Consider the following 57,671-nt stretch of genomic DNA (forward strand, 5'->3'; position numbering starts at 1 on the left):
GCGCCGTGCGGCATAACGGCACTGCAGCCATTGCCGGCGACGGCCAGGTAACCTTCGGGCAGAACGTCATCATGAAGCAGACCGCCAAAAAGGTACGCCGTCTTTACCGGGGACAAGTTGTCGCCGGTTTTGCCGGTTCTGTGGCGGATGCAATCACGCTGTTTGAGAAGTTTGAAGCCAAGCTGGAGGAGCATCATGGCAATCTGCAGCGCGCGGCTGTGGAGCTGGCCAAAGACTGGAGACAGGACCGGATTTTGCGGAAGCTTGAAGCGCTCATGATCGTGATGGACAAAACGGGGATGCTGCTCATTTCCGGGAACGGGGAGATTATCGAGCCGGATGATGATGTGCTGGCGATCGGCTCTGGCGGCAATTTTGCGCTCTCCGCCGGCCGTGCATTGAAGCGCCATGCCCAGCATTTGGAGGCGAAGGACATCGCCCGCGAGGCGCTCCAGATTGCCTCTGAAGTGTGTGTGTACACCAATGGTAATATCATTGTGGAAGAGCTGTGATCGAAGTTTATACAGGGCGGAGGTAGAGCGATGAAGAATGAAGCGATGACCCCTAGGCAAATTGTTGCCGAACTGGATAAGTATATCGTTGGACAGAAGGAAGCCAAGAAATCGGTGGCGGTTGCGCTCCGCAACCGATATCGGCGCAGCCTGCTGAGCGACAGCGAGCGGGATGAAATCGTGCCCAAAAATATTCTGATGATCGGTCCGACCGGTGTCGGCAAGACAGAGATTGCCCGCAGGCTTGCCAAGCTGGTGAACGCTCCATTCGTCAAAGTAGAAGCCACCAAATTTACCGAGGTCGGATATGTCGGACGTGATGTGGAATCGATGGTTCGGGACCTGGTGGAAACGGCGATTCGGATGGTGAAGCTGGAGCGTACCGAGAAGGTTCGCGACAAGGCGGAAGAGATGGCTAATGAGCGTATCGTGCAAATCTTGGTTCCATCGAGATCGAGTCAGAAAAATCAGCGCAACCCGTTTGAGATGCTGTTCGGCGGGGGAAATGCCGGTCAGACGGAGCAGGAGGAGCCTGAAGACAAGGATGTGAGCCTGAAGGAGCAGCGGAGACAGGTCAGGTTTAATTTGTTGTCAGGGAAGCTGGAGGATGACATCATCGAGATTGACGTGGAGGACACCTCTCCGAACATGTTTGACATGTTTGCCGGTCAGGGCAATGATCAGATGGGGATGAACATGCAGGAGATGCTCGGCAGTCTGATGCCCAAGCGCACCAAGAAACGCAAGCTCAGCATTAAAGAAGCGAGAAAGGTGCTGACCCAGGAGGAAGCGGCCAAGCTGATCGACATGGACGATGTCATCCAGGAGTCGATTCGCCGTGCGGAGCAGTCCGGCATCATCTTCATAGATGAGATAGACAAAGTGGCGAGCCAAGGCCGGCAGTCGGGACCTGATGTATCCCGGGAAGGGGTCCAGCGCGATATTTTGCCTATCGTAGAGGGCTCCACGGTGATGACAAAGTATGGGCCGGTGAAAACAGACTTTATTTTGTTTATCGCAGCGGGTGCTTTCCACATTGCAAAACCGTCGGACCTGATTCCTGAGCTGCAGGGACGTTTTCCGATTCGCGTAGAGCTGGACAGTTTGTCCCTGGATGATTTTGTATCCATTCTGACCGAGCCGAAAAATGCTTTGACCAAACAGTACATTCATTTGCTTCGAACCGAGAATTTGGAGGTTGAGTTCTCACCTGATGCGATCAGGGAAATTGCGCAAATTGCTGCTTCGGTCAACCAGAATACCGAGAACATCGGGGCGCGGAGGCTCCATACGATATTGGAAAAGCTGCTGGAGGATCTGTCGTTTGAAGCGCCTGAGCTGACCCTGGATCGGCTTGTGATCACGCCGCAGTATGTGCGCGAGAAACTGGCGGGCATTGCCCAGGATCGGGATCTGAGCCAGTATATCTTATAACCCCGTCAATTCTACAGCGGGATGCGACAAGGCTGTCGATCCCAAACTCGGGATATTGTCGAATGACTTTCGCAAGTTGGAAGCTGGCAGGACGGTTTTCGTGGTTTTTCTGGAAATGATAGGGAGAAAAACAGGACCCAGTGGTGTGAAAATACGAGAAAAATTTACAGAATCAGGTGTCGTTTTTCAATTTTTTAGGAAAAAAACAATAAAAAATGATTAAAAAGCCCTTCTTTTCGTCGAAAGATAGGGCTTTTTTCTTATTGTAAAAAGTCCCAATCTTTAAGAAACTTAGTTTATATGACATCATGTTGTCTTTTTCTACTTAAGACCTAGGTTAGTGCGTACGGATTAGATTAATTGTCGAAAAAAGGATTAAGTTAGGAAGTGCGCAGTGCCTTTCAGCAATCCAAATAGGAGGAATGAGCTAGTGAATCTATTGAATAACAGTAGCTTTCAACGGCTTCAAAGCGGATTGGACGCAGCGAACCTCAGAAACACGGTTCTGTCGAACAATATCGCGAATGTGGACACTCCCCATTTCAAGAGATCTGCGGTTACATTCGAAAGTCTTTTGAAGAAAGAAATGGGAGGGACCCAATTATCCCTCTCCGGCAGAAGGACAGATCCCAGACATTTTGAAATCGGACGTTCCAATCGGATTCCTGATGCTGTAGTTCTAACGGACGAAACAAGCTCCATGAACAACAATCAGAACAATGTCGATGTGGATCGAGAAATGTCACTGCTCGCGGAAAACCAGCTCCGCTACAATTCCTACGTACAGGTTGTTAACGAGCAAATTCGAATCATGCGGACAGCGATCGAAGGGAGATAACATGACATGAACATCAGCAACAGCTTCGCAATCAGCGCATCGGCGCTTACGGCACAGCGTCTACGGATGGACGTCATCTCTTCCAATATTGCGAATGCGGAGACAACAAGAGCCCGCATCGTCAATGGAGAAGCGGTTCCGTATAGGCGGAAAACGGTTGTTCTTGAGCCTGGGCAGGCTTCGTTTGAGCAGATGCTAAGGGCGGAGATGTCGGGCGGACAGGCGTTTCAAGGGGTAAAGGTAGGCAAGGTTCAAGAGGACCAATCTCCTCTGAAGCTGGTCTATAATCCGAACCATCCGGATGCTAACGCCGAAGGTTATGTTTATATGCCTAATGTGGACATCACCAAAGAGATGGTGGACATGATTTCAGCCTCTCGCTCCTATGAAGCGAACGTTACAGCGATCAATGCCTCCAAAGCTATGATTATGAAGGCTCTGGAAATCGGTAGATAAATAATTGCTCTAAATACATAACCATTGCTGGAGGGAAGAATTTCATGATTCAAAATACAATGTTCAGTACCGCGCAGGTACAGCCTCTTCAATTGCAGAACAGCGTTGCGGCGAAAGCGGCGCCGACTGAGACCATCCGAGAGTTCAGCTCATACTTGGGCGAAGCGCTGAATGCGGTAGCTTCCCAGGAAAAAACGGCCCACGTCATGAGTGACAAATTGATGCTCGGCGAAGTTAACGTGGATCAGGTGATGATAGCAGGCCAGCAAGCATTGTTAAGCATACAGCTTACCACACAGGTCCGAAACAAGGTGGTAGAAGCCTATCAGGAGATCATGCGTACGCAAATCTAAAAGTTTCTAGCAAAGTTTCGGATGGGGTGACGATGTGAACGAGAGAATTTCCCAATATCGGGATAAAGCGACCCAATATTGGAGCCAGTTTAGCCAAAAACAAAAAATAATGCTGATTGCAACGATTGCGATTCTGCTCATCGCGCTGATAGTTCTAACGGTCCAATTTTCCAAGACCAAGTATGAGGTAGCGTTCCGAGACCTGAATTCAAGCGATGCCGCTGGCATTATCAGCTATCTCGAATCCCAGGGGATTGGCTACCAATTGAGCCCCGATGGGCAAAGCATTTCAGTGCCGAGCACCCAGGCTGCCCGGGTAATGGTTGATGTTGGGTCTCAAGGCCTAGTCCAGAACGGGACGATCGGCTTTGAAACGTTTGAACAGAATTCCTCGGCAATCGGCATGACTGAAAATGAATTTGAAGTGAAATATGTAAACGCGCTGAACGGCGAAGTGGAGCGACTGCTTGAAAAAATGCAGGGCATCCAAGACGCTACCGTGCTTCTCAATCTGCCAAAGGAAAGCGTGTTTGCATCCACCGGCAATGAAGATAAGGCCAGTGCTTCGGTAGTGCTTCAGTTCAAACCGGGCTTCCGTCCGCATCAGGAAGCGATTGACGGGTATTACAACCTTGTCAAAACAGCGATTCCGAATCTGCCGATTGAGAATATCACCATCACCAACGATGAGGTGGAGCTGCTTGCCACTGCCAAAGGCGGTCAAGGCGGTCTCATGGGCAAAGTTGAAGAGAACTTCGCTCTTCAGAAGAAATTCGAGAACGATGTTAGGCAGAACGTACAGCAATTTCTGTCCAAGTATATGGGCTCCAACAAAGTCAATGTTCTGGTTGCATCCAAACTGAATTTCGATCAGGTGCAGAGCAAAGAAAACCTGGTGACCCCTGTGGATGAAGAAGAGATGAGGGGCATCGAGCTCAGCGTCCAGGAAATTCAGAAGAACTATTCCGGAACAGGTAGTCCAACGGGTGGTGTAGCTGGAGTCGGTGAAGAAGAAATCGCAGGCTATCCAGGCGATGCGTCCAGTGGACAAACAACCTCAGAAGAAGAATCAAGAATTGTGAACTACGAGGTTAACCGGATTACGAGAGATATCATTGCCAGTCCATATGTTGTTAAAGATTTAACCATAAATGTCTCGGTTGAACCACCTTCGGGACAAGAAATTTTGGATGACACGACAAGAATGGCGATTGAGAACATTCTGGTCAACATTGTTAGAGCTTCACTTTCAGATTCCGGCTCTAACTATACAGACGCACAATTGGCACAAAAAGTTTCGGTTGTTTCGCAGGTAATTAATACTAATCCGGATACGCCGCAAACTCTTCTGTCCCAGCCGCTGCTGTGGGGGATTGGTATCGCTGCACTGGCTCTCATTGCCGGAGGCGCATACTTCTTCATTCGCAGACGCAGACAGCAGGAAGAAATGCTGGAAGACGATGTTCCGCTTCCTCCTGCTACGGAGTTTCCATCGGTCAATCTGGAAAGTGTCACGAACGAGAGTCAGGTTCGCAAGCAGCTTGAGACACTGGCCAAGAAGAAGCCGGATGAGTTTGTCAATTTACTTCGCACATGGCTTGCTGAGGAATAGAGGTGGTAGCGTTGGCCAAGGGAAACAGCACGGAATTGAGCGGTCGTCAGAAAGCCGCAATATTGTTAATTACGCTCGGACCTGAAGTGTCCGCCCAAATATTTAAACATTTAAGAGAAGAAGAGATTGAACAGCTGACACTTGAAATCGCGAATGTGAGAAAAGTGGAAAGCGATGAGAAAGACACCATCCTGCAGGAGTTTCACCAGATATGCCTGGCTCAGGAATACATATCACAGGGCGGCATTAATTACGCGAAGGAAATTTTGGAGAAGGCGCTCGGTCAAGAAAAGGCTCGTGAAGTTATTAACAGACTGACCGCTACGCTTCAAGTTCGGCCGTTTGACTTTGCACGCAAGGCGGATCCGGCACAAATTCTGAACTTTATTCAGAATGAAAATGCACAGACCATTGCGCTCGTATTGTCTTATCTTCAGTTCGAGCAGGCATCTGTCATTCTTTCCTCTCTGCCGCAGGAGAAACAGGCTGAGGTTGCACGCCGGGTCGCTGTGATGGACAGCACTTCGCCGGAAGTCATCGCCCAAGTGGAGCGAGTGCTTGAGCAGAAGCTGTCCGCGACAGTCACCCAGGATTACACAAGCGCGGGAGGAATCGAATCCATCGTTCAGATTCTGAACGGTGTAGACCGCGGAACCGAGCGCACGATACTCGACTCGCTTGAGATCCAAGATCCGGAACTTGCCGAAGAGATCAAGAAACGGATGTTTGTATTTGAAGATATCGTCAATGTGGACAACCGTTCCATACAGCGAATTATCCGCGATGTCGAGAATGCCGACTTGCAGCTTGCGCTCAAGGTGGCAAGCGAAGAGGTGCGGGATGTTATATTCCGCAATATGTCTAAACGAATGGCCGAGTCCTTCCGGGAAGAGATGGAATACATGGGACCGGTTCGGCTGCGTGATGTTGAGGAAGCACAGAGCCGGATTGTAAGCACGATCCGCAGACTCGAAGAAGCGGGCGAAGTCATTATTGCTCGTGGTGGAGGGGATGACATCATTGTCTAATTTGATCAAATCGTCCCATTATAAGCCCATGAACGAACCGGCTGCACTGGATCTTGCCCGGCATTATCATGTGCCGGTTGAGGAGCAGTCTGAAGAAGAGGTTCCGAAAGGTGTTGATCCCGCGGTAGCGGTAACGCTGGCCGAGGCTGAACGAATGAAGGATGAGATGCTCAAGGATTCCCAGGAATTCGCGGAAAGACAGCTGAGGGAAGCTTCGGAGGAAGCGGAGCGGATGCTGGCTGAAGCGAAAGAGCAGATTGACGCTTGGTGGGAGGAACGAAGACTCCAGGACAACGATTTATCCGAAGCCTTGAAGTCGGAAGGTTACCGGCAAGGCTATGAAGAAGGCGCGGCAAAAGCCGAGCAGGAAATGAGGGAGCTGCTGGATAAGGCTACTCATGAAGCGCAGGAGCTGCTCCAGCAGGCTTACCGGGCCAAGGAAGAACTGATACAGGAAGCGGAGCCCTTTCTTGTGGAACTGAGCTGTGCGATTGCCGAGAAGGTCATCGAACGGCAATTGACCGTCGAGCCTGAATTGATGGTGGAGCTAATACGCAAGAACTTGTCCCGCAAACGAGAAAAAGGCGTGATCTCGCTTTGCGTCGCACCCGAGCATTTTGAATTTATATACGCGGCCCGCGAAGAATTGGGGCTGGTGATCGATTCACAGGCAGAGCTGCAAATACTGCCTGACGCGACGGTTCAGGATCGAGGATGCGTCATCCGTTCCTCCTTCGGAAGTGTGGATGCGCGAATTGATACTCAGCTGGAAGAGATCAAGAAAGAGCTGGTTCGAATAGCTCTTGAGGATGAGGAGCGAAGAAATCAGGATGAGGACGCTTGACAGCATGCGTTATATTGACCAGCTTCGGCATTTGGATCCGGTTCGAATTAACGGAAAAGTGACGCAGGTGATCGGGTTGATGGTAGAGTCCGAAGGGCCTGACGCGAGCATCGGGGATGTGTGTTATATCTATCCGACCAAGCAGTCCAAGCCCTTGAAGGCCGAGGTTGTCGGGTTCAGGGACAACAAGGTGCTGCTGATGCCGCTTGGCGAGCTTCATTCCATCGGACCGGGATGCGATGTGGTCGGTACGGGGAAACCGCTTAGCGTACAGGTTGGGTCTGAACTGCTGGGCAAGGTGCTTGACGGTTTGGGGCAGCCGCTTGACGGCTCGATCATTCCGGCGCGGATGCCGCACTATAACACCAACAACACGCCGCAGAATCCGCTTAATCGGCCTCGCGTCCAAGAGCCGATCAGCATTGGCGTTCGGGCGATTGATGGATTGTTGACGATCGGCAAGGGGCAGCGTGTCGGCATCTTCGCCGGTTCCGGTGTCGGGAAAAGCACGCTGATGGGCATGATTGCAAGAAACACGTCAGCGGATGTCAATGTTATTGCCCTGATTGGTGAGCGCGGTCGTGAGGTGCTGGATTTCATTGAGCGCGACTTGGGCCCGGAAGGCCTGAAGCGCTCGGTCGTCATTGTGGCGACCTCGGACCAGCCGGCGCTGATTCGGATTAAGGGGGCGCTCATCGCGACGACGATAGCAGAGTACTTCCGCGATCGAGGACTCAACGTCATGCTGATGATGGATTCGGTCACCCGTTACGCCATGGCTCAGCGTGAGGTTGGATTGGCAGTTGGCGAACCACCGGCGATGCGGGGTTACACCCCTTCCGTTTTCGCCAGTCTGCCCAAGCTGCTGGAGAGAGCGGGCACCGGGCCGACAGGCTCGATCACCGCATTTTATACGGTTCTGGTGGATGGCGATGATATGAACGAACCGATTGCGGATACGGTCCGGGGAATTCTTGATGGACACATTGTGCTAAACCGGGGAATTGCCAATAAAGGACATTTTCCGGCCATTGACGTACTGTCCAGCATCAGCCGTGTCATGAAAGACATCGCGCCGGAAGAGCAGATCGATGCAGCGGACAATGTGAAAAGACTGCTCGCCGTTTATCGGGACTCCGAGGATCTGATCAATATCGGAGCCTATCAGCAAGGTTCAAACGCAGACATCGACGAATCCATCGAGCATATTCAACGGATATGGGATTTCACGAGACAGAAGGTAAATGAAAAGACGACATTGAGTGAGGTTCAGGAACGACTGATTTCCGAGTTCTCAAGGAGATGACTGTGACGAATGAAATTTCATTACGCATTCCAGAAAATCGTGGATCTGAAAACGAATGAAAAACACCAGGCAGAATGGATGCTCTCCAGTGCCATCGGGAAACTTCAGGCGGAAGAGAAAAGCCTGCATGAGCTGTATGAGCTTAGAGACGAGATGTACCGTGCCCAGGAAGAAGCCGTAGCGAAAAGAGCGCCAGTGGCTGAAGTGAGGAATATCCAGCAGTACGCTGAGTATTTGGAACAGTGCATTCATCGCAAGCGTGACGACATTCGCCGGGCTCATGTCAATGTTGAGAAGAATCAGAAGTTTCTAACCGAGAAGATGATGGATGAAAAGGTATGGCTCAAAGCCAGGGAAAAATCCAAGGAAAGGTTCCGGCATGCAAGTCTCCTTCGGGAACAAAACGAGCTGGATGAAATGGCAACGGTGCGTTTTGCGATTAAGGCTCGTTAACGGTCATCGCCATACCGCCGGGTTAAGGCGAAGGAGGGATAAGAGTGGCTAGAAACGACGATATGCCAATAGACAAAGAAGAGTCAAGCGGAGGATTCGAGCGAATTCTGTTAATCCTCATTCCGGCTATCTTCACCATCGTTCTGTTAGGCGCGCTGGCTGTTTTTTTCAGGTCTGATGTCCGGGACGGTGTACTTGATTTTGCAAACAAAATTCCGATTGTGAAAGACTGGGTTCCCGATCCGGTGCTGTCGCCGGAGGAGCAGAAGCTTAAGGAGGCCAAGGAGCAAGAGGAAAGCGCCGAGGCGACCATCGCGGAGCTCAAGAAGCAGCTTGCAGAACGGGAAGAGGAAATCGCTCAGTTGGCTGAGGAAAAGGAAGCAGAAGCCAGCAAAGTTCAGCAGCTAGAGTCTCGGATCGAAACAATGGAGAATCAGGCAGCTGCAGTCGAGCCGGTTGAAGAAGACGATGAATATACGAAGCAGATTCGCGAGTTGGCCAAGCTGTATGCGGGGATGAGCCCGAGCAAGGCAGCGCCGATTATGCAAAATCTGACACTGGAAGAAATGGTGCTCATGCTCAGTGAAATGAAGAGCGCCGACCGCTCGGCGATACTGCAGCGTATGGATCCGAAGGTGGCCGCTGATGCCACGATGATGCTGAAGGACGCGAAGCCGTCCGAAGACTTGGCAATAGCAGCGCTTCAGTCGCGGCTGGACCGGAATGAGTCGCAGTCGACGCAGAGTACATCAGCCAACCTCGATCAGAGCCAGCTGAATCAGACATTTGCAGGAATGACGCCGGCGAATGCAGCAGATCTTCTGATGCAGATTTACAAGATTAGTCCTGGCAAGGCCATCACGATTTTGAATTCTGTCAATGACGCTACGCGTTCCCGAATTCTTGACGCGATGTCCCAGAAGGATGCCGAAGTTGCGGCAAGGGTGTTGAATCGACTCATGGGCTCCAACTAAAAGCGTAATCGCTTGGAAAGGAGGTGAGAAAGATGACATTAATTCAAGGCGCAGTTCCTTCGATCTCTTCTGCATCGACGGTCGGGAGCACAAGCAAGGCGGGCACAGCAGGAGGCACTGCATTTGAAGCCGTGCTGGTATCCCAATTGTCAGGCCAGGGGGCATCGGAAAGCGAAACTGCAGCGGCAGTGGCGCTGCCGGTTCTGCCTGCCGAATCGGATGAGGCGGTGGACGGGCTAGTAGAATTGCTCACGCAACTGCTGGATGATCTGGATCTGCTGGATGAAGCATTGGCAGAAGATCCGTCGCTGTTACAGCAGCTGCAGGCTTGGCTGGCTCAAGCGAATCTTTTGATTCAAGGAGACAAGCAGACGGCAGCGGGGAAGACGGCAGAGGCTGGCGATGGAGAGGCTTTGTTGCCTCCTTTGGCGATGCATAGCGACACCGTCCGATTTGCGGTACAGGATACGGTGGCCCAGCTGATCGAGAAGGTGAAATTGCTCGGCTCACAGGCACAGCATCTTGAGGCACCGATGAAACAGCTCGTTCAGGCATTCCAAGGTTTGATGGGTGAAATACGGCACACAGATCAGACGTCCACCGCGTTTGGCCGCATGCTGAACGATCAGGCCGGACAAGCTGCACCAACGAACACGGCTCATGCAAAGGTTAGTGAGCAGGCTGGAATGTCCAATGGGAATTCTGGCACAGCAACCGGATCGAATCCGAACCCAGCGCCGACCATTCGTGTGGAAGGCGAGGCTCTGAAGTTTGAGTCGCTCTTCCCGGAAGGCGAATCTTTGCTGGAACAGGGAACGGTTACGGCCGGACAGCTGGCGCTTCGCTCTGGAACGCAGGTAGCGATTAAGCCAGCAGCACCACCAGTGCCGGTGGAGAATTTCGCCAATGAGATGACCAACTTCATTATCAACAAGCTGGAGATCGTCAAGATGCACGGGGCAACGGAAGCGAGAATTTCCTTGAACCCGGAGCATTTGGGGCAGGTTGACATCAAGCTGACGATGCAAAATGGTCAGTTGATCGCTCAATTCATGACGCGAACGGCCGAAGCGCGGGAGCTGATTGATCAGCAGATGGCTCAGTTAAGAGCGGCGCTCGCGGCACAGGGCCTGCAGGTGGAGAAGATCGAGGTGACGCAAAGCAGCTCCTCTTCGACCGCATATCTGTACCAGGATGGCCGTCAGTCCGGCTCCGGACAGCAGCAGTCGCAGCAGCACCGATCCCAAGAGAAGGACAGACCGAATGATGATGCCGTTATTGCTGCGGATCTGACAGAGGAATGGAACGACTGGCTCGCATCCGTTCAAGCTGAAGAGGAAGAGCATGGAGGCACATTTACAGCAGAAGCCTAATCGCGGGGAGGTGAGTAATCATGGCGGAAAATGTCAGTAATGTTGGCTTTAGCAATGTAGAGCCTGGCCATACCCGTTCGAATTCGAAGGACAAGACGGTGCCTGGCGGCGAGCTCGGCAAGGACGAGTTTTTGAAAATTCTCGTGGCTCAGCTTCGTTATCAGGATCCGCTCCAGCCGATGCAGGACCGGGAATTTATATCGCAGATGGCTCAATTTACTTCACTGGAGCAATTGATGAATATCAACTCCCAGCTGAACCAGTTGAGCCAGTCGCTTGGCGCGGCATCAAGCTTGATCGGCAAACAGATCAGCTGGATGGTTCTCCCGGAGGGCGGTACGCAATATCAGATGGAGAGCGGTCTGGTGGAGTCCATTATCGTCCGGGACGGCCTCACATATGCCAAAGTCGGGGTGAACGAAGTACCGCTTAACGAGATTGTGAAGATTGAAAATGCGGCTGTGCCAGAGACGCCTGAGATGCCGCAGACGCCACCTGCACCAGATAGCGGAGCTAGCGAGCCGGATACAGGCGCAGATGGGGCCGGGGAGAGCAGCGGCGATGAACCGGCCGGAGGAACAGGACCATGAGTGAACGAATGACGATTGGTCAGCTGTATTCCGGCACGCTTCACCCGGCAGCGATTCATCGGGATCGCTCACAGGCACATTCACCATCCCATAGTACACCAGGGTCCGGTGAGTTCCGTAAGCTCCTGAATGAAAATTTGCTGAAGATCAGCAATCATGCCGCCAAGCGGCTTGAGCAGCGCGGCATCGAGCTGGAAGCGGATCAGCTGGTCCAAATTCACAGCGCGATTGAGAAGGCGGCTGCAAAAGGAAGTAAAGAATCCCTGATACTGATGAAGGATATGGCGCTCATTGTGAACGTGCCGAATCGCACGGTTGTAACCGCCATGAATGGCAAAGCAATGGTTGACAATGTATTCACCCAGATCGATAGTGCAATTATCATTTCATAAACTGGCTGGCCCGACTAGGAAGCCAGGCGGCCGCTGATCGACAGATGCGGTCCATTAAGAAAGGGGATAAACGATGCTAAGATCCATGTACTCCGGTGTATCCGGCATGAGAGGATTTCAGACGAAGCTTGACGTGATCGGCAACAATATTGCCAATGTGAACACGGTAGGATTCAAGGCCAGCAGGGTCATGTTCAAGGATATTATGAGCCAGACCTTGTCCGGGGTTACCCCAGGAACGGAGGACCCAACCGGCGGGATTAATGCCAAGCAGGTTGGACTTGGCGTGTCGCTGGGTTCGATTGATACGCTGCACACGCCGGGAAGTGCGATGCTGACCAACTATCCAACGGATATGCGTATTGACGGGGACGGCTTCTTCATGGTTTCCCTGGGCGAAGAACAAGAGGTGCCGTTCTTGACCCGTGCGGGTGATTTCCATATTGATGTGGCTCGCAACCTTGTAACCTCCGATGGATTTTTGGTGCTTGATGCAGAGGGTGAGCCTATCGCTCTTGAAGAAGGAGTCACAGCTTTCACCATTTCTCAGAATGGAACCATCATTCAGAGAATGGAGGATGGAACGACTGAGGAAGGCGCGACCATCGGCATTGCCGTAGTTCCCAATCCTGAAGGCTTGGAAAAAATCGGCGGCAATTTGTATCGCGTGACGCTGAATGCTGTGCCTGATGGTGAACTTGAGGATTACATCTCAACCGGCAATGACCCAGAGCTCGGCACCGGAGCCATCATCACCGGTCAGCTTGAAATGTCCAACGTGGACCTGACAGGCGAATTTACCGAAATGATTGTGGCCCAGCGCGGCTTCCAGTCCAACTCCCGGATTATTACAACCTCCGATGAGGTTCTGCAGGAAGTTGTTAATCTGAAGCGTTAAGGTGAATGAGGGGAGGGGGGAATTCCCTCCCTCATAATAAAGGAGGTCTGTCCATGATATCGGTAACGAGGATTAACGGTTCGCCCATGTGGCTTAATGCTCTCTTGATTGAAATGGTTGAAGAGACTCCTGACACTTACATCACTTTAATCAACGGCAAGCGCATGATTGTGCTCGAGAGCGCAGATGAAGTCATCGAGGCGGTCAAGGCGTATCATCGCGAAGTCGGTGTGCATCAAGCAACTATTAAAGTGCAGCAAATGGAGGAACCTTCATGAAAAAGATGTTTCCGTGGATCATCACAATTATGCTATCGATCACGCTAATTGTGCTTGCCGTGTTCGTGTTGTCCAACTCAAACGGCAAGAACGATGCCCAAACGGCGGCGACTGTAAAAGTCAAACCGCACTTGTCAGCTGACGAAATTGTTGAAGTAACATCGGAAATCACCGGTATCAAAACGAATCTGGCTGATCCTGATTACATCATTTCCGTCGCATTTTCCATCCAGCTTAGCGATAAAAAAGCGAAGGAAGAGTTCGATAAAATCAAGGACATTAAGATTAAACCGATCATCATCAAAACGCTGGCTGATACGAACCCGGATACACTCAACGGTTCCAAAGGCCGTGAGCAGTTTACAAGCAAGCTGATGGACCTGGTGAACGAATCCATTACAACAGGGAAAGTCGTCCAAATTGATATTGCTGACGTTCTCGTAGCTGGAATATAGGCCTGTTCGTCGGGTGACCTGTAAGGGGGTGAGTAGATGGTTGATGTTTTATCGCAGAATGAGATCGATGCCCTGCTGGCCGCGCTCTCTTCCGGAGAAATGGACGCTGAGGAATTGAAGAAAGAAGAAACGCAAAAGAAGATCCGTTCCTATGACTTTAAAAGAGCGGTTCGTTTCTCGAAGGATCATATTCGAAGCTTAACCCGGATTCACGAGAACTTTGCAAGATACCTGACCACTTATTTTTCAGCCCAGCTGCGCACGTTTGTGCATATCAGTGTCGTTCAGGTTGAACAGCTTCCTTATGATGAGTTTATCCGTTCCATACCTAAAATGACGGTGCTTAACATCTTTGAGGCAGAACCGCTGAAAGGCCGTATGGTAATGGAGGTCCATCCCAACATCGCCTATGCGATGCTTGACCGAATGCTGGGCGGCACCGGGACAGCGCCAAGCACGATCGGCGCCATGACCGAAATCGAAACGATCATCATGGAAAAAATCTTCAGCCGTGCATTTGAAAGTCTCCAGGAAGCTTGGAAAACGGTGATTGATATTTCGCCGCGCCTGGAGGCACTCGAGACGAATCCGCAGTTTATGCAAATCGTCTCCCCCAACGAAACGATTGCACTGATATCGCTCAGCACAAAAATCGGTGATACGACAGGGATGATTAACCTCTGTATCCCGCACGTTGTTCTGGAACCGATCATGTCCAAGCTTTCGGCACACCAGTGGTTCGTTTCCGAGAAGAAATCGCGGGTTCCGGAAGAGGTGGACGCCCTGAAGCAGCGGGTCAGCAAAGCGAAGCTGCCGGTTGTAGCAGAACTGGGTGTTTCACAGCTGACGGTTGCAGAATTCCTCGGCTTGGGGGTCGGGGATGTCATCAGCCTGAATAAGCCGGTCCACGATGGGCTAGCCATTAAGGTCGGCGACAGATTGAAGTTTATTGGCAGTCCCGGCACGGTGAAGGATCGGGTTGCTGTACAAATCGATGAAATTGTCATCGAAGGAGCTGAAGAACTTGACGAGTAAAGATTATTTATCCCAGGAAGAAATCGACGCCTTGTTAAAGCAGTCGGAAATGGCTCCGGCCCCTTCTTCGGCGGCAACCGTAGACGACGTGCTAACGCCTCTCGAGCAAGATGCGCTTGGCGAGATTGGGAATATCACTTTTGGCAGTGCGGCAACGGCTCTATCGACACTGCTGGGCAAAAAGGTTGATATTACAACGCCAAGAGTTTCGATCATTACCAGAAGCCAGTTTGAAGCGGAGTTCCCGAAGCCTCACGTTGCGGTTCACGTAACCTATGTGGACGGCTTTGAAGGCATCAACTCCCTTGTCATTAAATCGAGAGATGCCCAGGTCATTGCGGATCTGATGCTGGGCGGAGAAGGCAATCCGGCGGATGAAGAGCTGAATGAAATACATATCAGCGCTGTGCAGGAAGCGATGAACCAGATGATGGGTTCCTCGGCAACGAGCATGTCCACCATCTTCAACCGTTTTGTCAACATTTCGCCACCCGGGATTGATATTTTGAATGTAGAGAGCGGAACGGGGGTAAGCAATCTCCCTCCGGATGAAACGCTGATCAAAATCTCTTTCCGATTGATTATCGGTGATTTGATTGACTCAACCATCATGCAGCTGCTGCCGGTGGAATTTGCAAAAGACATGGTTCGCACGCTGATTGGCGGAGCAGAGGAGTCTGCTGTTGAAGCAGCTGTGACGACAGAGGCGCCTCCGGTTGTTGAGAGCCAACCTGCGGTCGATCATCTTGCAGTACCAAATACCCAACAGCCTCCAGCGGGAGCTGCGCCAATGCAGACTCCAGGCCCAGATTACAGTCAGCCGATGCAAGGAGGACAGGTACCGCCTTCCATGCCATATGGGATGCCCCATCAGCCCCAGCAATATGGCGGAATGCCTAACCGGAATGTAAATGTGCAACCGGTGCAGTTCTCTAATCTGCAAGCTCCACCGTACGCGCAAGTAGATGAAAACAATCTTAACTTACTGATGGACATTCCTCTTAAAGTCACCGTAGAATTAGGAAGGACCCAGAAGCAAATTAAGGATATCTTGGAAATGACGCAAGGCTCTATCATTGAGTTGGACAAGCTTGCAGGTGAGCCTGTAGACATACTCGTCAACAACAAGTTGATCGCCAAGGGAGAAGTCGTGGTCATTGACGAAAACTTTGGGGTTCGGGTCACGGATATCGTAAGCCAATGGGACCGGATTCAAAAATTACAATAGCACTATATATTAGGGAGGATTATTATCAATGGCTAACCGAATTCTGATTGTGGACGATGCTGCATTTATGCGAATGATGATTCGCGACATTCTGGTTAAAAACGGCTTTGAAGTAGTAGGTGAGGCTCAGGATGGTGCGCAAGCTGTCGAGAAATTCAAGGAGCTTCGTCCCGATCTGATCACGATGGATATAACGATGCCTGAGATGGACGGTATCGCTGCATTGAAGGAAATTAAAAAGACGGATCCGAACGCAAAAGTCATCATGTGTTCTGCGATGGGACAGCAGGCGATGGTTATCGACGCAATCCAGGCGGGCGCTAAAGACTTTATCGTCAAACCGTTCCAATCGGACCGCGTCATTGAAGCTATCAACAAAACGCTTGGCGTATAAGGGTAGCTAAGATGATGGCAGCTTCGAAGGAAATAGGAACAGGCAGCACTGCCGGATATTATTTACAGTTGTTTTACGTCTTTATTGTGCTCGCCGTCATCATCGTTTTGATCGTATTATTGATTCGCTTTCTGAACCGGAAGAATCAGAGCTGGATGCAGGGCCGCTCCATTCGTACCCTCGGTGCAGTTGGACTCGGCCCGGGCAAATCCCTCCAGCTGATTGAGATCAGCGGCACCATCTATCTGGTCGGTGTCGGAGAAGATGTAAGCTTGCTGGACAAGATCTCCGATCCCGATGAAGTGGAGCGGATCCGGGCGGCCTTCGAGCAGGATTCCGGATTGCATGCAGGGGTGCTGCCGCCATTTGTTACTAAACTGGCGGCGAGGCTCCGCAAGGAGCAACCGCAGGAGCATCATGATGTGGAGCAGACATCCTCATTTCATGAGGTGTTTGAGTCCAAGCTGCGCAGCGTCCCGAACCGGAAGCAAAAGGTCGAAGAATTGCTGCGGGAGGATCATAAGGATTCATGAATAAAAAGATCATTTACCTTATCTCGGTTTTTATGCTGATCAGCCTGCTCTTTACTCAGGCGGCTTCGGCTAGTCCGATTCCGAATATCGACATTCAGATCGGCAATGAAGGGGAAAGTCCGGGGACAAGCGCGTTATCCTTGATTCTCTTAATCACGATACTCAGCATTGCCCCGGCCATCCTTGTATTGATGACAAGCTTCACCCGGATTGTCATTGTGCTTGGATTCGTCCGGACTTCACTGGGAACGCAGCAAACGCCGCCTAACCAGGTGCTGATCGGTCTGGCGCTGTTTCTGACCTTGTTCGTCATGGCGCCAACGCTGTCCTCGATGAACGAAGTGGCGCTTCAACCCTATGTGCGCGGGGAAATTACGCAAACCGAGGCATTGGAAAGGGCGCAGGACCCGATCAAAAGATTCATGTTCTCCCATACGAGGGAGAAGGATCTGCTGCTCTTTATAAACTATACCGGGGCGGAGAAGCCGGAGACGTACGAGGATCTGCCGCTGCATGTGCTGATTCCGGCATTTGCAATCAGCGAGCTCAAGACAGGCTTTCAGATGGGCTTTATGATCTTCATCCCGTTCCTCGTGATCGACATCGTCGTAGCGAGCGTTCTGATGGCGATGGGGATGATGATGCTGCCGCCGATCATGATATCACTGCCGTTTAAAATTTTGCTTTTTGTACTGGTGGATGGATGGTATCTTGTCGTCAAATCGATGCTGATGAGTTTTAACCCGTAAAGATTCAAGCGGCAAGTATTTCAGAACAGGAGGACTCGCCGTGAGTGCTGAATTTATTATCGGTCTGGCAGGTCAGGCTGTTTATATCGTTCTTCAAGTAAGTGCGCCGATGCTGGTTCTGGCACTGTTAGCAGGTCTGTTGATCAGTATTTTCCAAGCGACAACACAGATTCAGGAACAGACGCTGGCCTTCGTGCCGAAAATCATCGTCGTGCTTGTGGCGCTGCTGCTGTTCGGTCCTTGGATCCTAACTACGATGGTCGATTTTACGTACGGCATTTTGGACAATCTCCACAAATATATCGGATAGGCTGAGTGTCCATGGAATGGTTGCAGCAGGTAGTACCTGTATTTATGCTTATTTTTTGTCGAATTACTGCATTTTTTGTAGTTGTGCCCGTGTTTTCTACGCTTAGCGTGCCGGCCTCCTACAAGATCGGCTTGTCCTCTATTATCTCGCTGATTGTATATTTGAGTTTTGGCATCGGCGCGGTTGTGCCGCAGGATATGGGATATGTCATCCTCATTATGCAGGAAGTGCTGGTGGGGCTGCTGCTTGGATTTACGGCTTACCTGATGATGGCTGCAGTTCAGACCGCAGGTGCGCTGATCGATATCCAGATCGGCTTCAGCATGGCGAATGTGATCGACCCTTTTACAGGAGCGTCTACGCCGCTGATTGGCCATTTCAAGTACATGCTGGCGCTGTTGGTCTTCTTGAGCATGAACGGTCATCACTATCTGCTGGACGCCATCATGTACAGCTATGACTGGATCCCTGTAACAGGAGAGATTTTCAGCAAAATCCATGATGGCAGTGTGGCCGAATTTTTGATACGCACGTTTGCATACTCCTTCGTCCTGGCGCTGCAGATGGCTGCACCGCTGGTGGCCGCGCTGTTTCTGACGGACGTCGGGCTTGGCTTTCTGGCCAAAACGGCACCGCAGTTTAACGTGTTTGTGATCGGCATCGCGTTGAAAATTATCGTAGGATTAATTCTGCTTATGCTGCTGATGCCTGGATTAACCGCCCTGTTTGATTTTCTCTTCGGTAAATTGTTCGAGTCGCTAAGGCATCTGCTTGACACCTTAGGTGATCGGACATAAACGGCTTAACGTTGGAGGTGTAACGGATGGCCAGCCAGTACAGATATCAGGTGGATTTACAGCTGTTCGCCGGGGAGAAAACCGAAAAAGCAACGCCGAAAAAACGTCAGGATACCCGGAAAAAAGGACAGGTAGCCAAAAGTATGGAGCTGTCCGGATCATCGGTCCTGCTAGCCGGAATGTTCTGTTTGCTCGTTTTTGGCGGATACATGAAGGATCGGACCGTCCGGCTCTTTACAGACATTTTTATCAATCGGCTGTCCATGAACGTAACGCCTGAAAATGTGATGTCGATGTTCGGGGAGTACGGGATTCAGATTTTGCTGCTTCTTGCTCCTATTTTTGTAGCTGTTTTTGTTATTGCGCTGCTCGTCAACTATTTGCAGGTCGGGGTTCTCGTGACGGGCGAACCGCTGAAAATGAAGTTCAGCAAGCTGGACCCGATCAAAGGTTTTAAAAATATATTTTCCATGCGTTCTCTGGTGGAGTTTCTGAAGTCTATCACCAAACTCGCGATTATCGGTTTCATGGTGTACAGCACGATATGGGCGGCTCGCGGGGAGCTCTCCGCGCTGTCGAATATGAGCCCCGATACAATTTTTCATTTTACCGCTAGTGTAACTACAAACCTGGGATTGAAAATTGCGGTCGGTCTGATCGTGCTCGCTTTCCTGGATTATATGTATCAGAGATATGACTACGAAAAAAACATACGAATGTCCAAGCAAGACATTAAAGATGAATACAAGAAGATGGAAGGCGATCCGTTAATTAAAAGCAAAATCAGGGAGCGCCAGCGGAGGATGGCTCTGCAGCGGATGATGCAAGAGGTTCCGAATGCGGATGTGGTCATTACGAACCCGACGCATTTTGCCGTCGCTCTGAAATACGATGGGGCCACGATGGAAGCTCCAGAAATTATTGCCAAGGGCCAGGACTACATGGCTCTGCGAATTAAGGAAATTGCCAAGGAACATGGCATCATGACGATCGAAAACAAGCCGCTGGCACGAGCGTTGTACGGGCGGTCGGAAATTGGGGAAGCCATTCCCGGAGATCTGTTCCAGGCCGTAGCGGAAGTGCTGGCCTATGTATATAAACTTAAAGGTAAAGCGAAATAACTAGGGGACCGGAGGCCGAGTGCAGTGAAAATTAAAGATATATCTGTCCTTGCGGGTATCATTGGCATCGTGATGATGATGATTCTCCCGATCCCGATATGGCTGCTGGACGTGCTGCTCATCATCAACATCTCACTGGCGCTGATCATTTTGCTGGTAGCCATGAATACAAAAGAAGCGCTGGACTTCTCGATATTTCCATCGCTCCTGCTCATTACAACCCTGTTCCGGCTGGCACTTAACATCTCGACCACCAAGCTGATTTTATCTGAGGCTAAAGCGGGCGAGGTTGTAGCTACCTTCGGCAGCTGGATAGCCAACGGAGAAATAGCCGTCGGTTTCGTGGTCTTCCTCATTCTGGTTGTCGTGCAGTTTATCGTTATCACGAAGGGCTCCGAGCGCGTGGCTGAAGTTGCAGCGAGATTTACGCTCGATGCGATGCCAGGGAAACAGATGAGTATCGACGCTGACCTGAATGCAGGTTTGATCAACGAGCAGCAGGCGAGGGAGCGCCGGCGCAAAATCGAGCGCGAGGCCGACTTCTACGGGGCGATGGACGGTGCGAGCAAATTCGTTAAAGGGGATGCGATCGCCTCGATTGTCATCCTCCTGATCAACCTGATCGGCGGTTTTATTATCGGGATGTCCATCCACGGCATGAGCTTTGCTGAAGCGATGAGCACCTATTCCATCCTGACGATCGGGGACGGTCTGGTCAGCCAGATTCCGGCCCTTCTGATCTCGACTGCTGCGGGTCTGATCGTGACAAGAGCGGCATCGGACGGGAATCTGGCGGAGGATCTCAGCAGCCAGCTCTTATCTTACCCTAAGCTGCTCTACATCGTTGGGGGCACGGTGCTGCTGCTGGGACTGTTCACGCCGATTGGCCCGTTGACGACAGTGCCGATTGCCATCGTTCTATTCATTGCGGCACGAACGATGCAGAACTCACTGGAACGCAAGCAGGTCGAGGTGGAGCAGTTGGAGGAAGAGCAGCAGATCGAGGAGGTTCGCAGTCCGGAAAGTGTCATCAATTTGCTGCAGGTTGACCCGATCGAGTTCGAATTCGGTTACGGGCTCATTCCTCTGGCAGATGCCCAGCAGGGTGGAGATTTGCTTGATCGGATCATCATGATCCGCAGGCAGTGCGCACTTGAACTCGGCCTGGTCGTTCCGGTCATACGCATTCGCGACAACATCCAATTGAAGCCGAATGAATATGTCATCAAAATCAAAGGCAATGCGGTCGGCGGCGGCGAGCTGCTGCTGAATCATTATCTGGCGATGAGCCCCGGTTATGATGATGACTCCGTGACCGGCATCGACACGACTGAGCCGGCCTTTGGCCTTCCGGCGCTATGGATTGACGAAGCGATGAAGGAACGGGCTGATTTGGCCGGTTATACGGTTGTAGATCCGCCGTCTGTCGTTGCCACCCATCTCACCGAGCTGATCAAGCGGCATGCGCATGAGCTGCTCGGGCGGCAGGAAACGAAGACGCTTATCGACAATATCAGGGAGAGCTACCCGGTGCTTGTGGACGAACTGATCCCGTCGGTGCTGACGATTGGCGATGTTCAGAAGGTGCTGGCTAAACTGCTTCGCGAGAAAATATCGATCCGGGATATGGTGACGATTCTGGAGACACTGGCCGATTACGGGCACTATTCGAAAGACCCGGAGGTGTTGACCGAGTACGTGCGTCAGGCCTTGTCAAGGCAGATCACCCAGCAATATGCTCAGGACGGCGAGGTTATGCGGGTCATTACCGTTGGGCCTGCGCTTGAGAAGAAGATTGCCGAGAGCGTACAGCAGAGCGATCAAGGAACGTATCTGGCCATGGACCCGTCATCGACACAGACGATCTTCCAGAAGCTCGGCGAGCAGGTGAACAAAATTGTACAGATGGGACAGCAGCCGATTCTCCTGGCATCTCCTGCGATCCGAATGTATTTGCGGCAGGTGATTGAGCGCGGTATGCAGGATATCCCGGTCTTGTCCTACAGTGAACTGGAGCCTAATGTCGAAATTCAAAGCGTCGGGGTGGTGAACTTATGAGAGTGAAAAGGTATATCGTGGACACGATGCCTGAAGCGATGCAGCATATCCGCACCGATCTGGGGGCGGATGCGGTAATTCTCAGCACCAAGGATATCAAAGTCGGCGGTTTTCTCGGCATGTTTAGCCGGCGAAAGATTGAGGTCATTGCGGCGGCTGAACAAGAGGAGAAGAAGAAAACCGTTTCCTCCTCCAAGCCGAGGCCGGCGGCGTCCGCAGTCGCTGGAGGGGCTGTTCCCCAGGCTTATAAGAAGGCAGCCAGCTTAAATGCCGGACAGCAGCAGGGAGGCGCAGCCATCGCCACCGCGCCGCCGGAAGAGAGCCTTCCGAAGCGTGATGAAGAGTATGAACGGTTCGCGTCGGCTCTCCACCAAGCGGCGGCAGCCCAGCTGGAGCCGGATCCGTCCTCTGTGGAGGAGAGGCAGCGGGTAGCTGAAGAAGCGGGGCCTTCTAGGATTGGCAAGGAGAGAAAGGTTCCCGAAGCAAGGGATGACAAGCGCCCGAGCGCAGCTTCCGAGTTGAGCATCACTGAACAAAATTTGCTGGCGGAACTGCGTGAGATGAAAGAATGGATGGCCAAGTTGTCGCGGCAGAACCTGGAGGCACAACAGCTGCCCGAGCCAATGCAGCGAATCCGCGATCAGCTGCTGAAGCAGGAGGTATCCGCCAAGCTGGCGGAAAGATGGATGGATGCAGCGATCGATGCCTGGAATGCCAGCGGCAAAAATCTGGACGACCAGCAGCTGCAAGACATTATACGCCAGCAGGCGGCATCGTTCCTCGCTGACCGGTTCGGGGGAGGTGTGCGGAAGGATACGCGCATCGTGTACATTGCGGGACCTACCGGTGTCGGGAAAACGACAACGATTGCCAAAATTGCGGCCGAGCAGCTGTTCAAGTTTCATCGCAAGGTAGGATTCATCACCTCGGATACGTATCGGATATCCGCAGTGGAACAGCTGCGTACTTACGCGTCGATCCTGAATGTGCCGATGGAGGTTGTGCAGTCACCGGGGGAAATGCAGCGGGCGATGCAGCGGCTGGAGGATTGCGATCTGATACTGATGGACACCGCTGGCCGGAATTATCGCAACGAGCTGCTGGTGTCCGAGCTCCAGAGCCTGTTGTCCCACTCCGCTCAAAGCGAAACCTATCTGGTGCTCAGTCTCACCTCCAAAAGCTCGGACATGATCGAGATCACGGATCATTTCGCCAAGTATGCGCTGGACAAAGTCATTTTCACGAAAATGGATGAAACCGGAAGCTACGGATCTTTGTTTAACGTGCTGGATTCGTACGATCTCAGCCTATCCTATATGACCAATGGTCAAAACGTGCCTGACGATCTGATCATCCCGGATGGCGAACTGTTGTGCAGGCTGCTGCTGGGAGAGATGGCGTCATGACGGATCAGGCTCAGTCGCTGAGACAGCTGGTTTCCGCCCAGCGGACAGAAGAGCTGCAGGATCCATCGGCAAGAACGGCCAAGATCATTACCGTCACCAGCGGCAAGGGCGGGGTTGGCAAATCGAATTTCACATTGAATTTTGCACTTGCGCTTCAAGCTCTGGGAAAAAAAGTTCTTGTGTTTGACGCTGATATCGGCATGGCAAATATCGATGTTCTGATGGGAGTGTCCTCTCCCTACAACCTTCATCATCTGCTCCAAAGGGAGAAGCGGATGGAGGAAATTATTCAATATGGACCGCAGCAGCTGCCGTTCATTGCCGGCGGATCGGGGATGTCGAATATGTTCTCGCTGTCGGAGGAAGAGCTGCACTATTTCATGACTCAGATCGAGACGGTGTCTGACGGGATGGACTACATTATTTTTGACACCGGGGCAGGGCTGTCCAAGGAGACGATGAAATTTATCACCTCTGCGGATCAATGCATCGTAGTGACGACGCCCGAGCCGACCTCGATCACCGATGCCTATGCCTTGATCAAGGTTGTGCATGTGACGGAACCATCGGTACCGTTCAGCCTGATCATTAATCGTGCGGGAGATGACGGCGAGGCGAAGGAAGCCTCTGATAAAATCATTCTAACCGCACAGCGCTTTCTGGAGCTGGATATTAAGCTGCTGGGCAAGGTTACGGATGATCCCCATGTTGTCCAATCGGTCAAACGACAGGTTCCATTTATCGTCGCTCATCCCCGTTGTGAGGCTTCCCGCGACATTCAGCGAATCGCTCTTCGCTACATTGCCGCACCCGCTCCACAGGAGGCAGCGATTCCGAAGGGAATCAAAGGTTTCATGCACCGTTGGTTAAGGCGCTCAAAATGATTCTTATTTGGAAGGACAGGAGCTGGAGGACTTTATGACCCCTTTTCGCGTGCTTGTTGTAGATGATTCAGCATTTATGCGGAAGATTATTTCCGATCTTATCGAGCGGGATGAGCTCTTTACGGTGGTCGGAACAGCGACTAACGGTCGAGACGCTATTGAACAAATGAAAGAATTGGACCCCGACGTGATTACGCTGGACGTCGAGATGCCGGTGATGAACGGTCTGGACGCGCTGAAGATCATGATGCAGGAAGGGCCGCGCCCGGTCATTATGTTATCCGGCATTAACGAGCAGGGGATGAAGGAAACGATTCTTGCTCTGGAATCCGGAGCTTTTGATTTTATACGCAAGCCTTCGATCACCAATGCGATGGATATTGAACAGGTTCGCCAGGAACTGATGAAACAGCTGCATGTTGCCATGCAGGCGAAGGCAAGGAGAGCGCAGTGGGAGGAAGAGGAGCGTTTGCGGGCCGAGGCTGGCCGTGCGGACGCGAAGGAAGCTAAACATGCACCGCCTGCTGCTAAGACGACATTCCCATTGACCAAGCCTTCTGATCTGTCATCAGGAGGCCAATCCGGTATGAAGCAGGCGAAGCCGAAAGCGAGCAGCGCGGCAAAGCCTGAAAGGTCTGGGAAGCCTGAAAGGGCTGAGAAAAAGCTGCCGGAGCCGAAAGAGTTCAAAAAGCGGGTGCAAAAACTTCCGGCATCCCAGCCGATTGAAGTCAGAAGGACTCTTGAGAGCAGCAAGCCTGCAGTTCAAGAGCAGCGCGGCATTCCGGATGCCGGACGCCCGGACATGCAGAAGCCGGCTTCTGCTGCGGCAGCGGCTTCGGATTTCTCCAGCCTGGTTGCCATCGGCTGCTCGACAGGAGGTCCTCGGGCCTTGAAGACGTTCCTGGAGAAAATTCCCGGTGACTTTCCTGCACCGATTGTCATCGTTCAACATATGCCGCCCAAATTCACCAGATCGCTTGCCCAGCGCCTGAATTCATTCAGCAGCGTGCAGGTGGTGGAGGCAGAGCATGGCATGCCGCTTCAGGCAGGACATGCCTATATCGCCCCGGGCGGAAGCCACATCCTGGTGGAACAGCTGCCAAGCGGTCAGCTGGGAATCAAGACAACGGATGATGCGCCGCGAAGCGGACACCGTCCGTCGGTCGATGTCATGTTCGAATCGCTGATGCCGTTAACTTCCCTGAAGCGACATCTGGTCCTGATGACCGGCATGGGGAGCGACGGGGCGAAGATGATGAAAAAACTGTATGACGCTGGGGTTACTTCAACCTTTGCGGAGAGCGAGGAGACCTGTGTCGTATACGGAATGCCGCGCTCGGCCGTTGAGCTGGGATGTGTGACTCACATTCTTCCGCTGCATGAAATTGCACCAAGGCTGGTTCAAGCAGTAAATAACGGAAAGTGAACTTACGGAGGAGGTGTCTCTCAATGGACATGAATCAATACTTGACGATGTTTATTGATGAGTCAAATGATCATCTGCAATCATTAAATGAAAACATGCTTCAATTGGAAAGCAATCCGGACGACCTGGGCATTGTGCAAATTATTTTCCGGTCGGCGCACACGTTAAAAGGGATGGCAGCAACGATGGGCTTTGAAGACCTGGCCTCGCTGACCCACCAGATGGAAAACGTGCTGGATTTGGTTCGCAACGAGAAATTGAAAATGCAGGATTTTATCTTCGACACACTCTTCAAAAGCTTGGACGCACTTGAATCCATGGTGCAGGATATTATGCAGGGAGGAGAAGGCAAGGCGGATGTCAGTTCCATCGTCGCTTCCCTGCAGGCAATCGTGCGCGGGGAAGGGCCGGCAGCGGCTTCTGCACAAGCTGAAGTTGCCGCAGGGGCTTCGGGCGGATCGGCCGTTCATGCCGGCATTGAACTGGATGAGTTTCAATACTCGGTTCTGGATCAGTCGATCTCGGAGGGACACAAGGTCCTCTACATACAGGTAACGCTTCGAGAGGACTGTCAGCTGAAAGCCGTTCGCGCCTACATGGTGTTCGAGCTGTTGGAGCGGTCCGGCGAGGTTGTGAAGTCCCATCCGGCGGTTCAGGAGATCGAGCAAGGCGATTTTGAACGTATTTTCTCCTTATATTACATAACACAAAAAGACGCGCAGGATATCGAAGGACAAATCCAGGGTGTGTCCGAAATCGAGAGCGTGACGGTAACCGCGCTGGATCATGAATCGTTGCAGCAGATGGCACAGGCAAGCGCTTCTGTTGCGGAAACGGCTGCCACAGCTGCGCCGACTGCTGCACCGGCCCCAAGCAGTACGCCAAGCGCACCGGCCGCAGCCCCGTCATCCGGCAAGAGCGGCGATACGGCAGCATCTGCAGCCAAAGCGCCGGCCCGAAGCGGAGGCGCCGCTGCTAATCCGTCCCGGACGATCCGGGTGGATATCGAACGGCTGGATGTGCTGATGAATCTGTTCAGCGAGCTGCTGATCGACCGCGTCCGGCTCGAGCAGCTTGCCAGCGAGACCAACAATCAAGCCTTGACCGATACGGTCGAACATATGAGCCGGGTCAGCAGTGATCTGCAGAACATCGTACTGAAGCTGCGGATGGTGCCGGTGGACACCGTGTTCAACCGCTTCCCGAGAATGGTGCGTGATTTGGCCAAGACGCTCGACAAGAAGATCGATCTTGTCATCACGGGCGCTGATACGGAGCTTGATCGCACGGTGATCGATGAGATTGGAGATCCGCTCGTCCATCTGCTCCGGAACTCTGCCGATCATGGGGTTGAGCCGGTGGCAGATCGGATCGCTGCTGGCAAGCCGGAAACGGGAACCGTTCAGCTTCGTGCCTTCCACAGCGGCAATAACGTGTTCATTGAAATCGAAGATGACGGAAGAGGCATCATCCGGGAAAAGGTACTGGGCAATGCACTTAAGAAAGGCATTGTCACTCAGGCCGAAGCCGATGCGATGTCGGATGAAGAGGTGCATCAGCTCCTGTTCGCGCCAGGCTTCAGTACTGCAGAGAAAATATCGGACGTATCCGGCCGCGGCGTAGGACTGGATGTTGTTAAATCGAAGATCGTCTCTCTCGGAGGCAATGTCACCATCTACTCCACGCCGGGTAAAGGCACGAACTTCTCGGTTCAGCTGCCGCTTACGCTGTCGATCATCGGTGCCATGCTGATCAAGATGGGCTCGGAGAAATATGCAATCCCGCTGTCTTCCATCGTGGAAACCTCCGCGATCAAGCGCAATCAGATCAAGAATGTACACGGAAGCCGGATGATTCACTTCCGCGAGTCGCTCATACCGATTATTTCACTAAGCCAGGTGTTCGAAGTTCCTGATTTCGACGAGGAGCAAGAAGAAGAAACGGAAATTCTGATCATTCGCAAGGGAGATCGCCTTGCCGCCCTGACCGTGGACGATTTCATCGGCCAAAGCGAGATCGTGATCAAAAACCTCGGCAAATACTTGCCGGCCATTCAAGGCGTATCCGGCGCGACCATCCTTGGCGACGGACAAGTGGCTCTGATTATAGACGCGAACGCGTTTATAAAATGAGGACGTTGTAAAGTCCCGAAACATACGGCTGCCGGCAGCTAGCGGCGGACCAACAGGCAAACATTTTTAGGGGAGGTTTTCAATCATGGGAGAAGAAATCAAGGTAATTGTCTTTAGACTTGGCAGCGAGGAATATGGCATCGAGGTGGACAAGGTTCAGACGATCGAGCGGATGATGCCTATTACACGGGTTCCGAAAACCTATTCATTTGTAAAAGGTGTAATCAATCTTCGGGGTGTTGTCATTCCGGTTATCGACCTGCGCGGTCGTTTTGGACTGCCTGAGATTGAAGAAACCGATCAGACCCGAATTATCATTGTTGCTGTAAATGAGATGCAGGTAGGCTTTATCGTTGATTCGGCCAGCGACGTTATCGATATTAACTCCGACCAGATCGATTCCCCGCCAGAGGTGGTCGGCGGCATTAAAGCGAAATACCTTCAAGGTGTGGCGAAGGTAGGAGAGGAGCGCCTTCTGGTCATGTTGAACCTCTCCGAGGTTCTGAACAAGAGCGAAATCATTCAGCTTGAAGGCTTGGAAGAATAGCGGTGGAGCTCTTTAAACATGGAAAGGACGTCAAGATGGACGTCCTGAAGGAAGTAGGAAACATCGGCGCAGGTCACGCAGCGACGGCTCTGTCTCATCTCCTTAACAAGCCGATCGATATGGCTGTGCCGATGGTTCAGCTTCTCCCGTTCGAGAGAATTGCCGAATGTGTCGGCGGGGCCGAACAACTGGTGCTGGCAGTTTTTTTAAGAGTGGAGGGAGAGGCACCGGGCAATCTGTTTTTTATTATGAGCCCAGAGGCGGGAAAAAACCTGCTGCAGCGTCTTGCAGGCATTGAAGTTGAAGAAGGCGGGATGTTCTCCGAGATGGAGCAGTCTGCACTGTGTGAAATCGGCAATATTTTGGCTGGGTCATACCTGTCGTCCCTTGCAGACTTCACCAATCTTGTGATGACCCCGACGGTGCCCGGACTGGCCATGGATATGGCAGGGGCGATTCTGAGCTACGGATTGATTCAGTTTGGTGAAATGGGAGACGATGCCCTCTTAATCAATACGACGTTTCTTGAAGGACATAACGAGGTAGAAGGGCAATTCTTTCTGATCCCTGATCCAGATTCATTTACGAAAATCTTTGAAGCTCTGGGAGTGCCTTTGGAGAATGAGTGATCAGAAAACCATTGTACATGTGGGGATGGCGGATCTGAACGTCGCAGGTCCGGATGGTGTTCTAAGAACAATGGGACTCGGCTCATGCGTCGGGCTGACTTTGTATGACCCGGTGACCAAAATCGGGGGATTGGCACATGTAATGCTGCCCAGCTCGGCCATCGCCAAAGAGGGGCAGTTGAACCTGGCCAAGTATGCAGATACGGCGCTTCCGATACTGCTGAACAAGATGAGAGAGCTGGGGGCATCACCCCAGCGAATGATCGCCAAGATGGCCGGAGGCGCGCAGATGTTTGCGTTTGCCGGCGCGGGAGACAGCATGCGGATCGGTCCTCGGAATGTAGAATCATGCCGTGAAGGACTCGCCATGCTGGGTATTCCAATCGTAGCGGAGGATACGGGGGGGAATTACGGAAGAACGGTTGAACTGGATTGTACAACAGGGAAGTTTATGATACGGAGTGTACAAATGGGAATAAAGGAACTGTGACATGATGCAAAAACTTCGATTGAACCTATGGCTAGGCATTGCCGGCTTTATGTTGACATTTATGTTTTCTGCTCGGAACAATCTGTGGATCACTAGTTTGAATCGCGCGTTGCTTGCATTTGTAATATGGTTTCTGGCGGCATTTGTTCTAAGATGGGTATTCTCATTTATTATGAACCCCGACCCTGGCGGTGCACACCAGCGCAGCGCGGCGCCTGGGACGGATACGAATGAGGCCCGGGGGAACTTGTACGATGTTTCTACACCGGAGGAGGACAAAGAGCTGATGGATCTTCTCAAACCCGAATCCGGAAAGGGGCAAGAAGGATTTAAGCCGCTGGACCCTCCGAAGTTGGTTTCCACCAAAGATCCGGAGGAGTTGGCAAAGGCTGTTCGTTCCCTGACGGAAAAATAAGGAGGGTGAAGGCAATTGGACGAACGTAAAGCTTCGAATCTGAGTCATGCAGATTTATGGGCTGCATGGAAGGAAAATGGGGATCAGGAAGCGAAAAAGAAACTAATCGAATATCATCTGCACATTGTCGACTATGTTTCCAGCCGTTTGGCCGTCAGCCTTCCGAAAAATGTCTCCAAGGGGGATTTGGCCAGCAATGGCGTTATGGGTTTGATTGATGCCATCGAAAAGTTCGATTATAAACGGGGATTGCAATTTGAAACCTATGCCTCCTGGCGAGTGCGGGGCGCGATTCTGGATTCGCTTCGCCAAGGGGACTGGGTCCCGCGTTCTGTACGCGAAAAAGCAAAAAAAATAGAGACGGCATACCAGCAGCTGGAGCAGAAGTATTTGCGCAGTGTCAGCGATTCGGAGATGAGCGAGTACTTGGAAGTGTCGGAGAAGGAGTTCCGCCATATGCTGCAGGAGGTGGCTGTCATGACGCTGACTTCCCTTGAAGATCCGATCAGAGAGGAAGAGTCGGAGACGCGCATGTCGCTTCTGGTCGATGAGAAGGCCAAGAATCCGGACCATAAAGTACATGAGTTTTATTTGCGTGAAGCGCTCATCAAAGGAATCGGCAAGCTGACGCCGAAAGAGCGGACTGTCGTTTCTTTGTTATATTATGAAGATCTATCACTCAGTGAAATTGCTGAAGTGATGTCTTTATCTCCATCACGAATTTCACAGCTGCATTCCAAGGCGATTTTAAGACTTCGTGGCGCGCTTGAGAAGGATCGGGATTTGCTCATGCAAGCCGATTGAACGCGTCATTGATGAAGGGGGTTCCTGGATGTCTGCAGGGCATGATTTGGATCATTATTTAAGCGTTACGGTCTCTGATGACAAGCTGACTGCTTATGTGCAGTTCAAAAATTGGGAAGAGAGCTTCACCTGCTCTGTACAGGCATTGGAGCAATTTTTGGCCAGTCATCAGATTCGGTATGGGCTTCAGCCTGAGGCGCTGCGCTTGATCGCCACCGATGGGGAGCAATTTCAGTACACCAAAGTAGCTGTAGCCATTGGGAAGGAGCCGGAGAACGGCGAGCATGGCAGGATCGATTACAGGGTGGATCTGGGAGAGGGAGAACATCTCAAACCGCGCGAAAGCGAAGACGGCAAGGTGGACTATAAAGATGTGATCCGCTTGAACAACGTCAAGAAAGGACAGCTTCTGGCAACCCGAATTCCGCCGACCAGCGGAACACCCGGCACGGCCGTCACCGGCGAGGAGATTCCGTGCAAGCCTGGCAAAGAGGCGCATTTCCGAGTGGGCAAGAACGTGGTTGTCAACGGGGAGAACAGCGCGATGTACGCAGGGCTGGACGGGTTGGTGACCAAAACGAGCAACGGCAAAATCAATGTGTTTCCTGTGTATGAAATTAACGGTGACGTAGATTACAGCATCGGAAATATTGACTTTGTTGGTACGGTCGTCATTCGCGGGAACGTATTAACCGGTTTTCGGATCAAGGCAGCAGGCGATATACGCGTCACGGGTTTTGTGGAGGGCGCTGAGCTTGAAGCGGACGGTTCCATCGACATTTCGGGCGGAATCATCGGCTACAATAAAGGCTTCGTTAAAGCGGGGCGGGATGTGAAGAGCTCTTTCATTCAGGATGGGAACGTGATCGCGGGCGCTAATGTATTGGTATCCCAGAGCATTATGCACTCGAATATTCGCGCAGCCGAGAACATCGAATGTGTCGGGACGAAAGGGCTGGTTGTGGGCGGTGTCCTGCAGGCCGGCGAGAAAGTCATTGCGCGCACGATCGGGAACAGCATGTCTACGGCTACCGTCATCGAGGTTGGGGTACTGCCTGATCTTCGAAATGAGCTTACCGAGCTGAGAAGCCAGCTTAAGCAGATCACGGAAAACATGGACAAAACGGATAAAGCGCTTTATTTATTGAATCAGATGGCCTCGACCGGGCAGCTTCCGCCGGACAAGCTTGCGATGCGCATCAAGCTGAATGCGACTCGCAAAAGCGCGCTCACCGAGCAGGAGAGCATCAAGGATCGGATGCTTGAGATTGAAAAGATGCTTGAGGATACGAGCAAGGCCAGAGTGAATGTGATCAAGACGATCTACAGCGGCTCTAAAATTGTTATCGGACGTTATACCCGATTTATTAAGGATCCGACGCAACGTGTTTCGTTTTATTATAATGAAGGTGATATTACAATGGTACCTTTGATATAATGCTGTTAAGCAATCGTGCCATGTGTTCAGGCATATGCTGATGCAACTTATTCCAAGGATACGAGGTGATTCCCTGTGAGCTTGAAATCAGTTGAAATGCAAATTGCAGTACCGCGTACCCATGAAGCGGGTAAAATGCACAATGAATTGCAGCAGCGTCCCTACAACGACCAGAGCCTGCTTGCCGGAGAGCAGATCAAAAACAGTCGCATCCAGTCTCAGCGCAGTACAGAAGTGTCAGAATCCGCTGAAGCGGCGATAAGAGATGACGGAAACCGGCAGTCCAGCGAGCAGCAGGAGCGGCACGCTTCTGATTCCAGCGAGCAGCAGGAGAAGCCGGCGGAGCATCCTTATAAAGGGAGAAATTTTGACGTCACGCTATAAACTAATTTATCGGCATAAAGGAGTTAATTGTTTTGTACCCTTGGATATATATTGTGCTTCTTGGTGTCGCAGCGCTGCTCTATGCCTGGTTACTTCCCAAGCGGCAGGATGGCTCCGGAGCGGAGCAGGGCATCGTGAAGGAAGTGGAGAGCACGCTCGAGACGTATATGCTGGAGATTCAGAATGAGAATGAGCAGCTTGTCGAACTGGTCGGCCAGATGAAGGAAGATCATAAGGTCAAACTGCTGAGTCAACAGGAACAGATCAAGGAGCTTCGGGCGAGCATGATCGATATGGAGAGGCGTTTATCCGAGTCGGAGGCGCGCCTCCAGACCGCAGAAGCAGCGGTTTCTGCTGCGGCAGCAAACTACAGGGCTTTAGAAGAAGAGCGGGAGGCAGTCGAAGGTCCCGAAGTGTTGGCAGAAGAGACAAGCCCGCCTCCCGTTCCTTCCATTAAACAAAGGTATGCGGAATTGTTTGATTTATATGATCAGGGCAAGTCGATTGACAGCATTGCAAAATCCTTGGGACTTCAGCGCGGAGAGGTTCAAGTGATTATCCAGCTGGCGAAACAGGAGGAGTCCGCATGATCAGAAACCGTACATTTATGATGGGTCTGGGCATCGGACTTGTTCTTGGCGCCATACTGCTGCAGCTGATGATCATCGGGGAAGGAAAGCAGACGCAGGAAGATGCGGCTGCCAATTTGACGAGAGAACAGCTGATCGCTGCTGCCGAAGCGATGAATTTGCAGGTCGTGGAGCGCTCCGAGGACGAAGAAGGAGCCGGGGAAGAAGCGGACGCTGCATTCGGCACGTCGGAGGAAGAGGGTCAGGGAGAGGCCGAAGCTGAAGCTCCTGTCAATCCGCCTGCTCCGGAAGAGCCGGAGGCACCACAGCATCCGGAACAGCCAGATGAAGCGCAGAGCGCCTCGACCCAGGCTGGCGGTGAGGTATCGCCGCCATCTGAGCCGAAGCCGCCTGCTGAAGAGCCGATCAAACTGGTGGTGGTTCGAGGCAGCATGCTTGCGGATGTGGCAGAGGATTTGCTCCAGGCGGGAATTATTGAGGATAAGCAAGCGTTTATTGCAAGAGCTTCCTCGCGTAACATCAACAGGAGGGTGCAGACAGGAACCTACTCCTTCAAGGCAGGAGAAGATTTCGACACCATCATTAGTGAACTGACAAAACCGTCCAACTAGGCTGTAAGCCGGCGTGGATGGTTTTTCCTGTTGCATTCGGCTGATTGTCCCTATTTCGATGTGCGGCCTCGCTACAAAAGACATTGCAAGCTGTCTCCGAGTATGATATAGTAATTGACGGTGTTAAAACACACGCTGGAGTGATTTCGTTAAGGGTGCTTCCTTCATGGGGAGTCTTGACGAAAAATGACCTTGGCGGAGGGACACACAAAAACCAAATTTAGGAGGTGTGTGAAGATGGCAGTTATTTCCATGAAACAGCTTCTTGAAGCTGGCGTTCACTTCGGTCACCAGACTCGTCGCTGGAACCCGAAAATGGATAAATATATCTTCACTGAAAGAAACGGTATTTACATCATTGACCTGCAAAAAACGGTCAAAAAAGTAGAAGAGGCTTTTAACTTCGTTAAGAGCATCGCTGCCGAGAACGGAACAATTCTGTTTGTCGGTACTAAAAAACAAGCTCAAGATTCCGTTAAGGAAGAAGCAGAGCGTTGCGGTATGTTCTACATCAACCAGCGCTGGCTCGGCGGAACGCTGACCAACTTCGAAACGATCCAGAAGCGGATCAACCGTCTGAAAGAACTGGAAAGATGGGAAGAAGACGGTACGTTCCAAGTGCTGCCTAAGAAAGAAGTTATCCTTCTTCGCAAGGAGAAAGATCGTCTTGAGAAATTCCTGGGCGGTATCAAGAACATGAAGGGTCTTCCAAGCGCCCTGTTTGTTATCGATCCTCGTAAAGAGCGCATCGCTGTAGCGGAAGCTCGCAAACTGGGTATCCCAATCGTTGGTATCGTGGACACGAACTGTGATCCGGACGAAATCGACTATGTAATTCCAGGTAACGATGATGCGATTCGCGCAGTTAAATTGTTGACTGGTAAAATGGCGGATGCCGTTGTGGAAGCTCACCAAGGTGAAGAAACTACAGCTTAATCCTCAAAGTGAAATGTATAAACTTTGAATTAAATGAAAAGGGTGGTTGGTAGGTGGATAACCTCTCGCCGCCCTTTTTTTAAGGCTGCAAAGCAAGACCTTTTCTAATCTAACTATTTGGAGGGAATTCTAATGGCAGTAACGGCTAGTGCGGTAAAAGAACTCCGCGAAAGAACAGGCGCGGGCATGCTGGATTGCAAAAAAGCGCTCGACGAAACAAACGGTGATATCGATAAAGCGATCGCGCTTCTTCGTGAAAAAGGATTGGCTGCAGCTGCAAACAAAGCGGGACGTGTGGCAACTGAGGGCGTTGTAGAATCCTATATTCACGGCGGCGGACGCATCGGCGTTCTCGTTGAAATCAACTGTGAAACAGACTTCGTAGGCAAGACGGATCAATTCAAAGAGTTTGCACGTGATATCGCGATGCATATCGCTGCAGCGAACCCTAAATTTGTTCGTCGTGAAGAAGTTCCTACTGAAGAGCTTGAGAAAGAAAAGGAAATTTTGCGCAATCAAGCTCTAAACGAAGGCAAACCGGAAAAAATCGTAGAAAAAATGGTCGAAGGCCGCATCAACAAGTACTACGAAGAGCATTGCCTGCTTGAGCAAGCATTCGTTAAAGATCCAGACAAAACGATCAACACACTGCTGAACGAAAAAATCAGCACGATCGGAGAAAACATCTCTATCCGTCGCTTTGTTCGCTATGAACTGGGTGAAGGCCTGGAGAAAAAACAAGACAACTTCGTAGAAGAAGTTATGGCTCAAGTGAATAAATAAGCCTGATTGGCTAATACGTTATTGAAAAAGAGTGGAACACACCGGTGTTCCTTCTTTTTTAAAAATGAACATAAGTAAACATGCCTTTAGCAGCACGAATGCGTCTGCATGTCGTTTTTCAAACGGGCGCTGTAATAAACCGGCGCCTCTTAAAGTGGAGGGTTATCATTTGGAACAGCCTGTATTTAAACGTGTGATATTGAAGGTCAGCGGGGAATCCCTGGCAGGACAGAATGGTTACGGAATTGATGCTGACACAATCGGATCGATTGCGCAGCAAGTTCGGGATGTTGTCGAGCTTGGTGTCGAGGTTGCGATTGTGTGCGGCGGCGGAAACATCTGGCGCGGCATCGCCGGCAGTGCCAACGGAATCGATCGGGCAACCGCCGATTACATGGGAATGCTTGCCACAGTGATGAACTCCCTTGCTTTGCAGGATGCCCTGGAGCAGATCGGAGTTCCTACGCGTGTGCAGACCTCCATTTCCATGCAGCAAATCGCCGAGCCGTATATTCGCCGCAGAGCCATTCGTCATCTGGAAAAGGGCCGTGTCGTCATTTTTGCCGCAGGAACGGGCAACCCGTACTTCTCCACCGATACGACCGCAGCACTTCGCGCAGCGGAAATCGAAGCAGAAGTTATTCTCATGGCGAAGAACAAGGTGGATGGAGTGTACTCCGCGGATCCATTTAAGGATGAAACTGCCGAGAAATACGAGCAGCTTACTTACCTCGATGTGTTGAACAAGAACCTGGGTGTTATGGACTCAACAGCTTCATCGTTATGTATGGACAACAACATTCCGCTGATCGTATTCGCCATTACGGAGCAAGGCAATATCAAACGCGTCGTTCTGGGTGAGAAAATAGGAACGATTGTTAAAGGGAGTGTAGACTAATGCCTCAATCGGTCAAGAAAAATGCTGAGGAACGTATGGAAAAAGCAATCCAAGCTTTAAAACGTGATCTGGCTACCCTGCGTGCCGGACGAGCGAACACGGCGCTGCTCGACCGAATCCAGGTGGATTACTACGGGGCTCCGACTCCGGTTAATCAGCTTGCCAATATCAGCATTCCGGACAGCCGTACACTCATGATTCAGCCGTGGGATAAATCCTCTTTGGCTGATATCGAGAAAGCGATCATGAAGTCAGATATCGGTCTGACGCCGGCCAATGACGGCAATCAGATTCGTCTGTCGATTCCGCCACTGACGGAGGAACGCAGAACCGAGCTTGTCAAAATGACAAAGAAATTCGGCGAGGAAGCGAAAGTGGCCATCCGCAACATTCGCCGCGATGCCAATGATGACATCAAAAAAATGGAGAAAACGGATATTTCCGAGGACGAGTCCCGGAGACATCAGGAAGATATCCAGAAGACGACGGATAAGTTTATCGCGGAAGTCGACAAAGTCCTCGTTGCTAAAGAAAAAGAGATTATGGAAGTATAAGAGACTTGCGGCCCCTCCGGTTATGGTGGGGTTTGTCTCTTTTTTTGCAGAAAGATGCCTGGAGGAAATGGAATGATCAAACGGGTTCGATCGTGGTTGAATCAGGAGGACAGTCAGCAGGCGCACCGGATCTCTCCGGACAATATCCCTCACCATGTCGCCATCATTATGGATGGCAACGGTCGCTGGGCGAAACGGCGCGGTATGCCGCGGATCGTTGGACATCAGAACGGAATGAAGGCCGTGAAAAGAGCGGCTATCGCAGCCGATGATTTAGGCATCAAAATTTTGACGATGTACGCTTTTTCGACGGAGAACTGGAAACGCCCCAAAGATGAGGTTGATTTCCTGATGAAGCTTCCGCAGGAATTTCTGGCGATTGAGCTGGAAGAGCTGATTCAGAAGAATGTCCAGGTGAGGATGATGGGACATCCTGAGGATCTGCCGCAGCATACGCGGGATGCGATGGAAGAAGCGGTTGCCCGAACAGCAAGCAATACCGGACTTGTCCTAAATTTTGCGCTTAATTATGGCAGCCGCAAGGAAATAACGGAAAGCATCAGGGCGCTTGGAAAAGACATCCGCGAGGGAACCCTACTGCCTGAGGATATTACCGAGGAAATGGTAGGTGAACGGCTTCTCTCAGGCGATCTACCTGATCCGGATTTACTCATCCGTACCAGCGGTGAGCTCCGCCTCAGCAATTTTATGCTCTGGCAGCTGGCTTACAGTGAATTATGGTTTACGGATATCTACTGGCCGGAATTTACCAAGGAACACTTGATCGAGGCCGTTGCGGAGTATCAGCACAGAACACGTCGTTACGGCGGATTGTCGTAGAATATGGAGGATGGAGCATATTGAAACAGCGATTGATTACCGGATTCATTGCGGGAGCGGTCTTTTTGGGATTATGTTTCATAGGCGGGTTATGGTATCACTTTCTCATTGTGGCCATGGCTTTGGTCGGCTTCTATGAGTTTGCCCGAATGACAGGTACGGCACCATTTGGAGGAGCGGCTGCACTGGGTTATGCAGGGGTGGCTGCACTTGTGTTCCCATGGGAAGGTTTCGGTATCGCCTTTACCCTTCCATGGGAGCAGGTCATCTGGCTGCTGCTGTTTTTGCTGCTGCTCGTAACGGTAACGACTAAGAACAGTGTTGATATTCGCCGGGTATCGCTGCTTCTTCTCGGTGCGGTATATATCGGGATCGGCTTCTCTTATATCGCTGAATCCCGCAGCGCACCGGACGGCAACGGTTTGTTCTGGACGTTTCTGCTTCTGGTGTCGATTTGGGCAAGTGATGCAGGCGCATATTTCGTTGGCAAATGGATCGGAAAGCATAAACTGTGGCCGGCGATCAGCCCGAACAAAACGATCGAAGGCGCTGTTGGCGGTGTCATAATCGCGGTATTTACATCGCTGGTATTCGCTTTTCTCTCCAGCGGGCTTCTTCCTGCGGGACAAGCAGCGCTGATTGGCCTCTCTTGTGCCGTAATCGGCCAGTTGGGGGATCTCGTTCAGTCCGCCTACAAACGAGTGTACGACGTTAAGGATTCCGGCCAGCTTCTGCCCGGGCATGGCGGGATTCTGGATCGCTGTGACAGCTGGATCATCGTTTTTCCGTTTGTACATATCATTAATCTTCTGCCTTACTGATGAAAGGAAAGAGAAGCATGAAAAAAATCAGTGTGCTCGGTTCGACCGGCTCCATTGGAACGCAAACGCTGGATGTGGTCAGGAAGCACCGGGAACGGTTTCAAATTGAAGGGTTGGCGGCGGGAGGCAATACGGAGCTTTTGCTTGCGCAGGTTCACGAATTTGCGCCAAGTAAAGTCTCCGTTGCTTCCAGGGATCTGGCCGAGCGCATCAAGCATGAGCTTCCGTCTGGTACGCAGCTGTATTACGGTTCGGAGGGGCTTGTCGAGATTGCCGCGGGTACGGAGGCAGAGCTTGTCGTGACAGCCGTGATGGGGAGCATGGGGCTTCCGTCAACACTGGCGGCTATTCGCGAAGGCAAAACGATTGGCTTGGCCAACAAGGAAACGTTAGTGACAGCAGGTCATCTGGTCACAGCGTTGGCTGAAGAGAAGGGTGTGAAGCTGCTGCCGATCGACAGCGAGCATTCGGCGATCTTTCAGTGCCTGAACGGGGAGCGGCATGAGGACATCGAACGGATTACATTGACGGCCTCGGGCGGCTCCTTTCGTGACTATACCCGTGAACAGCTGGTGAATGTGACGGTGGAGGATGCGCTGAAGCACCCGAACTGGTCGATGGGCGCGAAGATTACAATCGACTCGGCGACGATGGTTAACAAAGGGCTTGAGGTGATGGAGGCGCATTGGCTGTACCGGATTCCGTATGACCGGATATCGGTGCTTCTGCATCCTGAGAGTATCATTCATTCCTTCGTTGAATTCAGAGATTCGAGCATTATTGCACAGCTGGGCAACCCGGATATGCGCGTGCCGATCCAGTACGCCCTGACCTATCCGGAACGCTGGGAATCTCCGGCGACGCGGCTGTCATTGGCGGAGGCAGGCAAGCTGAATTTCCGTGAAATGGACATGGAGCGGTTTCCGTGTTTAAGACTGGCTTATGAATGTGGTAAAATGGGGGGGACGGCTCCAACCGTGTTTAATGCGGCAAACGAAGTTGCGGTTGCCCGTTTTTTGCGGAAAGAAATTTCGTTCCTTCAGATTGAAGAGATCATTCAAGAGGTGACGGATCGTCATGAGACGATTGCGAACCCGGCGCTCGAGACGATTGAAGAGGCTGATCAGTCCGCCCGTGAACTGGCATCAAGGCTGTGAAATTCAGCTGGCCTGCAATCTCCCTTGAAAAAAGCTGTCAGCTTGTGATTCTCTTGTGGACGATAGGAGAATAATGATAATCTATAAGGACATACTGCGTTCTCAGCGGGAAAAGGGGGATGTAATCAATTGGAAATGGTGCGGATCGTCTTTCTGACAGTGCTCATGTTTTTTGTCATTGTGACCGTACATGAATGGGGGCACTACTATTTTGCCCGGCGTGCCGGGATTCTGGTTCGGGAGTTCGCGATCGGGTTTGGCCCTAAGCTGTTCTCATATAAGCGAAATGAAACCCAGTTTACACTAAGGCTGCTGCCGTTTGGCGGTTATGCCCGCATGGCTGGAGAAGACCCGGAACTGGTAGAGATTCATGCCGGACAGACGATCGCGGTCCGCCTCAATCAAGAGAATCAGGTGAAGAAGATTTACCTGGATCAGCTGGATAACCGGAAGAATGTGATCCGCGGGGAAGTTCAGTTTATTGATATGGTGGATCGACTGTCCGTTCGCCTGGATGTGGATGGCGAATTTCAACAGTACGAGATTCACCCGCAGGCGATGACGGTTGCGAAGGGAATCGAAACGCAGATCGCCCCGAGAGACCGCCAGTTTAACAGCAAGACGGTCGGACAGCGGGCACTTGCTATTTTTGCCGGGCCATTGATGAACTTTATTTTGGCCTTTATACTGTTCGCGCTTCATATTCAGATGGCAGGGCTTCCTGTCGACAATCCGACTTATGTCAAAATCGGCGAAATTACGAAAGGCGCGCCGGCGGATGAAGCGAACTTGCAGGTTGGCGATATTATTGTCAGCATTAATGGAACAGCGATCGGTGCTGATTACCGGAAGATGATCGAGCTGATCTCGGCGTCGACGGACAAGCCGATGGATTGGACGATACAGCGCGGTGAGGAAACCTTTGACTTGTCCTTGACGCCTCGGGCGATGGAAGGACAGGAAGGCGGCAAGGTGGGCATTGTACCGGAGCTGCCGACCCGGCAAGCGGGTCCGATCGAGACCGTGACGGGGGCCGGTACCGCGATGGTGGATACAACCGGGATCATCTTCCAGGGATTCAGGCAGTTGATCGAGCGCTTCTCCATGGATGATCTTGGCGGTCCTGTGCGGACGTTTGAGGTTACCGGTCAAATTGCAAGACAAGGGATTGAACAGCTCACCTATTGGGCTGCGATATTGAGTTTGTACTTAGGCATTTTCAATCTGCTGCCAATTCCGGCTCTGGACGGAAGCCGCCTTGTATTTCTTGGCGTGGAAGCCGTGCGCGGCAAGCCGATTGATCCCAACCGTGAAGGGATGGTCCACTTCATAGGTTTTGCGATGCTGTTCCTGTTAATGATAGCCGTCACCTACAATGATATATTGCGTCTGATTAACGGGTAAGAAGGACACACCGGTACGGCTTGGAGGCGCCAGCCGCTTTACGAGCCGTGCCTTTTGCTGTACATTTTACCTGCAGCTGTATTTTACTTATGCCGATAACGCGATGGTCGCGGGAGCGCTGCGGGGCATCGACGTTTTATTTATGGGAGGAACACGATTGATATGTCGAAGGATGCCAACAACAAACAATTTGTGACTGAGATAACGCCGCAAGGGGAGGATTTCTCCCGCTGGTATATCGACGTTATTAAGAAAGCCGATCTGATGGACTACTCTCCGGTTCGGGGCTGCATGGTATTCAAGCCGGACGGTTACGAAATATGGGAGCATATCCAGCAGGAGCTTGACCGCCGTTTCAAGGAAACCGGTCATCGCAACGCGTATTTCCCGCTGTTCATTCCGGAAAGCTTCTTCCAGAAAGAGAAAGAGCATGTCGAGGGCTTTAATCCTGAGCTTCCGTGGGTAACCGAGGCAGCAGGGGAGAAGCTGGAGGAGCGCCTGGCGATCCGCCCAACCTCGGAAACGATGATTGGTCATATGTATTCGAAATGGATCCAATCCTATCGTGATCTCCCGGTTCTCATTAACCAGTGGGCAAATGTGGTGCGCTGGGAGAAGCGTACGCTGCCATTCCTGCGCACAAGCGAGTTTCTATGGCAGGAAGGGCATACCGCTCACGAGACCGAAACAGAAGCGAGAGCGGAAACGATGCAAATGCTGGACATCTACGCTGACTTTGTAGAGAACTATCTGGCGATTCCGATCATTAAAGGGCAGAAGACGCCTTCCGAGAAGTTTGCGGGTGCGGTGGATACCTATTCCATCGAAGCGATGATGAAGGATGGACGAGCCGTTCAGGCAGGAACGTCCCATTATATGGGCACGAATTTCGCCGAGGCTTTTGAAATCCAGTATTTAAGCCGTGATAACACGCTCGAATTTGCACACACCACTTCATGGGGGGTCAGCACACGCCTCATCGGCTCCCTGATTATGGTTCACGGGGATGATCGCGGGCTCGTATTGCCGCCGAAGGTCGCTCCAACGCAGGTGATCATGATTCCGATCGGCCCGCCGAAGACGCGTGATGCCGTTGTCGGGCGTACGGACGAGCTGTTCCGTGAGCTGAAATCGGCCGGAATCCGGGTGCGTGTTGACGACAATCCGGACGTTCGTCCGGGCTGGAAGTTCAATGAATATGAAATGCGGGGCGTGCCGGTTCGTCTGGAGATTGGTCCGCGCGATATGGAGAACGGCGTATGCGTTCTGGTATCCCGGATCACCGGAGAGAAGAAGATCGTTCAGCAGGCGAACCTGGTGGAAGAGGTTCAGGCGATGCTTGAGCAGGTGCATCAGGAGATGTACGACCGTGCGAAGCAGTTCATGGAAGATCACTTCTATTCCGTAAATACGCTGGATGAGATGAAGGCAAGCATGGAAGAGCAGCGCGGATTTACGCTGGCTGGCTGGTGCGGCTCCGAGGCTTGCGAGGACACGGTCAAGCAGGAGACCGGTGCGACGAGCCGAAACATTCCGTTTGAACCAGGCGAGAAGAAAACAACATGTCTCGTGTGCGGCGATGCAGCGAAGCATACCGTATTGTTTGCAAGAGCGTACTAAGGATCAGTGTATGGATTCATTGATCTTGTTCGTCCCGATCACACGGGTTCAATCATTGAATCTTTAAGAAGACTAGCATTCGGAGCTGGCTTCCGGATGGCAGTATGACTTTACGCTCTGTGGCAACAGGAGTAATAGGCGGCTGCCGACGGAAGCCTTTTTCATTCATATCTTTCGTTTGAAGTTTTAGGTTATGCGGGGGGAGGAAGCCATGGGCACACAGGAAGAGAAAAGGAAGCGATTTGAACTGCTGATGAAGCAGGGAGAAGTCCCGGCCAGTCTGGTGGAACCCTATTTCCTGGACGGCTGGATTGAGAAGGTGGAAATCAGCCGCGCCAGCAAGGATTGGAAGATCACGATTCATAAGGAAAAGCTGGTTCCGGGTGAAGTCTACCGGACCTTCTGTCTGAGAATACAGGAGAAAATGAACCACATTGCCAAGATCAGCTTTGTGTTCAAATATGGAGGCCAAGTTCATGAGGCCGACATCGTTCAAGAATATTGGGGATTGTTTCTTGAATGGGTTCACCGCGAGATCCCATCGGTCAACGGCTGGATGGCCAGAGCGCGATATGAGGTCCATGAAGGGCTGTTGACGCTGACGATGTCGGATGGCATGTCGCTTGAGCTTGCCCGCAAGAAGCAGATCGATCAGGCGATCACACGCTTTTTTGGCAAGTACTTCGAGCTGGATCTCAGGGTGAAGATGCAGGTTGGCGTAAGTGATGTGGCTGCCATGGAAGAGTTTGAGCAGCGCAAACGCCAGGAAGAGCGGGAAGTGATTGAGGCGCTCATGAGCAGCCTGGAGGCCGAGAGCTTGGCCGAAGAGCAGGAAGAGGGCGAGGTCCGCCTGCAGGTCGGTTATGAGATCAAGGAGCAGCCTGTACCGATTCAGGAAATTCAGGATGAAGAGAAGAAAATTACGATTCAAGGCACGATATTCGGGCTGGATCAGAAGGAACTCCGGAACGGAAGCACACTGTTTATGTTTAACTTGACGGATTTCACCGACTCGCTGCAGATGAAAATGTTTGCCAAGACGAAGGATGATCTGAAGGTGCTTGGCCAGCTGGCGAATGGCAAATGGGTCAAAGCGCGCGGACGAGTGGAGTATGACCGCTTTATGCAGGTGCCTGAGCTGGTGATGATCCCTTCCGATCTGGTTGAAGTTCAGGCTCCGCCTTCCCGCAAAGACAACGCCCCTGAGAAACGGGTGGAATTCCATCTCCATACAACGATGAGCACGATGGATGCCGTAACCCCGATTGACCGGTACATCAAAACAGCTGCAAGCTGGGGGCACAAAGCGATCGCCGTCAGCGATCACGGGGGCGTGCAGTCCTACCCGGATGCGGCCAAACACGCGAAGAAGAACGGCATCAAGATGATGTATGGTCTTGAGGCCAACGTGGTTAACGATGCGGTCAACATAGTCGAGAATGCCAAGCCGCTGGAACTGAGCAGCGCGACGTTTGTTGTTTTTGATATCGAGACGACGGGTCTGTCGATCACAGCGAACAAAATTATCGAGATCGCCGCTGTCAAAATGCAGGAGGGTAAGGAGATCGACCGGTACGCGACCTTTGTCAACCCGCATGAACGAATTCCGTACCATATTCAGCAGCTCACGAACATTAACGATGAGATGGTGAAGGATGCACCGGAGCTGGAAGATGTGATGAAGGAGTTTGTAGCATTCGTCGGCGATGCGGTGCTTGTTGCCCACAATGCCCGGTTCGACGTTGGCTTCATTCAGGCGTCGCTGAAAAATCTGGGCATGGAGACGCTCGACAACCCGTATCTCGATACGGTGGAGCTGGCTCGCCTCCTGCATCCAGGCATGAAAAACCACCGGTTGAACACGCTGGCAGACAAATACAAGGTTGCACTGGAAAGCCATCACCGGGCGATTGACGATACCGTTGCCTTGGCCGGCATTCTGAACGGGTTGCTGGCTGATGCCGAGAAGATGAAAGGGATCAAAATGCTGGACCGGCTGAACGACTATGTCGGTACAGATCTGTCCAATGCACGTCCGTTCCATTGCGGCATTTACGCCTTGAATATGACGGGCAAGAAGAACTTGTACAAGCTGGTGTCCATGTCCCATACGGAATATTTCAGGCGCGTGCCTTGCATTCCGAAATCGAGGCTGCAGGAGATGCGCGAGGGGCTGCTCATTCTGTCCGGCTGCGAGAAAGGCGAGTTCTTCGAAACGGTGCTTAACAAGACGGAGGAGGAGGCCGAAGAGGTCGCCCAGTTCTATGATGTGCTTGAAATACAGCCGCTGACGATGTACATGCATCTGGTAGACAAAGGCCTAGTCGGCAGTCCGGAGGAAATCAAAACGGCCCTTCACAAAGTTGTCCGCATCGGCGAGAAGCTGGACAAGCCGGTCATCGCGACAGGCAATGTGCATTATCTGGAGCCGCGGGACAAGCTGTTCCGGGATATTACGATTCACGGAATCACCGGCTTTAGCCCGCTCAAGGATATTCGCAAGCCGGATGCCCACTTCCGCACGACAGAGGAAATGCTGGCCGAGTTCGAATTTCTGGGCGAGGACAAATGCTACGAGGTCGTCGTGAAGAACACGAGCGAACTGGCCGACCGCTTCGAGGAGCTGGAGCTGTTCCCGGATAAACTGTTCACGCCGATTCTTGACGGAGCGGATGAAGAGATCCGCAACACCTGTTATGAGACGGCAAAATCCATCTATGGCGAGCCGCTGCCTGAAGTGGTGGTCGCCCGGCTGGAAAAAGAGCTGGAGCCGATTATCAAATACGGCTTCTCGGCCAACTATCTGATCTCCGAGCGTCTGGTTAAAAAATCGAACCGGGACGGGTATCTGGTAGGGTCACGGGGGTCTGTCGGCTCCTCTGTCGTCGCAACGTTCCTCGGCATCTCCGAAGTCAACCCGCTGCCTGCGCACTACATATGCCTCAATCCGGAGTGCAAGCACAGCGAGTGGTTCCTTGACGGCAGTGTGCCGAGCGGATTTGACCTTCCCGACAAGTCGTGTCCGGACTGCGGACAGATGATGAAGGGGGAAGGCCAGGATATTCCGTTCGAAACGTTCCTTGGCTTCAAGGGGGACAAGGTTCCGGATATCGATCTGAACTTCTCCGGGGAATATCAGCCGCACGCGCACAATTTCACGAAAGAAATGTTCGGGGAGAAAAACGTGTTCCGGGCGGGAACGATCGGTACGGTTGCGGAAAAGACGGCGTTCGGCTTTGCCAAAAAGTATGAGGAAGATCATCACAAGCGCTGGCGCGGGGCGGAGCTGAGCCGCCTGGCTGCCGGCTGTACCGGCGTCAAGCGGAGCACCGGTCAGCATCCGGGCGGTATTGTCGTCGTGCCGGATTACATCGAGGTCGAAGATATTACCCCTGTGCAGTATCCGGCCGATGATGTGAATGCAGAATGGAAGACCACGCATTTTGATTACCACGCGTTTGATGCGAACTTGCTCAAGCTGGATATTCTGGGGCACGATGATCCGACGATGATGCGGATGCTGCAGGACCTGACCGGAGTTGATCCGACTACGATCCCGATGAATGATCCGAAAGTCATGAGCATGTTCAACTCGACCGAGGCGCTCGGCGTCACGCCGGAGCAGATTCGTTCCCCGGTCGCCACCTACGGCGTGCCGGAGATGGGCACGAAGTTCGTGCGCCAGATGCTGGTGGAATCGCAGCCGTCCAGCTTTGCGGATTTGCTGCAAATATCCGGTCTGTCTCACGGAACCGGCGTATGGCTTGGCAATGCGCAGGAACTGATCAAGAACGGCACCTGCAACATCAAGACCGTGATCGGTTGCCGCGACGACATCATGCTGTTCCTGATCTATAAAGCCGGGATGGACGCAAGCCTGGCGTTTAAAATTACCGAGAGCGTGCGTAAAGGTAAAGGGCTTACCCCGGAATGGATCGAGGAGATGAAACGCTGCAAAGTTCCGCAGTGGTATATCGATTCCTGTCTCAAGATCCAGTACATGTTCCCGAAGGCGCACGCCGCGGCCTACGTTATTTCGGCGGTACGGACAGCCTATTTCAAGCTGTACCATCCGATTGAATACTATGCGACCTACTTCTCGGTTCGGGCTGAGGACTTCGATATCGAGCTGTGCTGCCAAGGTTATGATGCGATATATCGCCGGATCGAGGAGATCGAGCAGATGGGCTTCTCGGCCAGCGCCAAAGAAAAGGGGATGCTGCCGATTCTGGAGATGGCCCTTGAGATGACGGCACGCGGTTTCTCGTTCAAGTCCATCGACCTGTATCGGTCCGACGCAGTCAAATTCATTGTGGACGGCGACTCGCTCATCCCGCCATTCTCCGCGCTGCAAGGCATCGGGGAGAACGCGGCCCGCAACATCGCTGCCGCTCGCGAGTACGGGGAATTCCTGTCCGTTGAAGATTTCCAGCAAAAGGCGAAGGCGAGTAAAACCGCCGTGGAGCTTTTATCGCAGATGGGCTGCTTCCGCGGATTGCCGGAAAGCAACCAGCTGTCGCTGTTTTAATGAACGAGGCGTAAGCCGCCGCTTCCTGCTTTTCGGAGCGGCTTGACAGTCAAGGAGTCATACTTGTCACTATTACCAGACTATGTTATAATTTTTTTGGTAATCATGGAGATAAAACCGTTGTGTAAAGAGTGGGGCGACCCACTCTTTACTCTTTGGTATATAGGAAAAGAAAGTTGGAGGTTATGTTCTTTGAGCACACCGAAGATTAAAACGACTGTGGAAGAAATGGTGCAGCCATACTTGGACGAACACGGCTTTGAATTGGTAGATGTGGAATATGTGAAAGAAGGCAGCAGCTGGTTTCTGCGTGTGTTTGTGGACAAAGAAGGCGGTATCGATATTGAGGATTGCGGCTTGATCAGCGAATATTTGAGCCAGAAGCTGGATGAGAACGATCCGATCCCGACAGCTTATTTTCTTGAGGTTTCTTCTCCAGGCGCAGAGCGTCCGCTCAAGAAGAAGGAGGACATTGTGAAGGCGGTCGGCAAGAACGTGTTCGTCACGCTGTACGAGCCGATCGATGGGCTGAAGGAATTTGAAGGCAAGCTGGAGTCCTTTGAGAATGAGGAGCTTGTTGTTCAGACGGCCAGAAAAAAACACGCTATTCCATATGCTAAAGTAGCCAGCGCCAGATTGGCCATCATTTTTTAAACGGAAGTTTTGAAAGGGGGAACCGATTTTCAATGAGTATGGATTTTATTGAGGCAATGAACGAGTTGGAGAGAGAGAAGGGCATAAGCAAGGACGTGCTGTTTGAAGCGATAGAAGCAGCGCTGATCTCGAGCTACAAGCGGAATTTTAACACCGCGCAAAACGTGCGGGTTGACATGAACCGCAACACCGGGGTAATCAAGGTGTTCGCCCGCAAGCTGATCGTGGAAGAGGTTCTGGATCCGCGCACGGAAATTTCTCTGCATGCGGCCCGCGAAATCAATCCTCATTTTCAGCTGGAGGATGTCGCGGAAATCGAGGTTACGCCGCGCGACTTCGGGCGCATTGCTGCGCAGACGGCGAAGCAGGTCGTAACCCAGCGCATCCGGGAAGCTGAGCGTGGACTGATCTACAGCGCCTTTATCGATAAGGAAGACGATATCGTAACCGGGACGCTGCAGCGCCAGGATTTGCGCAACATTTATATCGATCTGGGCAAGATCGAGGCTGCGCTGCCGCTGACTGAGCTGATGCCAAACGAGAAGTTCAAGCACGGAGACCGGATTAAGGCGTATATTACTAAGGTTGAAAATACGACCAAGGGACCTCAAATTATGCTGTCCCGCACACATCCAGGACTGCTTAAGCGTCTGTTCGAGCTTGAGGTGCCCGAAATTTTCGACGGCGTGGTGGAGATTCGTTCGGTTGCGCGCGAAGCGGGCTTCCGCTCCAAAATTGCGGTCTATTCGCGGAACGAGGAAGTCGATCCGGTTGGCTCCTGCGTCGGACCTAAGGGGATGCGCGTACAGACGATTGTCAACGAGCTGCGCGGAGAGAAGATTGATATCGTCCGCTATTCGGATAATGTCGAGGAATATGTAGCCAATGCGCTCAGCCCGTCCAAAGTGCTTGAGGTTCAAGTATTTGAGGACGAGAAGATGGCGCGGGTGATCGTTCCGGACTATCAGCTGTCGCTTGCGATCGGAATCAAAGGCCAGAACGCTCGTCTTGCGGCGAAGCTGACAGGCTGGAAAATCGATATTAAAAGCGAAAGCCAGGCGGAACAGGAATTTGGCAGACCGAGATCCCAAGCGGGAGAAATGCATCAGGATTCCGTCTCCGTCGACTAAAATCATAGCGTGACGGGGGGGTTATCGTGTTGAAACAAAGAAAAGTACCGCTGCGTAAATGCGTGGCTTGTCAGGAAATGAAACCGAAGAAAGAGCTGATCCGGATCGTAAGAACCCCCGAGGAGGAGGTACTCATCGATCTGACCGGCAAAAAATCGGGCCGAGGGGCGTATCTGTGCGGCAACGTTTCCTGCTTCAAGCTGGCACATAAAAACAAGGCGCTTGACCGCGCCCTGAAGCATAATGTTAAGCCGGAAATTTACGAGCAGCTGGCCCAGGACTTCATCAAGGTTGAGGATGAATTTCTTGCGGCAAAGGACCGTGCCGATGTTGAATAGAACGCTTTCTCGTCTGGGCCTGGCCATGCGCGCAGGCAAGGTGGTTACCGGAGATGAGGTTGTGCTGAAAGCAATCCGGTCTTCCGAAGCAAAATTGGTTATTCTGGCGGGTGACGCCTCAGATCTTACGAAAAAAAAGTTCCGCGACAAATGCGGTTCTTACAACATCCCTCTGGTAATCGGATTTGACCGGGACAGTCTCGGCACAAGTGTAGGAAAACCCGAAAGGGTTGTGCTGGCCATTACGGATCAAGGATTCGCAGAACTGATCTCCAAAGGTATGGAGACAATGTCGGAGGTGGAGTATATTGAGTAAACAGGAAAACAAGGATAATAAACTTCGTGTGTACGAATACGCGAAATCATTGAATATGAGCAGTAAAGAGATCATTACGATTCTCAAGCGTCTGGATATTCCGGTCAATAACCACATGAGTGTTATGGAAAATGATACGGTATCCAAGGTGGAGCAGTTCTTTAAGGACATCAAGTCTAGTGCAGCCGCCAAACGCGATACTGCAGAAGCTTCTCGCGGAGACAGCCGTAAGTCGGCATCGGTCGCGAGCAGCCAGGCAACGACCGGAGGCGGACAGGGCGGAGCGACCACTGTGCGCAGTGGAGATGGCAATGGCAGCCAGCGCTCCCAGAGCCGAGGACAAGGACAGCAGCCAAAAAAACAACAGGAAAAGCAGGTAGGTATGAATAATAGAAATCATCAAAATAACCAGAACTCTTCCAGCACCCAAAACGGAAGAAAAAGTCAGCCAGGCTCCCCACAGGGGCAGAACAACAATCGGAACAACGGACAAAGACCAGGCGCAGCGGTACAAACGACAGCGCGTCCGCAGAGCAATGGGCAGCCAAGCGGTTCCCGTCCACAGGGCGGCGGAAACAATAGCGGGACTCCAAATCGAAGCGGCGATCAGAACCGCAACAAAACCGGCGGCAACCAGAACCGTTCGGGCGGCGGCAAGCGCTTTGATGACAACCGCCAGGGAGGTTTCCGGAACAACAACCGCGGCGGCAGAAACAACCGCGGGCGGAATCAGAACAACCAGCCGCCTCGCGAGAAAATCGACAACACGCCGAAGAAAATTATCGTCCGCGGCAACATGACCGTCGGTGAGACGGCAAAGCTGCTTCATAAGGACGCTTCCGAAGTCATCAAGAAGCTGATTTTCCTCGGCGTGATGGCCACGATCAATCAGGAGCTCGACATCGAGACGATCCAGCTGCTTGCAGGAGAGTTCGGGGTTGAGGTAGAAGTGAAGATTCCGGTGGAAGAAGATCGGTTCGAGACGGTTGAGGAGAACGATGCGCCAGAGGATCTGCTTGAGCGTCCGCCAGTCGTCACCATTATGGGACACGTTGACCATGGTAAAACGACGCTGCTTGACGCAATCCGCTCCACCAATGTAACCGGGGGCGAAGCCGGAGGCATTACGCAGCATATCGGGGCTTACCAAGTCGAGATCAACAACAAGAAGATCACCTTCCTGGATACCCCGGGCCACGAAGCGTTTACGGCGATGCGTGCGCGCGGTGCGCAGGTGACAGATATTACGATTATCGTTGTGGCTGCGGATGACGGCGTGATGCCGCAGACGGTTGAGGCGATCAACCATGCGAAGGCAGCGGGACTGCCGATCATCGTAGCTGTCAACAAAATCGATAAACCGGATGCCAACCCGGATAAAGTCAAACAGGAACTGACCGAATATGAGCTTGTGCCTGAAGAGTGGGGCGGCGACACGATCTTTGTCAATGTTTCGGCGAAACAGCGCATGGGCCTTGAAGATCTGCTGGAGATGATTCTGCTCGTTGCCGAAGTGAACGAGTACAAAGCCAATCCGAATAAGCGCGCCCGCGGTACGGTCATCGAGGCCGAGCTGGATAAAGGCCGCGGTCCGGTAGCGCGGATTCTCGTTCAACACGGAACGCTCAAAGTCGGCGATGCCTTCGTGGCGGGCAACTGCTTCGGACGGATTCGTGCGATGGTGAACGATAAAGGCCGCCGTCTGAAAGAAGCCGGACCTTCGACGCCGGTAGAGATTACGGGTCTGACCGAAGTGCCGGGCGCCGGCGATCCGTTCATGGTGTTTGAAGATGAGCGCAAAGCGCGCTCCATTGCCGAGAAACGGGCGGTAACACAGCGTCAATCCGAGCTGAACACCAACACAAGAGTGACGCTTGACGATCTGTTTAAGCACATTAAGGATGGCGAGATTAAAGATTTGAATGTCATCATCAAAGGGGACGTTCAAGGTTCTGTCGAGGCGCTCAAAGGCTCGCTGAACAAAATCGAAGTGGAAGGCGTGCGCGTGAAAATCATTCACAGCGGTGTCGGTGCCATTACGGAATCCGATATTATTTTGGCCGCAGCTTCCAATGCGATTGTGATCGGCTTTAACGTCCGTCCTGACGTTCAGGCGAAACAGACCGCAGAGCAAGAAAAGGTAGACATTCGTCTCCACCGGGTAATTTATAAGGTAATCGAGGAAATCGAGCAGGCGATGAAGGGCATGCTGGATCCGGAGTACAAGGAAACGGTTATCGGCCACGCCGAGGTGCGGAACACCTTTAAAGTGAGCAAGGTCGGAACGATTGCCGGCTGCATGGTCACTTCCGGTAAGATTGCGAGAAATGCTGAAGTCCGCCTCATTCGCGACGGCATTGTCGTTCACGAAGGCAAGATCGATTCCCTCAAGCGTTTCAAAGATGATGCAAAAGAAGTTGCTCAAGGTTATGAATGTGGGATTACCTTGGAAAACTATAGCGACGTCAAAGAAGGCGACGTCATTGAAGCCTTTATCATGGAAACGGTGGAGCGCTAATCAAAGAGGTGATCTAAATGGCGAAAATAAGAACAGGACGCGTAGGAGAACAGATCAAGAAGGAGCTTAGCCAGCTGATCCAGACGGAGATCAAGGATCCGAGAATCGGGTTCATTACGGTGACGGGCGTGGATGTAACCAATGATCTGTCCCAGGCGAAGGTGTACTTGAGCGTTCTCGGGGATGACGAGCAGAAAGCCGCTTCCTTGAAAGGGCTGGAGAAAGCCAGCGGTTTCCTGCGCTCGGAGCTGGGCAAGCGAATCCGCCTTCGCCATGTTCCGGAACTGCTTTTCAAGTTCGATGATTCGATTGCGTACGGTAGCCGGATTGAAAAGCTGCTGAATGAGATCGGCGAGAACGAAGAGAAGTAATCAGGTAGTTTGTTGTATAAAGGAGAGGGCGAATGCAGACCTATGAACAGGAGCTGCAGCAGGTGAAGTCATTCCTGCTGGAGCATGATGATTACTTGGTAGTGTCGCATGTTCAGCCCGATGGAGACGCAGTCAGTTCCACCCTAGCGGTGGGCTGGCTTCTCTCATGTCTGGGCAAAAAATTCGCAATGATGAACGAAGGGCCGATTCCGAAGCGGATGAGCGGGCTGTGGCATGCGGACGAGCTGATCAATCTGTCCGAGCAGCAGCCGGGGCGGAACTTCAAATTTGTCATTTGCGTCGATTGTGCGGATTTTGACCGAGTTGGGCGCACCAAGGAATGGTTTGCGGAGGATGCGCTGATCGTCAACATCGACCATCATCCGACCAATAACCGATACGGCGCCGTCAACGCTGTGAGATCTGATGCAGCAGCTACGGCGGAAATCTTGTATGATCTGTTACAGTTGTTTGATATCCGCTGGGATGCCGATATTGCAACTGCACTCTATACGGGATTGCTGACGGATACCGGGGGCTTCCGGTACTCGAATACTTCCCCGAAGGTGATGGGGATCGCTTCGGAACTGCTGTCTTATGGTGTGAACGGTCCGGAGCTAGCTGAATCGCTGCTGGAGGAGATGACGCTGCCGCAGATGCAGGTGCTTGTGCAGGCGCTGAATACACTCAGTCTGAGCGAGGATGGCAAGATCGCCTGGGTCTATGTGACGCCGGAGCATATGAAGCTGTGCGGCGCGATCAATGAAGATCTCGAAGGCATCGTCAATTATCCACGCAACATTCAAGGGGTGGAAGTCGGCATTTTGTTCAAGCAGCTGGAGAACGGAGGCGTTAAGGTCAGTCTGCGCTCCGCCGGCAAGGTGGACGTGGCTGCACTGGCTCAAAGCTTCGGCGGCGGCGGACATGTACGCGCGGCAGGCTGCAGAATGGAAGGGAATCTGGAGGAAGTCATAACCCGGATTGTTGAGCGGGTGAGACTCGCCTTATGAGTACGCTGGAAGGAATACTGGCAGTGAACAAGCCGGCTGGCTGGACCTCGCATGATGTGGTAGCCAAGGTACGCCGGATCGTGAAGATGAAACGGATCGGCCATGCCGGCACCCTTGACCCCCAGGTAACGGGCGTGCTTCCGCTGTGTCTAGGGCGAGCCACCCGGGTGCTGGAATATTTGCAGGAGCTGCCCAAGGAATACAAGGCGGTCATGCGGCTTGGTTATGCTACGGATACGGAGGATGTTACCGGAAATGTGCTGGAATCGGTAGATGAGGTTCATGTGACAAGAGAAGAGGCGGAGGAAGCGCTGCGTTCTTTTGTCGGGGAGATTTCCCAGGTGCCTCCGATGTATTCGGCCGTCAAGGTAGACGGGAAGCGGCTGTACGAGCTTGCAAGGGAAGGGAAAGTGGTTGAGCGCAAAAGCAGGAATGTGTTCATCCATGAAATCGAGATGACCGGCTTTGAAGCTGAGGATGCCGGCACCGATATCTCGTTTCGGGTGCTCTGCTCGAAAGGAACCTATATCCGCACGCTCTGCGTGGATATCGGGAAGGCGCTTGGCCTTCCATCGGTTATGGTCCAGCTTGAGCGAACCCGATCCGCTGGCGTTACGGCCGAGCAGTGCCTGTCGATTGAAGACATCGAACGGTTGATGTCCGAAGGCACGCTGGACGCTTATTTGATTCCGGTGGATGAGGCGATTTCTCATCTCCCGGCTCATCGTGTCGGAGAGGAGAAGGCGGAAGCGGCGCTTCGAGGGCAGCGGCTGTCCGCCAGAGTGGTTACTCCCCCGGTCCAGGATGAGCGTCCTGTTCGCTTGTATGATGGCAGCGGCAAGTTTTTGGGAATCTTTCAGAAGCAGGAAGAATCCGGGGCGATTGCGCCTGTAAAAGTGTTTTCCTAGAGATATATAGTATATGGACTGGTGGTGAGAAATTCGTGAAAGTGGTTTCCCTATCCTATCCGATTTCATCGGAATTGAAACAGCAGCTCGGTCAGCCGCAAATTGCGGCGATCGGCCAGTTTGACGGGCTGCATCTGGGACATGCGAGCGTGCTGTCCACAGCGGTTCGTCTGGCCCGGGAAGAAGGCGTTCCGGCCGCGCTCATTACCTTTTACCCGCATCCGAAGGATGTGATTCGCAAAGGGAGCTATGAGGGCTATCTGACGCCCCAGCCGGACAAGGAAGCACTGCTGGCCGATATGGGCATCGACATCCTCTATGTGGTTGAATTCAACGAAGCGCTGTCCAAGGTAAGTCCGGAAGCATTTTTTACGGATGTGCTGCTTCCGCTTGAACTGAAAACGGCCGTGGTCGGATTTGATTTCCGCTTCGGTCACAAGGGCCAGGGTGACGCCGACATGCTGGCAGAGCTGGGCAAGGGTGCGATGAAAGTCATTACGATTCCGCCGTTTTTGATGAGCGGAGAGAAGGTGGGGAGCTCCTCCATCCGAACAGCGCTGAAGACGGGACAGCTGTCGGATGCCAACCGGTGGCTCGGCCGCCATTACCGCATCCGCGGCAGTGTTATTCACGGGGAGAAGCGGGGCAGGCTGATCGGCTTTCCGACGGCGAATCTGGAGCTGGCTGAGTCCTATGTCGTGCCTGCGCTCGGCGTATATGCCGTATTTGCACAGATTCCCGGCGAGAACCGCCGCATTCCGGGCGTGATGAATGTCGGCGTCAAGCCAACTTTCCACGAAGGGATAACGAAGCCGGTTTTTGAAGTGCATCTGTTCGATTATGAAGCAGATCTGTACGGCCAAATGCTGACCGTCGATCTGGTGTCCTACATTCGCAAGGAGCATAAATTCGAATCGGTGGACGAGCTGGTGGAGTGGATTAACCGCGATGCAGCGGAAGCCCGCACAATTTTAAGCGAGTCCGAATAATTGTTTTCCTCGTGCGGCGGATGAAGCATGTTTTTCTTTCGTTTTGATTTTCTTTTTTGGGCAAAGTATGCTATACTCGTAGAGGTTGCCGGAAAACACGGCAATTATAACCTTGGCTTGGATGCTTGATCTCACCGTCGGTATACTCGGCCAATGGGGATTATGATGAAGGAGGTGAACAGGATGGCATTGACTCAAGAACGTAAACAACAACTGATTGACGAGCACAAAACTCACGAGTCCGATACAGGATCTCCAGAGGTGCAAATCGCTATCCTAACGGAAAATATTACGAACCTGACTGACCACTTGCGTACTCACAAGAAGGATCATCACTCCCGCCGCGGATTGCTGAAAATGGTCGGTCAACGCCGTAAATTGCTTGCATACTTGAAAAACAAGGATGTTACCCGTTACAGCGCTTTGATCGAAAAGCTTGGATTGCGTCGCTAATCATCCATACGATGTGCGTAAAAGCAGCCTGGTTGTCCACTGTCCTTCCTGGAACGACAGCGGCGCAGCCGGGCTCTTTTCTAAATTTTTTGGTTTTGCCTGTTGATAGGAGTTGTTATGTCGGCTGAATCTGCTGGTTGATGAAACGTTTTGTGTGCTGTATTTTACATATGAGAACCAGAATCGCTATCGTTTCGGCTGCAACGAACAATCCTATTTTATGAACATTCATAATAAAGGCAATACTTAACACTTGAAGGAACAAAAAATACTGTCCCCACGAGGAGGGATTATATGGAAACCCGTGTTGAAATGCAGCTCGGTGGAAGACCGCTGGTTCTTGAAACCGGACGTCTGGCCAAACAGGCGAATGCGGCGGTCATGGTGCGCTACGGCGAAACGGCTGTACTGTGTACGGTGACGGCTTCCAGCGAGCCCAAAGATCTGGATTTTTTCCCGTTGACTGTTAACTATGAGGAAAGACTGTACGCTGTCGGCAAAATTCCGGGCGGATTCATCAAACGTGAAGGAAGACCGAGCGAGAAAGCGATTCTTGCCAGCCGTCTGACAGACCGTCCGATTCGTCCATTGTTCCCGGAAGGCTTCCGGAACGATGTGCAGGTGCTGAACCTGGTCATGAGTGTCGATCAGGATTGTGAACCGGAAATTGCAGCGATGATCGGAACTTCGGCGGCGCTGAGCATCTCGGACGTGCCGTTTAACGGACCGATCGGCGGCGTGGCCGTGGGCCGGGTGAACGGAAACTTTGTTGTGAACCCGACGATTGCGGAGCAGGAGGCAAGCGACATTTATCTCGTCGTTGCGGGTACGAAGGACGCCATCATGATGGTTGAGGCTGAAGCGAACGAGGTTCCTGAAGAAGTGATGCTGGAAGCGATTATGTTCGGGCATGACGAGATCAAGAACATCGTGGCGAAAATCGAGGAATTGGTGGCTGTTGCCGGCAAAGAGAAGATGGAAGTCAAGCTTCATGCCGTTGACGAAACGGTGAATCGCGAGGTGCGCGAATTTGCGGGCGCTCGTCTGGTTGAGGCAGTCCGCATTGCCGAGAAGCATGCGCGTCAGGAAGCGATTGATGCCATCAACGAAGAGGCGTATGCCCATTTTGAAGAGAAATATATCGAAACACCAGAGCTGCTGAAAGACGTGAAAGAGGTTCTTCACGATATTGTGAAGGAAGAAGTTCGCCGTCTTATTACCCATGACAAAGTTCGTCCGGACGGACGCGGTCTGTCCGAAATCCGGCCGATCGAATGCGATACCGGCCTGCTGCCGCGTACGCACGGTTCAGGGCTGTTCACGCGCGGTCAAACTCAGGCGCTCAGCATATGTACGCTTGGCGCGCTTGGCGACGTGCAGATCCTCGATGGCATCGATCTGGAAGAAACGAAACGCTTCATGCACCATTACAACTTCCCGCCGTTCAGTGTCGGCGAAGCTCGTCCGCTTCGTGCACCGGGACGTCGCGAAATCGGTCATGGCGCATTGGGCGAGCGCGCCTTGTCCAAGGTGATTCCTTCCGAGGTGGATTTCCCTTACACGATCCGTCTCGTATCCGAAGTGCTGGAGTCTAACGGTTCGACTTCGCAGGCGAGCATCTGTGCCAGCACGCTGGCGATGATGGACGCAGGCGTTCCGATTAAAG

At 52.2% G+C, this 57,671-nt stretch carries 60 protein-coding genes (2 of these 60 only partly in view); all 60 read left to right on the forward strand.

Annotated elements, in window-relative coordinates; genetic code table 11:
• On the forward strand, positions 1 to 512 hold the 3' portion of the coding sequence (hslV, locus tag CHH75_RS07080; protein WP_095265757.1) for an ATP-dependent protease subunit HslV. It extends 31 nt beyond the left edge of the window; the window shows 512 of its 543 coding nt (coding positions 32-543); its start codon lies beyond the left edge, outside the window; it ends in the stop codon at positions 510 to 512.
• A 30-nt stretch (positions 513 to 542) separates the two neighbouring features.
• A complete protein-coding gene (gene hslU / locus CHH75_RS07085; RefSeq protein ID WP_095265756.1) occupies positions 543 to 1,946 on the forward strand; it encodes an ATP-dependent protease ATPase subunit HslU in 1,404 nt (467 codons plus the stop codon).
• A 430-nt stretch (positions 1,947 to 2,376) separates the two neighbouring features.
• The gene (gene flgB, locus CHH75_RS07090; protein WP_095397835.1) at positions 2,377 to 2,784 is read left to right on the forward strand and encodes a flagellar basal body rod protein FlgB; all 408 of its coding nucleotides are present in this window, start codon (positions 2,377 to 2,379) and stop codon (positions 2,782 to 2,784) included.
• A 6-nt stretch (positions 2,785 to 2,790) separates the two neighbouring features.
• On the forward strand, positions 2,791 to 3,240 hold the full coding sequence (gene flgC, locus CHH75_RS07095; RefSeq protein ID WP_095265748.1) for a flagellar basal body rod protein FlgC: 450 nt from the start codon (positions 2,791 to 2,793) through the stop codon (positions 3,238 to 3,240).
• Between the two features lie 44 nt (positions 3,241 to 3,284).
• Positions 3,285 to 3,593, forward strand: a complete 309-nt coding sequence (gene fliE, locus CHH75_RS07100) for a flagellar hook-basal body complex protein FliE (RefSeq protein ID WP_095265747.1) — start codon at positions 3,285 to 3,287, stop codon at positions 3,591 to 3,593.
• A 34-nt stretch (positions 3,594 to 3,627) separates the two neighbouring features.
• Positions 3,628 to 5,205, forward strand: coding sequence for a flagellar basal-body MS-ring/collar protein FliF (gene fliF, locus CHH75_RS07105; protein ID WP_095265746.1), 1,578 nt, complete (start codon positions 3,628 to 3,630; stop codon positions 5,203 to 5,205).
• 11 nt (positions 5,206 to 5,216) lie between these two features.
• Entirely contained in the window at positions 5,217 to 6,233 is a 1,017-nt protein-coding gene (gene fliG, locus CHH75_RS07110; RefSeq protein ID WP_095265745.1) for a flagellar motor switch protein FliG, read from the forward strand.
• On the forward strand, positions 6,226 to 7,077 hold the full coding sequence (locus CHH75_RS07115) for a FliH/SctL family protein (protein ID WP_095265744.1): 852 nt from the start codon (positions 6,226 to 6,228) through the stop codon (positions 7,075 to 7,077). The genes fliG and CHH75_RS07115 overlap by 8 nt, the downstream gene beginning before the upstream one ends.
• Positions 7,064 to 8,383 (forward strand): flagellar protein export ATPase FliI, encoded by a 1,320-nt coding sequence (fliI, locus tag CHH75_RS07120; protein ID WP_095397836.1) that lies wholly within the window; start codon positions 7,064 to 7,066, stop codon positions 8,381 to 8,383. The genes CHH75_RS07115 and fliI overlap by 14 nt, the downstream gene beginning before the upstream one ends.
• A gap of 9 nt (positions 8,384 to 8,392) precedes the next feature.
• Complete coding sequence (fliJ, locus tag CHH75_RS07125; protein ID WP_095265742.1) at positions 8,393 to 8,836, forward strand: flagellar export protein FliJ; 444 nt, start codon at positions 8,393 to 8,395, stop codon at positions 8,834 to 8,836.
• Between the two features lie 44 nt (positions 8,837 to 8,880).
• Positions 8,881 to 9,810 (forward strand): MotE family protein, encoded by a 930-nt coding sequence (locus CHH75_RS07130; protein WP_095397837.1) that lies wholly within the window; start codon positions 8,881 to 8,883, stop codon positions 9,808 to 9,810.
• Positions 9,811 to 9,842: 32 nt separating this feature from the next.
• Complete coding sequence (locus CHH75_RS07135; RefSeq protein ID WP_095265740.1) at positions 9,843 to 11,183, forward strand: flagellar hook-length control protein FliK; 1,341 nt, start codon at positions 9,843 to 9,845, stop codon at positions 11,181 to 11,183.
• Between the two features lie 20 nt (positions 11,184 to 11,203).
• Positions 11,204 to 11,773, forward strand: a complete 570-nt coding sequence (locus CHH75_RS07140) for a flagellar hook capping FlgD N-terminal domain-containing protein (protein WP_095265739.1) — start codon at positions 11,204 to 11,206, stop codon at positions 11,771 to 11,773.
• A complete protein-coding gene (locus CHH75_RS07145) occupies positions 11,770 to 12,165 on the forward strand; it encodes a TIGR02530 family flagellar biosynthesis protein (protein ID WP_095265738.1) in 396 nt (131 codons plus the stop codon). Before CHH75_RS07140 ends, CHH75_RS07145 begins: the two co-directional genes overlap by 4 nt.
• A gap of 73 nt (positions 12,166 to 12,238) precedes the next feature.
• On the forward strand, positions 12,239 to 13,063 hold the full coding sequence (locus CHH75_RS07150; protein ID WP_095265737.1) for a flagellar hook-basal body complex protein: 825 nt from the start codon (positions 12,239 to 12,241) through the stop codon (positions 13,061 to 13,063).
• A gap of 53 nt (positions 13,064 to 13,116) precedes the next feature.
• Positions 13,117 to 13,341 carry a flagellar FlbD family protein gene (locus tag CHH75_RS07155; protein ID WP_095265736.1) on the forward strand — a complete coding sequence of 75 codons (225 nt, stop codon included), beginning with the start codon at positions 13,117 to 13,119 and terminating at the stop codon, positions 13,339 to 13,341.
• A complete protein-coding gene (locus CHH75_RS07160) occupies positions 13,338 to 13,796 on the forward strand; it encodes a flagellar basal body-associated FliL family protein (protein WP_095397838.1) in 459 nt (152 codons plus the stop codon). The genes CHH75_RS07155 and CHH75_RS07160 overlap by 4 nt, the downstream gene beginning before the upstream one ends.
• 36 nt (positions 13,797 to 13,832) lie before the next feature.
• The gene (fliM, locus tag CHH75_RS07165; RefSeq protein ID WP_095265734.1) at positions 13,833 to 14,831 is read left to right on the forward strand and encodes a flagellar motor switch protein FliM; all 999 of its coding nucleotides are present in this window, start codon (positions 13,833 to 13,835) and stop codon (positions 14,829 to 14,831) included.
• Positions 14,821 to 16,059 carry a flagellar motor switch phosphatase FliY gene (gene fliY / locus CHH75_RS07170; RefSeq protein WP_095397839.1) on the forward strand — a complete coding sequence of 413 codons (1,239 nt, stop codon included), beginning with the start codon at positions 14,821 to 14,823 and terminating at the stop codon, positions 16,057 to 16,059. The genes fliM and fliY overlap by 11 nt, the downstream gene beginning before the upstream one ends.
• A gap of 28 nt (positions 16,060 to 16,087) precedes the next feature.
• Entirely contained in the window at positions 16,088 to 16,453 is a 366-nt protein-coding gene (locus CHH75_RS07175) for a response regulator (RefSeq protein ID WP_095265732.1), read from the forward strand.
• Between the two features lie 11 nt (positions 16,454 to 16,464).
• Complete coding sequence (locus CHH75_RS07180) at positions 16,465 to 16,986, forward strand: flagellar biosynthetic protein FliO (protein WP_095397840.1); 522 nt, start codon at positions 16,465 to 16,467, stop codon at positions 16,984 to 16,986.
• Positions 16,983 to 17,735 (forward strand): flagellar type III secretion system pore protein FliP, encoded by a 753-nt coding sequence (gene fliP, locus CHH75_RS07185; RefSeq protein WP_095397841.1) that lies wholly within the window; start codon positions 16,983 to 16,985, stop codon positions 17,733 to 17,735. The genes CHH75_RS07180 and fliP overlap by 4 nt, the downstream gene beginning before the upstream one ends.
• Before the next feature lie 40 nt (positions 17,736 to 17,775).
• Positions 17,776 to 18,045: a flagellar biosynthesis protein FliQ gene (fliQ, locus tag CHH75_RS07190; protein ID WP_095265729.1), complete on the forward strand. Its 270-nt coding sequence runs from the start codon at positions 17,776 to 17,778 to the stop codon at positions 18,043 to 18,045.
• Between the two features lie 11 nt (positions 18,046 to 18,056).
• The gene (fliR, locus tag CHH75_RS07195; RefSeq protein ID WP_095397842.1) at positions 18,057 to 18,842 is read left to right on the forward strand and encodes a flagellar biosynthetic protein FliR; all 786 of its coding nucleotides are present in this window, start codon (positions 18,057 to 18,059) and stop codon (positions 18,840 to 18,842) included.
• A 26-nt stretch (positions 18,843 to 18,868) separates the two neighbouring features.
• Positions 18,869 to 19,963 (forward strand): flagellar biosynthesis protein FlhB, encoded by a 1,095-nt coding sequence (gene flhB / locus CHH75_RS07200; RefSeq protein WP_095265727.1) that lies wholly within the window; start codon positions 18,869 to 18,871, stop codon positions 19,961 to 19,963.
• Positions 19,964 to 19,987: 24 nt separating this feature from the next.
• Positions 19,988 to 22,021, forward strand: a complete 2,034-nt coding sequence (gene flhA / locus CHH75_RS07205) for a flagellar biosynthesis protein FlhA (RefSeq protein ID WP_095265726.1) — start codon at positions 19,988 to 19,990, stop codon at positions 22,019 to 22,021.
• Positions 22,018 to 23,427 (forward strand): flagellar biosynthesis GTPase FlhF, encoded by a 1,410-nt coding sequence (flhF, locus tag CHH75_RS07210; protein ID WP_095265725.1) that lies wholly within the window; start codon positions 22,018 to 22,020, stop codon positions 23,425 to 23,427. The genes flhA and flhF overlap by 4 nt, the downstream gene beginning before the upstream one ends.
• A complete protein-coding gene (locus tag CHH75_RS07215; protein ID WP_095265724.1) occupies positions 23,424 to 24,311 on the forward strand; it encodes a MinD/ParA family protein in 888 nt (295 codons plus the stop codon). Before flhF ends, CHH75_RS07215 begins: the two co-directional genes overlap by 4 nt.
• 34 nt (positions 24,312 to 24,345) lie before the next feature.
• The gene (locus CHH75_RS07220; RefSeq protein WP_095397843.1) at positions 24,346 to 25,737 is read left to right on the forward strand and encodes a protein-glutamate methylesterase/protein-glutamine glutaminase; all 1,392 of its coding nucleotides are present in this window, start codon (positions 24,346 to 24,348) and stop codon (positions 25,735 to 25,737) included.
• A 23-nt stretch (positions 25,738 to 25,760) separates the two neighbouring features.
• Entirely contained in the window at positions 25,761 to 27,869 is a 2,109-nt protein-coding gene (locus CHH75_RS07225; protein WP_095265722.1) for a chemotaxis protein CheA, read from the forward strand.
• A gap of 85 nt (positions 27,870 to 27,954) precedes the next feature.
• The gene (locus CHH75_RS07230; protein ID WP_095265721.1) at positions 27,955 to 28,416 is read left to right on the forward strand and encodes a chemotaxis protein CheW; all 462 of its coding nucleotides are present in this window, start codon (positions 27,955 to 27,957) and stop codon (positions 28,414 to 28,416) included.
• Positions 28,417 to 28,451: 35 nt separating this feature from the next.
• Positions 28,452 to 29,045 carry a chemotaxis protein CheC gene (locus tag CHH75_RS07235; RefSeq protein ID WP_155618140.1) on the forward strand — a complete coding sequence of 198 codons (594 nt, stop codon included), beginning with the start codon at positions 28,452 to 28,454 and terminating at the stop codon, positions 29,043 to 29,045.
• Complete coding sequence (locus CHH75_RS07240) at positions 29,038 to 29,535, forward strand: chemotaxis protein CheD (RefSeq protein ID WP_095397844.1); 498 nt, start codon at positions 29,038 to 29,040, stop codon at positions 29,533 to 29,535. Before CHH75_RS07235 ends, CHH75_RS07240 begins: the two co-directional genes overlap by 8 nt.
• Before the next feature lies 1 nt (position 29,536).
• Positions 29,537 to 29,950 (forward strand): hypothetical protein, encoded by a 414-nt coding sequence (locus CHH75_RS07245; RefSeq protein WP_095265718.1) that lies wholly within the window; start codon positions 29,537 to 29,539, stop codon positions 29,948 to 29,950.
• Between the two features lie 15 nt (positions 29,951 to 29,965).
• Entirely contained in the window at positions 29,966 to 30,754 is a 789-nt protein-coding gene (locus CHH75_RS07250) for a FliA/WhiG family RNA polymerase sigma factor (protein WP_095265717.1), read from the forward strand.
• A 28-nt stretch (positions 30,755 to 30,782) separates the two neighbouring features.
• Positions 30,783 to 32,192, forward strand: coding sequence for a flagellar assembly protein A (locus tag CHH75_RS07255; RefSeq protein ID WP_095265716.1), 1,410 nt, complete (start codon positions 30,783 to 30,785; stop codon positions 32,190 to 32,192).
• A gap of 75 nt (positions 32,193 to 32,267) precedes the next feature.
• Positions 32,268 to 32,576 carry a hypothetical protein gene (locus CHH75_RS07260; RefSeq protein WP_095265715.1) on the forward strand — a complete coding sequence of 103 codons (309 nt, stop codon included), beginning with the start codon at positions 32,268 to 32,270 and terminating at the stop codon, positions 32,574 to 32,576.
• Positions 32,577 to 32,608: 32 nt separating this feature from the next.
• Positions 32,609 to 33,166, forward strand: coding sequence for a DUF6115 domain-containing protein (locus tag CHH75_RS07265; RefSeq protein WP_095397845.1), 558 nt, complete (start codon positions 32,609 to 32,611; stop codon positions 33,164 to 33,166).
• A complete protein-coding gene (locus tag CHH75_RS07270; protein ID WP_095397846.1) occupies positions 33,163 to 33,777 on the forward strand; it encodes an endolytic transglycosylase MltG in 615 nt (204 codons plus the stop codon). Before CHH75_RS07265 ends, CHH75_RS07270 begins: the two co-directional genes overlap by 4 nt.
• Before the next feature lie 237 nt (positions 33,778 to 34,014).
• Entirely contained in the window at positions 34,015 to 34,713 is a 699-nt protein-coding gene (gene rpsB, locus CHH75_RS07275; RefSeq protein ID WP_095265712.1) for a 30S ribosomal protein S2, read from the forward strand.
• 132 nt (positions 34,714 to 34,845) lie between these two features.
• Positions 34,846 to 35,496 carry a translation elongation factor Ts gene (gene tsf / locus CHH75_RS07280; RefSeq protein ID WP_095265711.1) on the forward strand — a complete coding sequence of 217 codons (651 nt, stop codon included), beginning with the start codon at positions 34,846 to 34,848 and terminating at the stop codon, positions 35,494 to 35,496.
• Between the two features lie 169 nt (positions 35,497 to 35,665).
• On the forward strand, positions 35,666 to 36,394 hold the full coding sequence (pyrH, locus tag CHH75_RS07285) for a UMP kinase (RefSeq protein WP_095265710.1): 729 nt from the start codon (positions 35,666 to 35,668) through the stop codon (positions 36,392 to 36,394).
• The gene (gene frr / locus CHH75_RS07290) at positions 36,394 to 36,948 is read left to right on the forward strand and encodes a ribosome recycling factor (protein WP_095265709.1); all 555 of its coding nucleotides are present in this window, start codon (positions 36,394 to 36,396) and stop codon (positions 36,946 to 36,948) included. Before pyrH ends, frr begins: the two co-directional genes overlap by 1 nt.
• A gap of 72 nt (positions 36,949 to 37,020) precedes the next feature.
• Positions 37,021 to 37,788 (forward strand): undecaprenyl pyrophosphate synthase, encoded by a 768-nt coding sequence (locus CHH75_RS07295; protein ID WP_095397847.1) that lies wholly within the window; start codon positions 37,021 to 37,023, stop codon positions 37,786 to 37,788.
• A 20-nt stretch (positions 37,789 to 37,808) separates the two neighbouring features.
• A complete protein-coding gene (locus CHH75_RS07300) occupies positions 37,809 to 38,609 on the forward strand; it encodes a phosphatidate cytidylyltransferase (protein WP_095397848.1) in 801 nt (266 codons plus the stop codon).
• Between the two features lie 17 nt (positions 38,610 to 38,626).
• Entirely contained in the window at positions 38,627 to 39,766 is a 1,140-nt protein-coding gene (locus CHH75_RS07305; RefSeq protein ID WP_095397849.1) for a 1-deoxy-D-xylulose-5-phosphate reductoisomerase, read from the forward strand.
• A gap of 129 nt (positions 39,767 to 39,895) precedes the next feature.
• A complete protein-coding gene (gene rseP, locus CHH75_RS07310) occupies positions 39,896 to 41,170 on the forward strand; it encodes an RIP metalloprotease RseP (protein ID WP_095265705.1) in 1,275 nt (424 codons plus the stop codon).
• Between the two features lie 162 nt (positions 41,171 to 41,332).
• The gene (gene proS, locus CHH75_RS07315) at positions 41,333 to 42,790 is read left to right on the forward strand and encodes a proline--tRNA ligase (protein ID WP_095265704.1); all 1,458 of its coding nucleotides are present in this window, start codon (positions 41,333 to 41,335) and stop codon (positions 42,788 to 42,790) included.
• A 211-nt stretch (positions 42,791 to 43,001) separates the two neighbouring features.
• Positions 43,002 to 47,318 carry a PolC-type DNA polymerase III gene (locus CHH75_RS07320; RefSeq protein ID WP_095265703.1) on the forward strand — a complete coding sequence of 1,439 codons (4,317 nt, stop codon included), beginning with the start codon at positions 43,002 to 43,004 and terminating at the stop codon, positions 47,316 to 47,318.
• 192 nt (positions 47,319 to 47,510) lie between these two features.
• Entirely contained in the window at positions 47,511 to 47,972 is a 462-nt protein-coding gene (gene rimP / locus CHH75_RS07325; protein WP_095265702.1) for a ribosome maturation factor RimP, read from the forward strand.
• Between the two features lie 32 nt (positions 47,973 to 48,004).
• Positions 48,005 to 49,102, forward strand: a complete 1,098-nt coding sequence (nusA, locus tag CHH75_RS07330) for a transcription termination factor NusA (RefSeq protein WP_095265701.1) — start codon at positions 48,005 to 48,007, stop codon at positions 49,100 to 49,102.
• A 29-nt stretch (positions 49,103 to 49,131) separates the two neighbouring features.
• Entirely contained in the window at positions 49,132 to 49,440 is a 309-nt protein-coding gene (rnpM, locus tag CHH75_RS07335) for an RNase P modulator RnpM (protein WP_095397850.1), read from the forward strand.
• Entirely contained in the window at positions 49,433 to 49,756 is a 324-nt protein-coding gene (locus CHH75_RS07340) for a L7Ae/L30e/S12e/Gadd45 family ribosomal protein (RefSeq protein ID WP_179292127.1), read from the forward strand. Before rnpM ends, CHH75_RS07340 begins: the two co-directional genes overlap by 8 nt.
• Positions 49,749 to 52,274, forward strand: a complete 2,526-nt coding sequence (gene infB, locus CHH75_RS07345) for a translation initiation factor IF-2 (RefSeq protein ID WP_095265698.1) — start codon at positions 49,749 to 49,751, stop codon at positions 52,272 to 52,274. The genes CHH75_RS07340 and infB overlap by 8 nt, the downstream gene beginning before the upstream one ends.
• Positions 52,275 to 52,291: 17 nt before the next feature.
• A complete protein-coding gene (gene rbfA, locus CHH75_RS07350; RefSeq protein ID WP_095265697.1) occupies positions 52,292 to 52,645 on the forward strand; it encodes a 30S ribosome-binding factor RbfA in 354 nt (117 codons plus the stop codon).
• Positions 52,646 to 52,677: 32 nt separating this feature from the next.
• Positions 52,678 to 53,655, forward strand: coding sequence for a DHH family phosphoesterase (locus CHH75_RS07355; protein ID WP_095397852.1), 978 nt, complete (start codon positions 52,678 to 52,680; stop codon positions 53,653 to 53,655).
• Positions 53,652 to 54,563 carry a tRNA pseudouridine(55) synthase TruB gene (truB, locus tag CHH75_RS07360; protein WP_095397853.1) on the forward strand — a complete coding sequence of 304 codons (912 nt, stop codon included), beginning with the start codon at positions 53,652 to 53,654 and terminating at the stop codon, positions 54,561 to 54,563. The genes CHH75_RS07355 and truB overlap by 4 nt, the downstream gene beginning before the upstream one ends.
• Positions 54,564 to 54,598: 35 nt before the next feature.
• Positions 54,599 to 55,552: a bifunctional riboflavin kinase/FAD synthetase gene (locus tag CHH75_RS07365; protein WP_095397854.1), complete on the forward strand. Its 954-nt coding sequence runs from the start codon at positions 54,599 to 54,601 to the stop codon at positions 55,550 to 55,552.
• A 183-nt stretch (positions 55,553 to 55,735) separates the two neighbouring features.
• Entirely contained in the window at positions 55,736 to 56,005 is a 270-nt protein-coding gene (gene rpsO, locus CHH75_RS07370) for a 30S ribosomal protein S15 (RefSeq protein ID WP_095265693.1), read from the forward strand.
• 294 nt (positions 56,006 to 56,299) lie between these two features.
• On the forward strand, positions 56,300 to 57,671 hold the 5' portion of the coding sequence (gene pnp, locus CHH75_RS07375) for a polyribonucleotide nucleotidyltransferase (RefSeq protein WP_095265692.1). The gene runs 728 nt beyond the window's last position; only the first 1,372 of its 2,100 coding nucleotides appear in the window; its start codon is at positions 56,300 to 56,302; its stop codon lies off the right edge, out of view.

Source organism: Paenibacillus sp. 7541, from assembly GCF_002276395.1.
Lineage (GTDB): Bacteria > Bacillota > Bacilli > Paenibacillales > Paenibacillaceae > Paenibacillus_AQ > Paenibacillus_AQ campinasensis.

Coding starts and splice junctions, on each gene's coding strand:
- hslU (WP_095265756.1), top strand. CDS start 543: ATGAAGAATGAAGCGATGACCCCTAGGCAAATTGTTGCCGAACTGGAT.
- flgC (WP_095265748.1), top strand. CDS start 2,791: ATGAACATCAGCAACAGCTTCGCAATCAGCGCATCGGCGCTTACGGCA.
- fliE (WP_095265747.1), top strand. CDS start 3,285: ATGATTCAAAATACAATGTTCAGTACCGCGCAGGTACAGCCTCTTCAA.
- fliI (WP_095397836.1), top strand. CDS start 7,064: ATGAGGACGCTTGACAGCATGCGTTATATTGACCAGCTTCGGCATTTG.
- fliJ (WP_095265742.1), top strand. CDS start 8,393: ATGAAATTTCATTACGCATTCCAGAAAATCGTGGATCTGAAAACGAAT.
- CHH75_RS07135 (WP_095265740.1), top strand. CDS start 9,843: ATGACATTAATTCAAGGCGCAGTTCCTTCGATCTCTTCTGCATCGACG.
- CHH75_RS07140 (WP_095265739.1), top strand. CDS start 11,204: ATGGCGGAAAATGTCAGTAATGTTGGCTTTAGCAATGTAGAGCCTGGC.
- CHH75_RS07145 (WP_095265738.1), top strand. CDS start 11,770: ATGAGTGAACGAATGACGATTGGTCAGCTGTATTCCGGCACGCTTCAC.
- CHH75_RS07150 (WP_095265737.1), top strand. CDS start 12,239: ATGCTAAGATCCATGTACTCCGGTGTATCCGGCATGAGAGGATTTCAG.
- CHH75_RS07155 (WP_095265736.1), top strand. CDS start 13,117: ATGATATCGGTAACGAGGATTAACGGTTCGCCCATGTGGCTTAATGCT.
- CHH75_RS07160 (WP_095397838.1), top strand. CDS start 13,338: ATGAAAAAGATGTTTCCGTGGATCATCACAATTATGCTATCGATCACG.
- fliM (WP_095265734.1), top strand. CDS start 13,833: ATGGTTGATGTTTTATCGCAGAATGAGATCGATGCCCTGCTGGCCGCG.
- CHH75_RS07175 (WP_095265732.1), top strand. CDS start 16,088: ATGGCTAACCGAATTCTGATTGTGGACGATGCTGCATTTATGCGAATG.
- CHH75_RS07180 (WP_095397840.1), top strand. CDS start 16,465: ATGATGGCAGCTTCGAAGGAAATAGGAACAGGCAGCACTGCCGGATAT.
- fliP (WP_095397841.1), top strand. CDS start 16,983: ATGAATAAAAAGATCATTTACCTTATCTCGGTTTTTATGCTGATCAGC.
- fliR (WP_095397842.1), top strand. CDS start 18,057: ATGGAATGGTTGCAGCAGGTAGTACCTGTATTTATGCTTATTTTTTGT.
- flhB (WP_095265727.1), top strand. CDS start 18,869: ATGGCCAGCCAGTACAGATATCAGGTGGATTTACAGCTGTTCGCCGGG.
- flhF (WP_095265725.1), top strand. CDS start 22,018: ATGAGAGTGAAAAGGTATATCGTGGACACGATGCCTGAAGCGATGCAG.
- CHH75_RS07215 (WP_095265724.1), top strand. CDS start 23,424: ATGACGGATCAGGCTCAGTCGCTGAGACAGCTGGTTTCCGCCCAGCGG.
- CHH75_RS07220 (WP_095397843.1), top strand. CDS start 24,346: ATGACCCCTTTTCGCGTGCTTGTTGTAGATGATTCAGCATTTATGCGG.
- CHH75_RS07225 (WP_095265722.1), top strand. CDS start 25,761: ATGGACATGAATCAATACTTGACGATGTTTATTGATGAGTCAAATGAT.
- CHH75_RS07230 (WP_095265721.1), top strand. CDS start 27,955: ATGGGAGAAGAAATCAAGGTAATTGTCTTTAGACTTGGCAGCGAGGAA.
- CHH75_RS07235 (WP_155618140.1), top strand. CDS start 28,452: ATGGACGTCCTGAAGGAAGTAGGAAACATCGGCGCAGGTCACGCAGCG.
- CHH75_RS07240 (WP_095397844.1), top strand. CDS start 29,038: ATGAGTGATCAGAAAACCATTGTACATGTGGGGATGGCGGATCTGAAC.
- CHH75_RS07245 (WP_095265718.1), top strand. CDS start 29,537: ATGATGCAAAAACTTCGATTGAACCTATGGCTAGGCATTGCCGGCTTT.
- CHH75_RS07255 (WP_095265716.1), top strand. CDS start 30,783: ATGTCTGCAGGGCATGATTTGGATCATTATTTAAGCGTTACGGTCTCT.
- CHH75_RS07270 (WP_095397846.1), top strand. CDS start 33,163: ATGATCAGAAACCGTACATTTATGATGGGTCTGGGCATCGGACTTGTT.
- rpsB (WP_095265712.1), top strand. CDS start 34,015: ATGGCAGTTATTTCCATGAAACAGCTTCTTGAAGCTGGCGTTCACTTC.
- tsf (WP_095265711.1), top strand. CDS start 34,846: ATGGCAGTAACGGCTAGTGCGGTAAAAGAACTCCGCGAAAGAACAGGC.
- frr (WP_095265709.1), top strand. CDS start 36,394: ATGCCTCAATCGGTCAAGAAAAATGCTGAGGAACGTATGGAAAAAGCA.
- CHH75_RS07295 (WP_095397847.1), top strand. CDS start 37,021: ATGATCAAACGGGTTCGATCGTGGTTGAATCAGGAGGACAGTCAGCAG.
- CHH75_RS07305 (WP_095397849.1), top strand. CDS start 38,627: ATGAAAAAAATCAGTGTGCTCGGTTCGACCGGCTCCATTGGAACGCAA.
- proS (WP_095265704.1), top strand. CDS start 41,333: ATGTCGAAGGATGCCAACAACAAACAATTTGTGACTGAGATAACGCCG.
- CHH75_RS07320 (WP_095265703.1), top strand. CDS start 43,002: ATGGGCACACAGGAAGAGAAAAGGAAGCGATTTGAACTGCTGATGAAG.
- nusA (WP_095265701.1), top strand. CDS start 48,005: ATGAGTATGGATTTTATTGAGGCAATGAACGAGTTGGAGAGAGAGAAG.
- rbfA (WP_095265697.1), top strand. CDS start 52,292: ATGGCGAAAATAAGAACAGGACGCGTAGGAGAACAGATCAAGAAGGAG.
- CHH75_RS07355 (WP_095397852.1), top strand. CDS start 52,678: ATGCAGACCTATGAACAGGAGCTGCAGCAGGTGAAGTCATTCCTGCTG.
- truB (WP_095397853.1), top strand. CDS start 53,652: ATGAGTACGCTGGAAGGAATACTGGCAGTGAACAAGCCGGCTGGCTGG.
- rpsO (WP_095265693.1), top strand. CDS start 55,736: ATGGCATTGACTCAAGAACGTAAACAACAACTGATTGACGAGCACAAA.